Below are 56591 nucleotides of genomic sequence, written 5' to 3' on the forward strand. Positions count from 1 at the left end.
GGCAGCCTTGTTGACCCAGTTGGTGAACACCTTGGCACTCAGCTCGATCCGCTCACCCTGGGTGGGACCGGGGCTGTCCTCGTAGAAGGTGACCCGAGGGCCTGCCGGGTCGGAGCGGAGCATCGCCGCGAGGACCTCCGCCGGGGTGGCCGGCATCAGGCGGTGTTGGCGATGTGTTCGATGAGCTCGGTCGTGGACACGGACGGGGTGCGCGGGAAGTAGACGACCTCGCACAGGTCGGACACGAAGTCGAAGCGGCCCTTCCAGTCGTCGCCCATCGCGAGCACGTCGGCCCGGTGCTCGACGATGTAGTCGCGCTTGAGCTCGAGGCTCTCCTCGACGAAGACCTCGTCGACGAACTTGAGGCTGCTGATGATCTCGACCCGCTCGTCCTGCGAGAAGACCGGGGCGCGACCCTTCTTGGACTCGTTGAGCGCGTCGGCGGACACACCCACGACCAGCCGGTCCCCGAGCTCTGCGGCCCGCTTGAGGATCCGGATGTGCCCGACGTGCAGCACGTCGAAGGTCCCGAAGGTGATCACAGTGCGCGGGGAGGCGCCGTCGGGACCGGTGGCGGGTCCGGTGGCGGGTCCGGCGTCGGGTCCGGCGGTATCGGCAGCAGGCATGGCCGTGAGGTTATCGCGAGACCGGTGCGGTGCTCACATCGTCGACCCTGCAGGTTCGGTCGCCCCCTCGGCAGACGGCAACGCAAGCCGGTGCACCGGCATGCGTTCGTGGAGCAGTAGCGTTGCCGTCTGTGAGCAGCCGCGAGCCCCGCAGCTACCCGTATGCCCCCGATCCCGGCGATCTCCCGCTGCTGCGGGGTGAGGCGTGGGGCGGCTGGCTCGTGACCCGCACCGTCGTCTGGTCCGGGCTGTGGCTCGTGCTCGGCTCCGTTGCCGCGGCACTGTTGGCCCTCGTGGGCCTGTGGCACCCGTGGGTCGCCGCGCCGGTCCTGCTCGTGCTAGCCGTGGTAGCCGGACTGGCCACGGCGATGGTGCCCGTACGCCCGCTCCCGGTGTGGTCGGCCACCCTGCTCGTGGTCCTGTCGCTGGCGGCGGTGGCCTGGGCCGGCGTCACCCACTCGGAGCAGGTGCTGCCGCGCCGGGACTCGGGCTCCTACCTCCAGTCCGCCATCGAGCTCGCGTCCGGGCACGCGCGACCCATCGCGGTGTCGCCCGAGTCGGTCGGCGGCGCGGACGTGCTGGCCATCGACGGCATCACCCTGGCGAGTCCGGCGTTCTACGCGACGGGCAGTGCGCAGGCCCCCCGCATCCAGCCGCAGTTCCCGATCGGGGCCTCGGCCTGGTACTCCGTCGCGTGGTGGGTCGGGGGACCGGCCGCGGTGGCCTGGGCGCCGGCCATCCTGTTCGGAATCACCGTGCTCGGCGTCGGTCTGCTGGCCTCCACCGTCGTCGGCCCCCGATGGGGGCCGCTAGCCGCCCTCGGCACCGGCCTGCTCTTCCCCCTCGTGCACGTCGCCCGCTCGACCTACTCCGAACCCGTGGCCCTGCCCGTGCTGGCGACGGGGCTCGTGACGATGGTGCTCGCCGCGCGAAGCGCCAGGGTCCCTGACATCGTCGTGGCCCGTCGCACGGCCGTCGTCGCCGGCGTCCTCATGGGCGGGGCCGTGGTGATCCGCGTGGACGCCCTGCGCGAGGTCGTCCTCGTCGTGCCGGTGGTCGTGCTTGCCGCGCTCCAGCGGCAGGCCCATGCCAGGGCGCTCGGCGTCGCCACGGCTCTCTCTGCCGCTGTCGCCTTCGGCGTGACCTGGCTGACCTCGAGCGAGTACCTCGGAAGCATCGCGGGTTCGTTGCTCCCGCTTGTCGCCCTGGGCGTCGCGGCGTGCGTCCTCGGTGCGGTCCTGCTGTTCGGTGCCGCACGAGGGTGGGCGATGCCGCCGCTCGTCCAGGCCTGGCTCCCGCGAGTGCTTGCCAGCGGCTTCGCGCTGGTCGGCGTCGTGCTGGCCAGCCGGCCCTGGTGGCAGGTCGTGCGTCAGTCGGCTGCCGATCCCGGGGCGCGCGTGGTCGCCGGCCTCCAGGCCCGTCAGGGTCTGACGGTCGACGGCGGACGCACCTACGCGGAGCAGACCGTCACCTGGCTGTCGTGGTGGCTCGGCCCGGTCGCGATCGCCCTCGCCCTGGTGGCGACGGCGGTGCTGGCCCACCGCGCCGCCTCGTCCTGGGTCGACGGCCGGGAGCTGCCCGGGTGGACCGGCCCGGCCGTCGTCGCGATCGGCTCCACCCTGCTGACGCTCTACCGCCCCGGCATCACGCCCGACCACCCGTGGGCGGACCGGCGTCTGGTCATCGCCCTGCCGACCGTCGTGCTCCTCACCGTCGCGTCCGCCGCCGTGGTGTCGCGGTGGTCCACCCGCCGACTCCCGTATGCCGTGAACGTCGCCGTGAGCTGCGGCGTCGCGGCCGCACTGCTCATTCCGACCGGTCTGGCGACCTGGCCGCACGCGGACGAGCGGGTGGAACAGGGGGAGTGGGCCGCGGTGGACCACGTCTGCGCCGCGATGCGGCCCGGCGACGTCGCCCTGATGGTTGACTCCCGCGCGGCGAACGAGTGGCCCCAGGTGCTGCGGGGGTACTGCGGGGTGGGCGCGCTGTCGACGACCTCGGCATTGCGCAACGACCCGACGCGCCTCGCCGCCGCGGTCGAGCAGATCCGTCGCGCCGTCGACGCGCGCGGAGGCCGGCTGGTGCTGGTGGCGGCGGACTCGACCGAGGCGCTCAGCAAGCTCGGGCTGAGGACCGCCGTGGTCGCCGTCGACACCCGGGTCGACGAGGACGCCCGGTTGCTCGAGAAGCGCCCGGACTCGTTGGTGCAGCTGCCGATCCAGGTCTGGCTCGGCCGCACCGACTGACCCCTGCATTCAACCTCGACTTGTTGCCTTCAGCTGGTCATGCGACCCCCCGTTCGGCCGTCCGGTGACCACGAGGCGGCAACAAGTCGGGAAGGGCTTCGACGTGTTGCTCTGCGCTGGTCACGGATCGCCGAAATCGTCGTCCGGTGACCACCCGTCGGCAACAAGTCGGGGAGGGCTTCGACGTGTTGCATCCTGCTGGTCATGCGACCCCCCGTTCGGCCGTCCGGTGACCCCGAGGCGGCAACAAGTGGAGTCCTGGGTATGCCGTTGCGGTCAGTTGGGGGCGAGCTGCCAGGCGGTGGTCGTGCCGTCCGGCCCGACCAGACTGCCTGCGGCCAAGGCCTCACGGACCCGCTCGCGGACCTGCTGCTCCTCGTGGGCTGCCGCGTCGAAGTACACAGTCACCACTACGGCTGCATCAACGACCTCGGGCCTGGTGAAGTGCTCCCACCGGCACGGTCCGTCATGTTCCCAGTGGCCGCAGAGCGCGACGGTCACGGCACCACCGAGGGCGGCCACATCCCCGCGAAGGGCGCCCACGCGGCATACCTGCTCGTAGGTCCAGTCCCGGACGGCTGCCATGCAATGGAGCGTAAGACCCTGCGCCCCCGGGCGCCGGATGGCTAGCCTCGACCTGTGAGCCTCGACTTCCGCCCGCTGACCGAGTCCGACCTCGATGCGATGCTGGACGTGCGGGTCAGGGCGTTCGGGCCGATGTCGGGTTCGGGAGCCGGGCTGTGGCGTGCGGTCAACACCGAGCTGATCGCCGACGGGCGGCAGTTCGGCGTCTTCGACGGGGACCAGATGGCCGGGTGCGGCAAGGCCCGCGGGTTCGAGCAGGCGTGGCACGGTCGGCTGGTGCCGATGGCCGGGATGGCCGGGATCACCGTGCTGCCCGAGTTCCGCGGCCGGGGGGTGGGGACGCGGCTGATGCGCGGACTGTCGGAGGTCTCGGTCGCGCGAGGGGAACCGATCTCCGCGCTCTACCCCGCGACGGTGCCGGTCTACCGCCATCTCGGCTGGGAGCTGGTCGGTGCGCAGAGTCGGTACGCCCTTCCCGCAGCTCAGCTGAGGACCCTCGGTGGCGACACGCGGCTGCGGAGGGTGGGGACAGACGACATCCCGGAGCTGCGCGAGCTGTGCGCGGCGGCCCTGAGAGGGGGCCGTGTCAGCGGGCCGCTGCTCTGGCCGGAGAACGAGTGGCTCCGCCGGGTGACCGACGCCGAGACCTTCATCTACCGGGCCGACGACGGCGTGGTCGTCTACGGCTGGCACGGCAGCGACCTGCTGGTGCATTTCCTGTGGGGTGCGACGGAGAGCACCCTGCGCAGCCTCTGGGCCGTGGTGGGTTCGGGCTCGTCGGTGGCCAAGACAGTGCATGCCTACCTGTCCCCGGACGACCCGCTCTTCTGGCTGTTGCCCGAGGAGGCCGGGCACGAGGTCGAGCAGCACGGGTGGATGCTGCGGATCCTCGACGTGGCAGCTGCCCTGACGGCGCGCGGCTACCCCGCCGGTGTCGACGGGTCGTTCACGTTCAGCGTCGCTGACGGCCAGGGTGATGCTGACGCCGGCGGGTACCGGCTGACCGTCGGCAGTGGCGAGGGGACCGTGGAGCGGACGCCGGCGGCCCAGCCGGAAGCCCTGCGGCTCACGAGCCGCGGGCTCGCCGCGCTCTACGCGGGCCGACCGCTCGCGGCCATCAAGGCTGCGGGGCTGGGCTCCGGCGGCGATTCTGGGGCGGCCGAGCTCATCGACTCCGTGTTCGCGACTTCCACCGCCTACCTGACCGACTACTTCTGAGGTCTCGCGGGCAGCGCCCGCCAGGACGACGTGGCGCGTGTCAGCTGCGCTTGGCGAAGGCCTCGGCGGCGTGGCGACGGACGGCGGCATACGTGCCCTTGTCAGCGGCAGCGATGATGCCGGGCGTGAGAACCGTTGGGGAGTAGGGCGTTCCGTCGGTGTGCCCGACGAAGCCACCCGCCTCGGTGACCATCAGCGAACCGGGCGAGTGGTCCCACGGACTGTTGCGGGCGTAGAGGATGTAGTCGGTCGCGCCCTCCATCAGGCGGGGGTAGTCGACGCCGCAGCAGACCCACGAGCCGACGAGTGCGGGCAGCTTCCCGAGCGAGTGCCCGCGCAGCGGCCAGATCGACGTGACGCCGCGAGGATCCTCGTCGTCGGCGACGGGCTCGCGGACGACGCGCTCGCCGTCGCGGTAGACGCCGGCACCCTTCTCGGCCACCCAGGCGACCTCGTGCTCGGGCTGCCAGATCCAGGCCCGCACCGTCTCGCCACGGACGACCTCACTGACCATGACAGCGTGGTCGGGGGAGCCGTGGACGAAGTTCTTGGTGCCGTCGACCGGGTCGACCGTGAACGCGTGCTCGGCCTCGACGTAGCGGTCGAGGGTCGTCGGGTCGGCAGAGGTGAGCTCCTCGCCGAGGATGAACGCACCGGGAAACGCGGCCGACAGCTCGCGGGTGAGGATCGCCTCTGACTCGTGGTCGGCGATCGTGACCAGGTCGCCCGGGTTCTTCTCCATCACCTCGCCGTCGGCCAGCGCGCGGAACCGCGGCGTGATGACGTCGGCCGCGACTGTCTTCATCAGGTCAAGCACCTGTTGGGTGTCCACGACCCCACCGTTCCACACCGGCCGACCGCACGGTCCATCGGTCCGTGGTTGCCTCGCCCATCGCCAAGGGCCCGGCCATGCGTGGGACCCCCACGACTTTGAAGGATTCTCCGGATCCTGACCCGGAGAATCCTTCAGGGTCGCGGGGCTGTGGATGACGGACGAGGCGGTGGCAAGCGTCAGCCAGAGTGGTCGAATGCCGGTCGACTGGACGACGCTGCGTCAGCACGCGACGCGCCAGTCCGACCTGCTCACCCGGCGGCAGTGTCTGGCCGCAGGGATGACGGACGATGCGCTGCAGTGGCGCGTCTCGTCGGGCCGATGGGCTCGGCTGCGCGTCGGCGTCTTCCTCACGAGGCCGGGACGGGACGACTGGCACGTCACGGCGACCGCTGACCTCCTGCGGTGCCTGTCGGGCGCGCCCGCCGCCGATGCGGCCTTCTGCGGTCGCTCTGCCCTCTACCTGTGGGGCCTGGAGCGCAAGCCGCCGGTGGTCACCGAGGTGGTGGTTCCCTACGAGCGTGCCATCGCCTCTGGACCGACCCTGATGGTGCGACGGTCGGTGCGGTGGGAGGACCTCGTGGATGAGACGGCGTACCCGTGGCGCACCACGCTCCCCGCCACTCTCCTGGACGTGGCCGCCAGGGGGTCCGCGATCGATGCGCTCTCTGCCGTCGCCCGCGCTGTGCAGAAGGAGGTCGTCTCGGTCGGCGAGCTTCGCGGAGAGCTCGCCAGGCGGCAAGGGCACCGCCACAGCCGCGTCCTCGGTCCCGCCCTGGCGGACGTCGAGGAGGGTGCCCAGAGTGGCGCCGAGGTGCTCTATGTCCGCGATGTCGAGCGCGCTCACGGGCTGCCCAGCACGACACGACAGGCGCTGTCGGACGTCGGTCGTCGACGGTTGCACGACAACGAGTACGCGGGCTACGGCCTGGTTGTCGAGGTGGACGGGAGGCTCGGCCACGAGCAGTGGCAGGACCGGGTGAAGGACGGTCGGCGGGACCGCCAGCTGCTGTCCACCGCCCGCGCCACCACCAGGGTCTTCTGGGCCGATGTTGCGGTCACGCCGTGCGACACCGCGGTGGACATCGGGGCAGTCCTGCGCGCTCGCGGGTGGCCCGGCCGTCCCCGTCGCTGCAGACGTGCCGGCTGCGCGGTCCCGCCCGGCTGACAACCTCGTGCCTTGACCCCGCGGCTTTGAAGGATCGTCCGGATCCTGACCCGGGAAATCCTTCAGAGTCGCGGGGTGGAACGGCATGGGCGAGGTGGCGGCGGCAGGCGGCGGCGCGCGGGTAGGCTCGCGGACGAGATGAGTGACTACCCCACACAGACGTTCCCGTCCCCGGATGTGCCCGCCACCGAGGTGATCAGCACCGGTCAGCAGGCTCCCGCCGCGGCACCGGCCACCCCGACGCAGGCCGTCCCCGCCCCGACGCAGGCCGTCCCCGCCCCGACGCAGACCACCCCGGCCCCGCAGGCAGCCCCAGCCAGCACCGAGGGTGAGCCGCCCGTGAACCCGGCGGACGCGGCATACCTGCCGGCGCGTGAGCCGGTGGCGGCGCCGCTGCCCGGCGAACCCGGCCACGGCAAGCCCTTCGTCACCATCGTGCTGCCCTGCTTCAACGAGGCCGCGCACGTGCTCCAGGAGATCGACCGGATCACCGTCGCGATGAACGCCAGCGAGTTCACCTACGAGCTGTTGTGCATCGACGACGCCTCCACGGACAACACCCTCGAGGTGCTTCGCGACGCGGCCAGCCGCTACGCCAACATCCGGGTGATGCCGTTCCGCCGCAACGGCGGCAGTGGCACGGCCCGCCGGATCGGCACCCAGCAGGCGTTTGGCGAGATCGTGGTGTGGACCGACGCGGACATGACCTACGAGAACGAGCGGATCCCCGAGCTCGTCCGGATCCTGCGCGACGACGACTCCTACGACCAGGTCGTCGGCGCCCGCACCACCGAGGAAGGTACCCACAAGTGGGCGCGTGTCCCGGCGAAGTGGCTGATCCGCAAGATCGCCGAGAAGCTCACCAACCAGACGATCCCCGACCTCAACAGCGGGTTGCGTGCGTTCCGGCGCGAGGTGTCGCTGCCCTACCTGCGGCTGCTGCCACCGGGATTCAGCTGCGTCACGACGATCACGCTGGCGTTCCTGTCCAACCAGCACGACATCAAGTACGTCCCGACGAGCTATGCCAAGCGGGCCGGCGTCAGCAAGTTCCACTTCGTCCGCGACGCCTACCGCTACATCCTCCAGGTGCTGCGCATGGTCATGTACTTCGACCCGCTCAAGGTGCTCATGCCACCGGCCCTCTGGCTGATCGTCATCGGGCTGCTCAAGGGCATCGTGGACATGTTCCGCCACCCGTTCTACTTCCCGGCGAGCACGGTGCTGCTCATCGTCAGCGGGATCATGATCGGTTCCCTGGCGCTGCTGTCCGACCTCGTCGTGCGGTCGCGGACGGGCGTGTGAGCGCGCGTCGGTATGCCGCGCTGTCGGCCCCTGAGCTGGCGTGCGGCCGCGCGCAGTCGGCTGGGGGACGGCTTCGGTGACGCCCAGCGCTGCCCTCAAGGTCGCCGTGGTCGGCCCCACCCATCCGTACAAGGGCGGCGTGGCTGCCCACACGACCAGCCTCGCGCACGAGCTGGCCGAAGCGGGGCACGACGTGACCCTGGTGTCCTGGTCGCACCTCTACCCTTCGAAGCTCTACCCGGGTGAGCAGGCCGTGCCCGGCGGCGCCCCGGACGTCGAGTCGTTTCCGCGCACGGTCCGCGCCCTGAGCTGGGCCCGTCCGGACACCTGGGTGCGCACCGGTCGCCGGCTGCGCAGCTTCGACGTCATCGTCGTGGTCCACGTGATCCCGGCTGTCGTGCCTGCCCACCTGGCCCTGCTGCGCGCGGCGGGCGTGGGTCGCCGAAACGCCCAGCGGGGTATCGGACACGCAGGCCCTCGCACCGTCGTGATCGCCCACAACGTGCTGCCGCACGAGACGCACCTCGGCGACCGCGAGCTGATGCACACCTTCTTCGAGCGCGTGGATTCCGTTCTGGTGCACAGTGATTCGCAAGCGCGGATCGCCTACGAGCTCGGTGCACCGAGGGTCTCGGTCACCGACCTGCCACCGCACCTGCCGGGTGGCGCACCAGTGGAGCGCGCGGCCCACGAGGGTCCGCCGCGACTGCTCGCCCTGGGGATCGTCCGGGACTACAAGGGTGTCGACCTGCTCATGGAGGCGCTCGCTGAGGTGCCCGGCCCGACCCTGACCGTGGCCGGCGAGATGTGGGGAGCCAGCGGCGACCGCGTCAAGGAGCTGGCCCAGGACCCGCGGCTGCGGGACCGGGTCGAGGTCCACGGCGGCTACGTCCCGGCGGATCGGCTGGCACCGCTGCTCGCCTCCCACGACGTGCTGGCCCTGACCTACCGCAGTGCCACGGCTTCGCAGAACGCGCTGCTCGGCCAGCACCACGGACTGCCCGTGCTGGCCTCCGACGTCGGCACGTTCGCCGGCCAGGTGAGGGATGGCGTCGACGGGCTGCTGGTGCCGCCGGGGGACAAGCAGGCGCTGGTGGACGCCCTCCAGAGACTCGCCGAACCCGGTTGTGCCGACCAGCTGCGGTCCCAGGTCCGCCAACCCGACCTCTCGGGGCCCTGGGCGCGCTACGTCGGGACGATCGAGGCTCTCGCCGCGGTAGAGCCCGCCGCCGAGCCGGACGACCACGGGTCGTCCGAGGACGCTCCGGCCACCGGGGCTGCTGCCGTCGTCGGCCACCTCCGCCACCGCACCTCCAGTGCCGTCCGAGCGGTCGTCGCAGCCTCACGGCCCGAGGTCGAGCTGGGCAGGGGCGACCTCCCGGAGTGGATCCACGCCTCCGACATCCTCGCTGACGGCCAGGACGCCGACGACGCCAAGGCGTTCGCCCGCAGCCTCGGCCTGCCGCGCTGCAGCGACGGGATCGCTGCCTGGGCAGCCCTGGGCGCGCTCGCTGCGATCGTCCGGGTCCGCGACGACGGCCGCCGCAGCGCGGTCATCGTCGACGAGTCCGGCAGCCGCTCGCCGCTGTCGAAGTGGGCCCGCGCCATCGGGTTCGCCCCGGTGGAGCTCGAGCTGACCGGCCACCGCTCGAGCGTCGAGGTGCTCGACGTCGACACCGCATCGCTCGACGTCATCGTGCGACTGCATCCGGGGGGCTGCGACGCCGACGACATCGACGAAGCCATGAGCCAGGCTTCCTGGGCACTGAAGTCCGGTGGGTTGCTCTGCGTGACGCTGCCGGTCGGTCACTCCGGAGCCGAGGGTGCGCTCGGGCCGGCCGACGTCCGCGCGGTCCTGGCGCGCTCCCACGACTTCGGGTTCGTTCTGGTGGGCGATCTCGACGGCGACATCGCCGGACGCATCCGGATGGCATCGGACACCTCCACTCGCACCGACGCGGCATACGGGCTGCTCCGGTTGACGCTGCGGAGGCGCTGACATGACAGAGGCATCACGGTGACCCGGTCCCGCCTCTTCTCAGGACTGCGAATCCTGTTGGCCCTGTTGGTCGTCGCCGCTGTCAGCATCGCCGTGGCGCGCAACTGGCGGGACGTGTCGGCCGACATCGGACGGATCGACGCCGGGACGTTCGCCCTCGCAGCAGTGCTCGTCTGCCTGCCCCCGCTCTTCACGGTCCTGGGCTGGCGCATCCTGCTGGCTGACCTCGGGTCCCCGCTCCACCTCGCGCCGGCCGGCGGCATCTTCTTCGTGGGCCAGCTGGGCAAGTACGTCCCGGGCGCGGTCTGGAGCATCGTCGCCCAGGCCGAGATGGGGGTACGGCTGCACATCCCGCGCCGCCGAATGGCGGTGGTGGCGTTCGTGTCGGTCGCGATCGCCGCGATCTGCGGCCTGATCGTCGGTGTCCCCGCGCTGCCGCTGCTCATCACCCGCGACGACTCCGCGGCGAAGACCGGGTGGGTGGTGCTGCTCGCCATGCCGCTGCTGGCCGTGGTGCTGTGGCCGCGGTTGCTCAACTGGGCCATCGCGACGGTGCTGCGGATCCTGCGCCGGGAACCGCTCGAGCGCCAGCTCTCCGGCCGCGCCGTGCTGTCGGCCACGCTGCTGTTCATCGGCGCCTGGGTGTGCTCGGGCTTGCACGTGCTCGTCCTTGCGCGGGCGACCAGCACCGACTACGAGACCGGCCAGCTGCTCCTCGCGACCGTGTCGGGTTTCGCGCTCGCTTCCTCGCTGGCGATGTTCAGCGTCGTCCTGCCCGCGGGAGTCGGCGTCCGTGAAGGGGTGCTGGTGCTGATCCTCGCGCCGGTCACCTCCACGTCCGCGGCGACCGCGGTCGTGGTGATCTCGCGCTTCCTCACCGTGGCGGCCGACGTCGTCTTCGCCTTGCTCGGGTGGGCCTACGCGCGCTCGCACCACCTCCTCACCTCCCCTCAGGAACGCGAGCACGACCACATCGTTGTCGACCCGTCCGACGGCGACGACAGTGATGACAGTGATGGCGGCGGGGAAGCGCTCGAGTCGCAGGCTCCCGGCCCGAGGAGCCCGCGGTCATGAGCGGAGAACCCGCTGGTGCGGACCTCCCCGACGACGTGCCCACCAATGCCGAGCCCACCAACGCCGAGCCCACCAATGCCGAGCCCACCAACAGCGAGCCCACCAGACGGGCGGAGCAGCTTGCCTACTCCGAGCTGATGGGCGCGATGCTCGACGAGAAGAAGCGGCGCCAGAAGGCCCAGAAGATCCTCGCCGTCGTGCGCCACGCGCTCGGTCGCGACGACCTGGCCGGTCTGCGTGCCCTCGACGTCGGCTGTTCGGCCGGCTTCATCGCCGACGAGCTGGCCCTGGCCGGGGCGCACACGACGGGCGTCGACATCGACGAACCCGGCCTGATCGCCGCGCGCGAGCGCTTCGGTGAGCGCGTCGAGTTCCGCCTGGCCCGCGGAGAGGCGCTGCCGTTCGAGGACGGCTCGATGGACGTCGTGGTGTTCAACCACATCTACGAGCACGTCGTCGACCCCGAGTCGGTCGTGGCCGACATCCACCGCGTGCTGAGCCCCACCGGCGTTCTGTACCTCGGCATCGGGCACCGTCACCAGGTCGTCGAGCCGCACTACAAGCTGCCGTTCCTGTCCTGGCTGCCCCGGGGCGCAGCCGACCGCTACATGCGGCTCACCGGACGAGGCGAGCACTACTACGAGCACTACTACTCCCGGGCCGGGCTGCGCCGCCTCTTCGCGGCGTTCGACGTCTGGGACTACACGCTGCCGGTGATCGCGGACAGCGGTGCCTTCGCCGGGACCGACCAGATCCCCCAGTGGGTGTCGCGTGTCCCCGCGCCGGTGCTCGAGCGGGCGGCGCCGATGGCCCCGACCTACATCTGGGCGGCCTTCAAGGACGCCGCACCGGCAGGTCCGACGCTGCGCGTCAGCCCCGTTCACCTCTGACCGGCCACCCTGACCGAGCCGCCTGACCGAGCCGCCTGACCGAGCCACTCGACCTGGCCACAGACGCAGGTATGCCGCCCGCTGAGGCCAGCGGGCGGCATACCAAAGGTGGTGCGTGGGCGTGCGGCCCGTGGCGCGGTCAGGCCGCGCCCGGCTCCTGGGTGTTGTCCTTGGGGAACTTCTTGACGAAGTCGACGACGACCTGGCCGGAGATGTCGCCGCACATCTCGCGGTGGCCGGCGTCCTTGGCCCAGTGGACGAGGGCGTAGGGCTTGTCCGCCGGGAAGGCGCCACGGCTGGCGTCCCACTCGACGACCTTGAACTTGCCGCTCGAGTCCGCCAGCTTGTTGCCCTGGTCGGCGATGTCCTTGAGGAGGGTGGTGTCCTTCACCTTGGCGCCGTCGTACCAGAGGATCGTGTAGCCGTGCTCGAGGTTGTGGACCAAGGTCTCGACGACGGGACGGTCTGCCGCGGTGTAGAAGTCGCGGCCGCTGACGTCGGGGCTGACGAAGTGCGGCCCGTTGCTCGGCGGGATGGTGGCGTACTTCACCGAGGTCTCGTCGGGCTTCGAGGTCCCCGGGCCGACGTGCTCGCCCGAACCGGCGTTCGCGTCGGTCGTCACGGGGTCACACTTCGCGGCGCCGACCGAGACACCGAGGTTGGGCAGCTGCTTTGCCTTCGCGTCGTTGATCGCAAAGAGGACGACGCCCGTGAGGCCGGCGAGCAGGACGAGGCAGCCGACGACGATGCCGGCGACGACCTTGCGTTCCTTCGCCTTCTGCTGGTTCTGGATCTCGGCCAGTCGGGCCTTGCGGTCCTGGCTCGCGCGCTTGTTTGCCACTGGTTCCTCGGGTGGTTCGGGGGCGGGTCGCGCAGAGTCTACGTCGCCCGCCTGCGGACTTTGTCACCCCAACGCGCAACACTGGCAGCATGTCCCCGACCGCCGAGACGACCCGTGTCTGGCGGCCGGGGCGGCCGACGGCGGTCGGCCTGATCGTCTCGGCTTTCCGTCGTGGGGGCGGCGATCCGACGTTCCAGTCCGACCGCGGCGATGGCTGGTGGCTCGGCCTGCCGACGCCCGCGGGACCCGCGACGCTCCGGCTGGTGCAACGGAGCGACCTCGGGGACGTGGTCGCGACGGCATGGGGCGATGGTGCGCCGTGGGCCCTGGACCAGGTGCCTGCGCTGCTCGGCGATGGTGACGACGACGGCGACTTCGTGACGCACCACCCGCAGGTGGCCAGTGCGTGGAAACGGTATGCCGCGTGGCACGTGCCCCGCTCCGGCCTGGTCATGCACGCGCTGGTCCCGGCGGCGATCGAGCAGAAGGTGACCGGCCAGGAGGCGTTCGGCGGCTACCGGACGCTCGTCCACCGGTTCGGGTCGCGGGCCCCCGGGCCGGGAGAACAGCGACGACTGTGGGTGGCGCCGACCGCCAAGGAGTGGGCGGCCGTCCCGTCCTGGGAGTGGCTGGCCGCGTCGGTCGACGGCGCGAGGTCGGGGACGGTGGTGCGGGCGGTGCGGGTGGCCGGCCGGCTCGAGGAGTCCGCGTCGCTACCCCTGGCCGAGGCGCGCCGACGACTTCGCTCGGTGCCGGGCATCGGGGTGTGGACCGCGGCCGAGGTCGCGCAGCGGGCGCTGGGGGACCCCGACTCGGTGAGCTTCGGCGACTACCACGTGGCCAAGAACCTCACCTGGGCGCTGCTCGGCGAGGCCCGCGACGACGACGTGCTGGCCGAGCTGCTCCAGCCCTACCGCGGCCACCGCTACCGCGTGCAGCACCTCCTCGAGCTGTCCGGCGCGGCCCGGCCCCGACGTGGACCGCGCATGGCGCCGCGCACCCACCTGCCGACCCGCCGCTGACGCTTCCCTTCGCGACTTGGTGCTCGGTGGTGGTCACGGATCGCCGATTCGAGGGGTCGGTGACGGTCTGACTGCAACAGGTCGTGGGCGCTGACGCCAGGTCAGCGGTCGTGGACCTCGAGCCGGACGTCCAGGCCGCTCACCTCGGCGGGGACGTCGACAGCCAGGCCTTCGCCCCACAGGGCCACGTGCAGGCGGCTCACCGCCACCCCCAGCTGGTATGCCGTGGGCGCACTGACACTGACGACTGTCCCGCCGACGTCCACCCCGGCCTCCGGTGCGCCGCGCAGCGTGACGGCGACCGCCCTACGCACCCGCGTGGCGACGTCCTCGGGGATGACGGCTGCGATGCCGTCGTCGATCGCGTCCTGGCTGCCGGGAGCCGTGCCGAGAGCGGCGCGGATGGACTCGGCTCGTCCGTGGTCGAACCAGTCCTCGGGTCCGACGCGGATGAGCGCCCGCGCCCCGGCCCCGCGGTGGTCGATCGCGCAGGCGGTTCCGCGCACGAGGGCGGCGGGGATCGCCTCGGCCTTGCCCTTGACGAGATCGGCCGCGGCGGCCAGCTCGTCGCCGACGGCCCTGCTGGTGACCGTGAGGGCCTTGCCGTCCGCGTCGACACCACCGCGCAGGTCATCCACGACTGCGACGCCAGCCGCACCGAGTGCGAAGTCGGTCTGCCCGAACCTCCAAGGCCGTCCAGCGGTGTCGCTGAGGACCACACCCACGCGTCGCAGGCCGGTCGCCTCGAGCAGCGCCACGCGCAGGTGCTCCGCCTCCGCATCGGGGTCGGCGGGCAGGAGCAGCACGTCGTCGCGGCATCCCGTGTTGGACGCGTCGACTCCGGCGGCAGCCATGGTCGGTCCAGCCATCGACTGCACGATGCGGGTGATCCGGTCGCCGGTCAGGCGCTCCGCCACGACCCTGACCGTCTGGCTCGCTACCGCCGCACTCCTGTCGGCCGAATCTGCCCACAGGCCAAGCGATTTGGAAACGATCTTGCTCGAGACGACGAGGACGTCACCGTCAGTCAGCGGGGCGTCTGCGGAGGCCGCAGCGTCGAGCAGGAGCTGGACCAGGCTGTCGCCCGCCGCCACCTCGGGCATCCCCGTCAGGGGGATGAGGGAGACCACGGACACAGTCAGGCGCCCTTGAGCTCGAGCGCGAGTTCCAGTGCGGCACCAGCGATCTCGGCCGCGGCGTCGGCATCGGACATGAGCAACGGCCGCCCGCGAACGGCGGCCCGCGCCAGGCGCAGCGACGCCTCGTCCTCGGTGGACACGAGCCAGCCATCGAGGAAGTCCTCGTAGAGCCCAGCCACGGCTGCGGTCGTGGACTCCACGCCGATGGCCCGGAGGCACGCGTCCGCGTGGCCCCGAACCGGCATACCGCCGATGAGCGGCGAGACGCCGACGACGGGAGCGGCGCTGCCGCGCAATGCATCTCGCACGCCGGGCACGCCCAGGATGATGCCGATCGAGACCACCGGGTTGCTCGGCGGGAGGAGCACCACGTCGGCGGTACGGATCGCGTCGAGGACCCCCGGGGCTGCGGTCGCACGGTCCATGCCCACGGCCTGGAATCGCTGTGCCGGGATCGAGGCCTGGTGACGAACCCACCACTCCTGGAAGTGGATTGCGCGCTGACCGTCTTCGTCCTCGACGACGACGTGCGTCTCCACGGGGGAGTCGCTCATCGGCAGCAGGGTGATCCGCTGGTCGGGAAGCCCCCAGCGCGCCGCGAGCCGGGCGGTCACCTCGGTGAGGGAGACGCCCTGGCCGAGCCACTGGGAGCGGACGATGTGCGTGCCGAAGTCCAGGTCACCGAGGGCGAACCACTGCGGCACCGCACCGTAGGCCGCGAGCTCACCCTGGACCCGGTGGCTCTCGTCCGCGCGACCCCAGCCCTGGCCCTCGTGGATGCCGCCGCCGAGGGTGTAGAGCAGCGTGTCGAGGTCGGGACAGACCCGCAGGCCGAACAGGCTGATGTCGTCACCGGTGTTGCCGATGATGGTCAGCTCGGCGTCCGCGAGGTCGGGGGAGCGGTCCAGGTGGGTGCGGAGGCCGCGCAGGAAGCGGGCACCTCCGACGCCGCCGGCCAGTGCCGTGATGCGCATGCTCCGCAGTCTTGCAGCCCGGCTCCCGGCCCTGCGCCGGGGTCCACGTGGGGCTCCGGGTCCTTCTAGCGCACCTCTAGCGTCTTGGGAAGCGGCGTTATCAAGGTTCGTCCGATCGGGCAAATATCAGACTTCCGCTTGACGAACGACGTATGACACGCGTGTAATTCCATTGTTGTGATCACGCAAGATCGCACAACGGCGAACCGGGTCGAGGAGGAAGCCGTGCAGGAACTTCAGTTGGTCACCTTTGAAGGTGGCGAAGAGGTGGAGATGTCGTGGCAGGAGCGTTCGCTCTGCGCCCAGACCGATCCCGAGGCGTTCTTCCCTGAGAAGGGCGGATCGACGCGTGAGGCCAAGAAGGTCTGCGTCGGGTGCGAGGTGCGGGCCGAGTGCCTGGAGTACGCCCTCGCCCACGACGAGCGGTTCGGCATCTGGGGTGGGCTGTCCGAGCGGGAGCGTCGCAAGCTCAAGAAGCGTGCGGTCTAGTCGCCCGCGCGGCGACACCCTCGTGACCAGCGCATGACGCTAGCCCCGCCCCATGACCTGACCGACCCCACAGGATCTCCTGCGGCGGTCGCGACAGTGACGGCGGTTCTCGTCCTCCGCGGCCCCACCTCGGCTCTCGCCGAGACCCTCGACTCCCTCGCGCGCCAGACGCGCAGCCCCGAACGCCTCGTGGTCGTCGACCCCGGGCTGGACGGCAACGCCGTCGAGACCGTGCGTGGCCACGCCGCAGTGGCCGAGGCCATCGGCTCGATCACCTTCGTCACCGTCCCCGGTGCCGCTTCCCTCGCGTATGCCGTGCGGTCGGCCCTCGCGCAGACCGACCAGCTCGTGCCGCGGCAGGACCAGGGAGCCGACGGGGTGACCCACGTCTGGGTGCTCACCTCTGACAGCGCCGCCGCGCCGATGACCCTCGCGCGCCTGCTCGACGCCGTGCGACGCAGCCCGTCGGTCGGTGCCGCCGGTCCCAAGCTGCTCGACTGGACCCGCCCCGGCGCACTGCGGTCGGTCGGCGTCCAGCTGACCCGCAGCGGCCGGATGATCCCGTCTCCAGCCCCCGGCGAGCCTGACCAGGGCCAGTACGACCGCCGGACCGACGTGCTCGCAATCCCGACGACGGGCATGCTCGTCGAACGCGGGATGCTCGACGACCTGGGCGGGCCGGAGCGCGTCTTCGGCGACTTCGGTGCCGACGTGGACTTCTCCTGGCGTGCCCAGCAGTCCGGGCGGCGGGTCGTCGTCGTGCCGCGCGCGACCCTGCGCACCGGTGCCGAGGCCGCCCCTGACGATATCGTGCCGGTGGACTCGGTCACCCGGATGCGGCGCCAGGCCCGGCGAGTGGCCTTGGCCAGGTGCGCGTGGCTGACGTTGCCGTTGCTGGCGGCCTGGATCGTCCTGTCGAGCACCGTCGCAGCCCTCGCGCTGCTGCTGGCCAAGCGGCCCCGCGCTGCGTGGGCCGAGTTCTCCGACATCGGTGCCGTGCTGACCCCTGGTCGCGTCCTCGGCGCCCGCTGGCGCTCGCGCGGCACCCGGCAGGTCCGACGCCGTGACCTGCAGGGGCTGTTCGTCCCGCCACGGACCGTGCTGCGGCACACCACCGACCTCATCCACGACGAGGTCGCGCTCGAGCCCGGGCAGGCCGACGCGGCCCGTGGCGACGCCGTCGAGTCCGGCCCTGTCGCGGACGAGGCGCAGGACCTCAACATCCTCGGCGCCACCTGGGCGTCCCGCGCCGCGCGCAACCCGGGTCTGCTCGCCACCCTCGTCATGACCGTCGTCGCCGTCCTGGCCAGCCGTCAGCTCGGCGGCAGCTTCGTCGACCGCCTCGACCACGGAGTGGCCGGTGGTGAGACCGTCGGCGTCAGGGCCGGGGCCGGCACCCTCTGGCAGGCCTGGTTCGACGGCTGGCACGGTGCAGGACTCGGCAGCGCGGGGGAGCAGGGGCCGCACCTCGTGGTGCTGTCGGCGCTCTCCTGGCTGGTGGCCCACCTCCCACTGCTCAGCCCGCCCGCGTCTCCCGCGGGTGCGGTGACGGTCATCCTGGTCATGTTCGCCCTGCCGCTGGCCACGCTCACTGGCTACCTCGGCGCCCGCGTGGTCACCCACTCACGATGGCCGCGGGCGATCGCCGCCCTGGCGTGGTCCACCACCGCCGTGCTCGCCACGGCGGTCGGCTCCGGCCGGTTGGGCGGCATCGTCGCCGCGATCCTGCTCCCACTGGTGGCCGCCGGGATCGCCCTGGCCGGCCGACGCGCCGGTACCGCGACCGTCACCGCGGCGACGGTCCTCGCCGCTGCCGTCCTGGGCGCCTTCGTTCCGGCCCTCCTTGTCCTCGTGCTGGTCGCCGGTCTGGCCGTCGTCCTCGTCGGTCATGGCTCGGCACGCGTGCGTGGGCTGGCGATCCTCGTCGGTCCGGTGCTCCTGCTCGGATCGTGGGTGCCCGAGCTGGTCGCGCGCCCTGCCCTGCTGTTCACCGGCCCCGGTCTCTCGGTCTGGGGGACCGCACAGGCACAGCCGTGGCAGATCGCGCTCCTGCACCCCGGTGGCCCTGGGTCCTACCCCGTACTGCTCTCGGTGCCACTGGTGCTCGCCGGGCTCCTCGGCCTGCTGCGTGCCGGCCGACGTGGCCGCGCCGCCAACGTCCTCGGCATCGTGGCCCTGGTCGGCCTCGCCTACGCCGTCGCCGCCCCTCGCGTCCAGCTCGGGGTCGTGCCTCAAGGGCTGCCCGACGCGGGGAAGCCGATCACCGCGTGGGCGGGTGTCGGCCTGCTCGTCTTCGCCCTGGCGCTGGTAGCCGCAGCCCTGCTGGGAGCCGACGGCCTCGCCGTGCGTCGGTCCCGCGGCGGGTGGCAGGCGCTGGCGCGCTGGCCGGTCGCTGCCGCGCTCATCGGCGGCGTGCTGCTCAGCGCCGGGTGGCTCAGCTGGCGCACGGTGGGCACCGAGCTGCACGCCTGGGCGGACCCTCGCCCCGCCGTCGCGGTCGACCAGGCGGAGAGCGGCATCAGCAACCGCATGCTGCTCCTCACGCCGGAGGGCGACGCCCTGACCTACCAGCTGCTCGGCCGCGAGGTCGGGGACGTCACCCGGATCCTGCCCGCCCCCGCGGCCGCCCGGCCCAGCTCCGCCGCGCTGGCCGCCTCGGTGAGCGCGCTGTTCGAGCAGGGCGCCGCACCAGGTGCCCTCACCCCTGCTGCCGACCTGGCGCGCCAGGCGGTGGGTTTCGTCGGCCTGCGTGCCGAACCGACCGACCCCCGCATCCGGTCGCTCGACGCGACTGCCGGCCTGAGCCGGCTCGGCGAGCACGACGGCGTCCTGTTTTGGCGCGTCCTGCCCGGAGGCGGTGGCACTGCTGACGACGCCGTTGCCCCGTCACGCGCCAGCCTGGTGACCCGCACCGGCGAGCAGGCTCTCCCGGTGTCTGGTTCCCATTCTCAGCTCGAGGTGAAATCCGTTGTCCCGCAGGGCGCTTCGCTCGTCCTGGCCGAACCCGGCGAATGGGTCCGGCACGCACGGGTGACCGTCGACGGCCGGGTGCTCGCCCCCAGCGGCGACGCCGCGGCATACGCGCTGCCTGCGGGCCCGGCCACGATCTCCGTGGACGTGCTCCCGACCAACTCGGCCTGGCGTTACGCGCAAGGCCTGCTGCTGCTCGTCGTCCTGTTCCTGGCCGTCCCCTTCGGCAACCGCTCCTCGAGGCGGAGGCGCCCGTGAACCTCTCCATCAGTGGCATCGTCCGCACGACCCTCGTGACCGCCGCCGGAGCAGGCCTCGTCGTGGGCGCCATGCACAGCCAGGGCGCCTTCGCCGTCGCCTCTACGCGCGCCGTCGACACGGCCACCGGGTCGGCCACGAGCCCGGTGCGCAGCGCGTCCCTCGTCTGCCCCGGGCCGGAGCTCAAGGGGCTCAAGGGCGTCGCTGACCTCGACGTCGGCGTGCGGGTTGCGGCCGCCGCGGCTCCGGTGCGCGCCATGACCGGCACGGCCCCCGCCGCCGCGCCCGGTGAGGTCAGCCTGAGCCGGATGCCGCGCGGCAGCCTTGGCGCACCAGTCACCGCGCGGGGTGTCAGCCTGCTTGCTGACCAGACCCGGGCGGAGAGCGTGCTCGTGTCGGGCACCGAGTCGATGGCCGCCGGTGTCGCGGCAGCGCAGAACTGGCTGGTGCCCTCGGGTGACCAGCGCTCCCTGGGTGGAGCCGCGTGCGGCCAGCCGGGGGCCGACTTCTGGATCATGGCGGGCGGGGGAGCCCCCGGTCGTCAGGAGCGACTCCTCCTGACCAACCCGGGCGGCAACGCCGTCACCGTCGACGTCACCCTCCACGGCGCGAAGGGAGCGCTCTCGTCCCCGAACGGCAAGGGCATCGTCGTGCCGGCCCACGGTCGGACGGCGTTCCTGCTCGACTCGATCAACAGCGACCTGGCCAACCCCGTGGTCCACGTCGTCGCCGACGGGGGCGTCGTCGGCGCGGTCGTCAACGACCTGTGGCTCGACGGAGCTCGCGCCGGTGGCTCCGACGATGCCGTCCCCACAGCTGCACCCTCTCGCGACCAGGTCATCCCGGCGGTCGCGGCGGACGGTCAGGCGGTGCTGCGGGTCGCGGTGCCGGGCAACGACGAAGCAGTCGTCCAGGCCCGGGTGCTCACCGCCCAGGGCCCCCGCGCACTCCCCGCAGGCGGGGTGATCCGGATCGACGGCGGTACCGTGACCGACATCGACATCTCCGCCCTGCCGGTCGGCACGTACGGCCTCCAGGTGCGGGCCGACATGCCGATCGTGGCTGCCGCCGTCGTCACGCGGACCGCCCCGGGCAAGCCGGGCGACTTCGCCTGGACGTCCTCCACGCCGCCGATCACCGGTGTCGCGGGTATGCCGCTCGCAGTCCCCGAGGGCACGTCCGCCCCGATCCAGAGGTCCTTGTCGGTCACTGCATCCGGTGACACGGCCAGCGTCGAGGTGGTGACCGTCGACGCCCAAGGGGTGGAGACCTCCCGCCGTCCGGAGGTCGGGGTCGACGCAACAGCCGTTCTCGACGTCACCGGCGCGACCTCCGTCTGGGTGCACCGGGTCGGGGGCAACGGCCAGGTGCGCGCGGGCGTGGTGTCGTGGCTGGATGACGCGCAGGGCCGGCTCATCACGGCCACCCCGCTGCGTGACACCGCCCTGCGCACCACGACCGTCGGCCTGCGCGAGGTCAGCCACTAGGTTCGCGGCCGCTCGGTCGCCGGCGCGGCTGCTGAAGCCGGCTCAGCTGCCGTCGTCGTACCTCGGGTCGAGGTCGCCCGGAGGCAGGTTGAACAGGGCCGCGACCTGCTCGACCACCACATCCTGGACGATGGCGGTGAGCTCGCGCTGGCTCTCTGCCCGGCTCTCGATCGGCCTGCGGTAGATGACGATCCGCGCGGGCGTCTTGCCGTGCGAAGGGAAGGCGCGGCCCAGTGGCGCGCCCTCGCGCTCCCACGGTGCCGGGTCGGTCGGTGGCACGTCCTCGACCGCGAACTCGAGCTCCTGGAAGCTCGGACCCAGCCGAGTCTCCAGCCGGGCCGCACTGTCCAGGACGAGGTCGTCGAACTGCTGCCGACGGGTGGCCATCGCAGGCACGGCGGGCCACGCCAGCGGACCCCGGACGCCGCGGCCGCGACGGTCCCGCCGAGCCGGCCCGGAGCGCCCTGTCTGGGGGCCGGTCGAAGTCACCCGGTCAGCCTACGGCGTGCCGAACGGGGGGCTTCGCCCCACTGGCATAGAGTCCGCGACGTGAGTCTGTCCAGGAGGTGCTCCCGCACCGCGTGCTCGAAGCCCGCCATAGCGACGCTCACCTACGTCTACGGCGACCAGACCGCAGTGGTCGGACCACTCGCGACGTTCGCCGAACCACACACCTACGACCTGTGCGCGAACCACGCCGAGGGCCTGACCGCCCCGCGCGGCTGGGAGATCGTGCGCCTCTCGGGCGAGTACGTCGAGCCCGAGCCGTCGCACGACGACCTGTTGGCGCTGGCCAACGCCGTCCGCGAAGCAGGCCGGCCCCGTCTCGGCGAGGCGCCCAGGCAGGCGCAGGCCCAGGCGCGACGCCAGCCGGCCGACGAGGACGCCTCTGGCGCGATCGAGACGGGTCGCCGCGGGCACCTGCGCGTCCTGCGCGACAACTGACACCGCTAGGGTTTCGGGCGTGCCCTCGCCCCTTCTCTCCGACTTCGTCAAGGCCTATGACGTCCGTGGCCTGGTCCCCGAACAGCTCAACGTCGACGTGGCGTGGGCGCTCGGCGCAGCCTTCGCCCAGACTGTCGTCGGCCCGGAGAGTGCTCCTGGCGTCGTCATCGGGCACGACATGCGTCCGTCGTCGCCAGAGCTGTCCCGGGCCTTTGCGGCAGGGGTCACCGCGCACGGGCTCGACGCGACGCTGATCGGCCTCTGCAGCACCGACGGCCTCTACTACGCCAGTGGTGCCCTCGACCTCCCGGGCGCCATGTTCACGGCCTCGCACAACCCGGCCCAGTACAACGGCATCAAGCTGTGCCGCTCGGGCGCACGCCCGGTGGGGCAGGACACCGGACTGGCCGACGTGAGCGCCCTCGCCCAGCATCTCCTCGACTCGGGTGTCAGTGCCGGGCCTGCGGAGACGACTCAGGGCCAGGTCGTCGAGCGCGACCTCCTGGGCGACTACGCGGCCTTCCTGCGCGGGCTGGTCGACCTGTCCGGCGGCCGTCGGCTCAAGGTCGTCGTCGATGCCGGCAACGGCATGGGTGGCCACACCGTGCCTGCCGTCCTCGGCACGGGCACCGGCCTACCAGAGCTGCCGCTCGAGATCGTCCCGCTCTACTTCGAGCTCGACGGCACCTTCCCCAACCACGAGGCCAACCCGCTCGAGCCCGAGAACCTGCGCGACCTCCAGGCTGCTGTCATCAAGCACGGTGCCGACATCGGCCTGGCGTTCGACGGTGACGCTGACCGCTGCTTCGTCATCGACGAGCGGGGCGAGCCCGTGAGCCCCAGCGCAGTCACCGCCCTGGTGGCGACCCGTGAGGTGGCCAAGCAGGTCGCGGCGGGCACCCCCGCCGCCGACGTCGCCGTCGTCTACAACGTCATCTCCTCGGCCGCGGTCCCGGAGATCATCGCCGAGCAGGGCGCCCGTGGCGTGCGCACCCGCGTCGGCCACTCCTTCATCAAGGCCGAGATGGCCCGGGAGGACGCCGTCTTCGGCGGGGAGCACAGCGCGCACTACTACTTCCGCGACTTCTGGTTCGCCGACACCGGCATGCTCGCCGCGATGCACGTCCTCGCCGCGCTCGGTGAGCAGGACGAGCCACTGAGCAGCCTCACCGCGGCATACAGCCGGTATGCCGCCTCCGGAGAGATCAACTCGACGGTCACCGATGCGCCGGCGGCGACCGCGACGGTCCGCCGCTGGGCGGCCGAGCGCGGCGCCGAGTTCGACGAGCTCGACGGGCTGACGGCGACCTACGCGGGCACCGACGACGCCCCGATGTGGTGGCTGAACCTGCGGGCCTCCAACACCGAACCCCTGCTGCGCCTCAATGTCGAGGCAGCTGACCAAGACACGATGACCCAGGTGCGGGACGATGTCCTTGCCCTGGTGAGAGGAGAACGCTGATGTCGCAAGGACATGGGCAGGACGTCCGGATCGAGCCGTGGCTGCGGGAGATCCTGAGGTGCCCGGCCTGCCGTTCGGAGCTCGTCGACGCCACCGTCGACGACAAGCCCGAGCTGCACTGCACCAACGCCGAGTGCGGCCTGCAGTACCGCATCGACGACGGTGTGCCGGTGCTGCTGGTCGACGAAGCCCGCAAGCCGGTCTGACGGACTGCCGGGCGGGATCGCGACGATGGCACCCTTCTTCGACGAGTCTCGCATCGACAGCGACGAGGCCCTGGCGGCGCTCGACTCACGCCAGACGCTGAGGGGGCTGGCCACGGCCGGCGCCCAGGTGCGTGAGGCCGTCGACCTGTCCGCCGAGGGGAGCATCGAGCGGGTCGGCGGCGGCGAGCGGCCCCGGTCGGTCCTCGTGGCCTCGCTCGGGGGCTCGGCCGTCGTGTGCGACGTCCTCGAGCTGTTGGCCGAGCCCGGGTCTCCGGTACCCGTGAGCGTGCGGCGCAACCTGCCACTACCCGGATGGGTGGGCCCGCTCGACCTGGTCATCGCCGTGTCCCTGTCCGGTCGTGCTCCCGGACCTCTCGCGCTCGCGGCCGAGGCGGCCCGCCGGGGGGCGTCGCTGCTCACCGTGGGCGCCGTCGACTCGCCCCTCGCCGATGTCGCGGCCCAGGCCCGGGGCGTCCACATCGGCGTCGGCCGCGGCCGTAGCACCTCCCGTACGGCCCTGTGGTCATTGCTCGCACCCGTCCTGCTGGGTGCGGGGCGGCTGGGCATTGTCGACGTCGACGACCGGGTCCTTGCCGAGACCGCAGACCGGCTGGACGAGATCGCGGAGTCCTGCCGACCGTCGTCGGAGTCCTTCGTCAACCCGGCCAAGGTGCTGGCCGCTGACCTCGCCGAGGGCGTGCCCGTCGTCCTCGGAGACGGCCCGCTCAATGGCGTGGCTGCCGCGCGGGCCACCTCGATGCTCGCCCGCACCGCCCGCGTGCCCGCCACGTCCGGGGAGCTCCCCGACGACGCGGCCCAGGTCGTCGCGTGCTTCGACGGCCCGTTCACGGCGGCGTACTCCGGCGGCTCAGCCGGCAGCTCCGGTGGCGGCCGAGGGGACGACGACGACATCTTCACCGATCCCTTTCTCGATGGTCCCGCCGCTCCGCGACTGTCGCTGCTGATGCTCCGCGACGTCCTGCCGGACCGGATGACGCGCGAGGCCGACGAGGCGCGGTCGCTGGCCGAAACCGTGGCATCGGCGGCCCGGGACGTGGGGGTTCGGGTCAGCGAGGTGACCGCTCAGCCCGGGCACCCGTTGACCCGGCTCGCCGGCCAGATCGCGACCACCGACTTCGCGGCCACCTACCTCGCCCTCGGCCTGGGTCTCGACCCGGCGGTGTCACCGCACGTCGCAGACCTGCGCGGTCGCGCAGGCTGACCCCCCGCTCGCTCGCTCGCCGCCGCCGGCTGCTCGCTCGCAGGTCAGGGACGGACGGAGCGGATCAGCTCGACGACGTCCCCGACCACGCCCCGCATGCCGGGCAACCGGCTCAGCCGGACCAGCTTGTCGACGAGCGGCACCACCTGGCGCACCAGCGCGCGGGTGCGCTTCTGGTCCGTGCTGGAGTCGTGCACCCAGAACAGCACGACCCCCATCTGCAGCAGCCAGAGCAGCTCGGGCAGCTCGGCCCGGATGGCGGCGGGCACCTTGAGGTCGGAGCCGTCCACGACCTGGCGGAACAGGCCGATGCTGGTTTCCCTGGCACCACGGGACTCGCTGCTGAAGGGGGAGAGCGGGCTGGTCGGCTCGGCCGCGATCTTGAAGAACTTCCCGGCGAACCCGTGGAACGGCTCAGCCACGTCCACCCAGGTGGTCAGCACGCTGCGCAGCCGGTCGCCGAACTTGTCGCTGCTGGCCAGGGACTGCTCGGCCGCGGCCGCATGCGCCACCTGGATCTGGTCGTAGAAGGCCTGGACCAGGTGCTCCTTGGAGGCGAAGTAGTAGTAGGCGTTGCCGATGCTGACGCCGGCCCGGTCGGCGACGGCCCGCATCGTCGTCTTGTCGTAGCCGCGCTCGAGGAACAGCTCCTGGGCGGCGGCTGCGATGGCGGTCCGGGTCTGCTCGCCGCGGTCGGACCGGCTGGCAGGGTCAGCCCGGTTGGCAGAGTCCGTCACAGTCGTCAGCGTAACCATTGCCCTTCACCGCCTCGGGCACGCGCGTGGTGGTGAGGGAGGCACGCAGTCCGGCCGCGGCATACGCCATCGCCTTGGCCACGGGGAGGCCGAGAGGGGTGGACAGGCGGACGGCGAGGTCGCGGTGCTCGGCCGTCGCCCACAGGCAGACGACCCAGGCGTGGGCGCCGGTCCAGACCTGGCCGCCGTTGCCCACGACCGATATCTCGCGGAGCGTGGCCGCGTGGTCGAGGTGGGGCAGGAGGGCGCGGGCCGCAGCGGAGCCGGCCGGCACCGCGGTCACCGCCAGGAGGTGGGGCTGCTCGATGAGCCAGGTGCGAAAGCGTGAGCACATCGGGCAGCCGGCGTCGTAGAGGACGACGAGCCGGTTCACGTCGGAGTCTTCGCGGGACTGGCACTGAGGGCGGCGAGGACCGCCAGCCCCAGCCCTGCGACAGCCGGCACGAGGAACAGGCCGATGCTGAGCAGGCTGAGGATGGTCAGGGCGCCGAGCAGGGCCACGATCACCGCGGCGGCGACCTGCGCGGCCCGCCCGGCCCGCCCGGCCGGCCCGAGCAGCAACGTGCCGACCACGACACAGGCGGCGAGCGGGATGCCTGCGAGGACCAGACCCCACCACCCGTTCACCTCGACGAGGGTGGCCGTGGTCGAGCTGCTCGTGGCCGCCCCGGTCGAGTCCGTTCCCGCCGTGTCGCCCGAGTACGCCGGGAGCGCGAGTGCCCCCACCACCAGGGCGATGCTCCACACCGTGGCCCCGGCGAGGGCGAACCGGACCGTCGTCACGACCGTCAGCCCATCGGGGCGGGGAACGGCTGGGTGTACGCCTGCGGCGGCACCGGGGGAGCAGTCATGGCGTCGAGGCGGCCACGGCGGCGGATCTTGTTGAAGACGTAGACGTTGGTGAGGTGCACGAAGCCGAGCATCAGCAGCACGACGCCCATCTTGACGCTGAGCACCTCGACGACGGCTCGGGCGTTGGCGAGGGTGTCGTCGACGCGCAGGTAGAGCGCGACGACGCCGAGGTTGAGCAGGTAGAACCCGACGACGAGCAGCTTGTTGACCGCTTCCGCGAGCTCGTCGTTGCCGTCGAAGACGTCGACCAGGAAGACCCGGCCGTTGCGGGACAGCGTCGAGCCGACCCAGATGGTGACAGGGATGGCGATGAGCAGATAGAGGATGTAGGCGATGACTGCGTTGTCCACGAGAGACTCCTTTTGAACGTGTTCAAGTTGATGGTCCTGACCGTAGCAGAGAAACTTGAACACGTTCAAATGGGACGCCATGAAAGTGCAGGCCGGGAACGCCAAGGGTTGGAGCGGCAGTCCCTCAGAGCGAGAGCGGCAGGACCTCGGCGGTGGCCAGCGTGGCCAGCTCCGACGCCGGGACGAGCACCTTGCTGCCCCGGATGCCGCTGCCGATCACGACATCTCCGGCAGCCACGACGGCTTCGTCGACCAGCACCGGCCAGTCGGCGGGGAGCCCGATCGGGGTGATCCCGCCGAACTCCATCCCGGTCAGCTCGACCGCCTGGTCCATCGGGGCGAAGCTGATCTTGCGCACGTCGAGGTGCCTGCGGACGGCACCGTTGATGTCGGCGCGCATCGAGGCGAGCACCAGCACCGCGGCATACCGCACCTCGCCACCGCGCTTGCCCGCGACGACCACGCAGTTGGCCGAGCTCTCCATCGCCACGTCGTACGCCGCGCAGAAGGCCGCCGTGTCGGCGAGCTCGGCGTCGATGGGCGCGACCCTGGCCGAGGGCGTGGCGGCGATCGCCCGCGCCACCGGCCCAGCCAACAGCTCGGTATGCCGGGTGGCCGGCTCCCAGGTCAGGTTTCCTTCAGCGCTGCTCATCCCGTGAGGCTAGCCACTGCTCGGCTGGAGGAGGAGGTAGCCGGCACCACGGGCCGTGACGGTCCAGCCGCGTTGGTCCTGCAGGGCCCGAGCCAACGGCGCGGAGTCGGCCACGAGCGCCGCGTCGGGGCCGAGCTCGTCGAACAGCGGCTGCCACCCCACCCCCGCGTCCATCACGGTGAAGTAGTTCTTGATCGCGGCCGGACCGTAGACCTCCACGCGGGTGTCGAAGGTCTGGCGGACGCGGGGGTGGTCCAGCATGAGCCAGCCGCCCAGGCGGTCCGTGTTGAAGACGGTCGCGCCGGCCGGAAGGGCGTCGAGCGCACGATCCGCCTGGTGAGGCACGCCGACCATGGCTGAGGAACCAGTGGCAGCCAGCAGCCCGGCCAGCGCGAGGCTGAGCGCCAGCGCCGCACTCACCGCGACGCGTTCGAGCCTGTCCACGGCGGGCCGATCACGTCCGATCAGCACGCTGAGTGACTCGGCGACGAGGGGCGCCAGCACGACGGCGCCCACGGCGACCGTCCGCTGGTGCCACAGCGTCCACACGACCGCGAAGGCGACGAGGCCCAGGGTCACCCCACGCGGCAGCGTGCTCCGGCGAACGGTGAGGAGGACCACGGCGGCCATGAGGAGCGTGACCAGCGTGGAGGGTGAGGTGAGCGACGCGCGACGCCACTCCTCGATGTAGGGGCTGACGGCCTGGACAGCGGAGATCGACTCGACCGACCGGAGACCGAGGGGGGTGAGCAGACCAGCCGCAGCGCAGCCGAGCACCAGGCCCACAAGCCCACCCAGCTCGGCCCGCGACAGCGTGCGGTGGGCGAGCAGCCCTGCGACGACGACCAGGCCGACCATGGGTCCGAGGATCCAGGTCCCGTGAGAACACGCCCAGACCCACGACAGCGGTACGAGCCACCAGCGGACTCGATGGTCGCGCGCCGTGGCGAGCCACGCCCCCACGGTCACGACCAGGAGAACGAGACCGACCACCTGTGGGCGTGGGCTCAGGCTGCCCGCAGCCCCGAGGGCAGCCATCCCCGCGGCAACCACGGCGCCGAGGTGGCCGCCCCACCGGCGGCTCACGAAGTACACGGTCACGCACAGGGTCGAGATGCCCAGCGAGGCGAGCCAGGTGACGGCGGGCAGCCCACCGACCCGGTAGGCACCTGCCATCGCCAGCTCGGGCAGCCACTGCGTGAGGATCCACGGGCGGTGGCTGAAGTCGGACAACGGGTCAGGGCCGGCGAACTGCCAGGTGGCGGCGAGCTCCCGCCCGGCGACGACGTGCCACGGCGCGTCGGGGTCGCTCAGCCCTCGCGCGGCCTGGCGGGTGAAGGACAGGAGCAGCAGGGCGAACCCGGCAATCGGGATCCACCTCGAGATGCCCGGGCCGGCCGGCGCCGCGGAGCGCGTCTCCGCAGCCGGAGTGTCCCGGGTGCTCGCAGGTGTCCTGGGCATGGATTCGAGTATGCGGGAGGGCCGCGCCTCCTGTCGGGCGGCGCGTCGAGACGCTGGCTGAAGGGACGACCCCCGGGCCGGTGATTCCCCACCGCTACGCTGTCGGCCATGTCGACAGAGGGTGGGACTAAGGCCGTCGTGGCGGCGCTGCTGGCAAACCTGGGAATCGCGCTCACGAAGTTCATCGCGTTCTTCCTCACAGGTTTCAGCTCCATGCTCGCCGAGGCGATCCACTCCCTGGCCGACTCCGGCAACCAGCTGCTGCTGCTGACCGGCGGACGCCGGGCCAAGCGGGCGGCGACGCCGGAGCACCCCTTCGGCTACGGCCGCGAGCGCTACGTCTACGCGTTCATCGTCTCGATCGTGTTGTTCAGCATCGGCGGCCTCTTCGCGCTCTACGAGGCGTACCACAAGTGGCACGAGACGCACGCGATGCACGACTTCGACCCGTTCAGCGACGCGCACGGTGGTAGCGCCCGGTGGTGGTGGGTCCCGGTCGTCGTGCTGGCCGTCGCGATCGTCCTCGAGTCGTTCTCGTTCCGCACCGCGATCCTGGAGTCCAACAAGGTCCGCGGTCGGCGCAAGTGGCTCGAGTTCGTCCGCGGCGCCAAAGCGCCCGAGCTGCCGGTCATCCTGCTGGAGGACCTCGCGGCCCTGTTCGGCCTCGTCTTCGCCCTGCTCGGCGTGGGGCTGATGCTGCTCACCAAGAACCCGGTCTTCGACGTCATCGGCACCGGCCTGATCGGCCTGCTCCTCGTGGCGGTCGCCGTCTTCCTCGCCGTCGAGATGAAGTCGCTCCTCCTCGGTGAGTCCGCGTCGCCGGCGCACATCGGCCGGATCGTGGCGGCCATCGAGTCCGTCGACGGCATCGACCGGGTCATCCACCAGCGCACCCTGCACGTGGGGCCGGAGGAGGTGGTCGTCGCCGCCAAGGTCGCCGTACCGTCAGGGACCACGGCCGAGGACATCGCCGACGCGATCAACGCCGCCGAGGTCAAGGCCCGCGAGGCCGCACCCGACCTCACGCTGTTGATGTACCTGGAGCCGGACATCGACACCGGCACGCAGGAGCGCCCCGTCTGGCAGCACAGTGCGGCCACCCTGACCGACGCGGCCGACGACCCGCTGCCGCCGACTGGCGGCGCCCACTAGGACTGGCTGGAGTCGGACTCTGACTCTGAGTCGGACTCTGACTCGGCCGCTGCCGAGTCGCCGCCGTCGACCTGGTAGTCGCCCTTGACCTCGTCCCACGCGTCGACCTTGTCCTGGTCGATGTCGAGCTCGACGGTCGACGGGGTGTCCTCGGCGGATGACTCCTCGGTGGATGACTCCTCGGCGGATGACTCCTCGGTGGACGAGTCCCCGGCGGATGAGTCCTCGACCTCGGCGTCGGCGCTCTCGTCGGGTACCGAACTGCTGGGCTCGCTCATGGTGCTCCGTTTCGTGGTGGGTAGGTCCTTCCTAGTGCCCCCGGTGGGCGAGCGCACTTCGGAGCGCGTCGCCGCCTGCGGAAGCAGGCCCCGAGGGGAGATCGCGACGAGAAATGGCCACTCTGCATACCTCCGGTAGAGTGGGGGACCGCCGGCGCGGGTGATAACCCGCTCGCATCGTGAATGCCCAGATGGGCTGCGCCGGGTCCGCAAACCACACACTCAACGGAAGAGATTTCGCATGTCCTTTGACTACAAGGTTGCCGACCTGGGCCTCGCTGAGGCCGGCCGTCACCAGATCCGCCTGGCCGAGCACGAGATGCCCGGTCTGATGTCCCTGCGCGAGGAGTTCGGGGCGGCCCAGCCGCTCAAGGGCGCTCGCATCGCCGGCTCGCTGCACATGACCGTGCAGACCGCCGTGCTCATCGAGACGCTGACCGCGCTCGGTGCCGAGGTCCGCTGGGCCTCCTGCAACATCTACTCCACCCAGGACGAGGCTGCTGCCGCGGCCGTCGTGGGACCGAACGGCACCGTCGACGACCCGCAGGGTGTGCCGGTGTTCGCGTGGAAGGGCGAGACCCTCCCGGAGTACTGGGACTGCACCGAGCAGATCCTCACCTGGCCCGGTGGCCAGGGCGCCAACATGATCCTCGACGACGGTGGCGACGCCACCATGCTCGTGCACAACGGTCGTGCGTGGGAGGCCGCCGGACAGGTGCCCCCCACCGACGAGTCGGACTCCGAGGAGGTCGGGGTCTTCAAGGAGCTCGTCCGCAAGACGCTCGCAGCTGACCCGACCAAGTGGACCAAGGTCTCCGAGGAGATCAAGGGCGTCACCGAGGAGACCACCACCGGCGTGCACCGCCTCTACGAGCTCGCCAAGACCGGCGACCTGCTCTTCCCGGCGATCAACGTCAACGACTCGGTCACCAAGTCCAAGTTCGACAACAAGTACGGCTGCCGCCACTCCGTCATCGACGGCCTCAACCGCGCCACCGACGTGCTCATCGCCGGCAAGGTCGCCGTTGTCTGTGGCTACGGCGACGTGGGCAAGGGCTGCGCCGAGGCGCTTCGTGGCCAGGGCGCTCGCGTCATCGTCACCGAGATCGACCCGATCTGCGCGCTGCAGGCCGCGATGGAGGGCTACCAGGTCGCCCGCTTGGAGGATGTGCTCGACTACGCCGACATCTACATCACGACGACCGGCAACTTCAACATCATCACCGCCGAGTCCATGCAGAAGATGAAGAACAAGGCGATCGTGGCCAACATCGGTCACTTCGACAACGAGATCGACATCGCCGGCCTGGCCAAGGTCGCCGGGATCGTCAAGACCGAGATCAAGCCGCAGGTCCACGAGTGGACGTTCTCCGGTGGCGGTTCGATCATCGTGCTGTCCGAGGGCCGCCTGTTCAACCTCGGCAACGCGACGGGTCACCCGTCGTTCGTCATGTCGAACTCGTTCGCGAACCAGACGATCGCCCAGATCGAGCTGTTCACCAAGACGGACGACTACGACAAGCAGGTCTACGTGCTGCCCAAGCACCTCGACGAGAAGGTCGCGCGTCTGCACCTCGCGGCGATCGGTGTCGAGCTGACCGAGCTCACCAAGCAGCAGGCCGAGTACATCGGCGTCGACGTGGCCGGCCCCTACAAGCCGGAGCACTACCGCTACTGAGCCGACGACCGCACCGGCGGTTCGGCCCGCCACGCACCACCTCGTATGCCGCCCGCTCACCAGAGCGGGCGGTATACCGCGTTCGGGGGAAGGCGGCGCGGCCCGACAGGTAGCGGTTGCCGAGGCGGAAACCTGGCCGAAGGGACGACTCGGAGGACCGGCCCCTGCTCGCGCAGTGGCCTAGCATTCCGCGCATGCCTGATCCCTCTCCCGGCCCCCGCCCGTGGGTGCTGACCGGAGGAACGGTCGCCGCGGTCGCGGTGTTCGTGGGGTTGGGCACCCTCGTGGGGGCGGACTGCCTGTGGCTGGTGGCGTTGGGCGACCACATCCTGCGCGAGGGGTCGGTGCCGGACGGCATCCCGTTCGCTGCGGCCGCCAGCGCCGGTTGGCCGAACGTCCTGGTGCTGTCTGAGGTGCTGCTGGCGCTCATCCACCGACTCGGCGGTGCGCCCGGCCTGGCCGTGACCCAGGTCGTGGTCGACGTGCTGACCCTCACCCTGGTGGCCCTCGGCGCGCGCCGACTCGGTGCCACCGACCGCGCGACGGCTCCGGTCGTCGTTCTCGTCGCCGCCGGAGCCATCACCTCGCTGGTGGTGGTCCGGGTGCAGCTGTTCTCCCTGGTGCCCTTCGCGTTGCTCGCCCTGCTGCTGCGGGAGGAGCACCGACGTCCCTCACGGCGGATCTGGCTGCTCGTCCCTCTCGTCGTGCTCTGGTCCAACCTGCACGGCGCCGTGCTCCTCGGCGTGGTCGTCGCGGGCACCTACCTCGTCTTCTCCCGTCTGCGCAGCCGGCCGTTGGAGTCGAGCGCGGTCGGCCTCGTCACCCTCGTGGCCCTGCTCGCCACACCTGCAGGGCCTCGCACGATCCAGTACTACCTCGGGGTGATGGACAACGAAGCAGCCGCGAGGGGTTCGGAGCTGTGGGCGCGTCCGGACCTCACCCGACCGTTCGACCTCCTCCTGGCGCTCGCGGCAGTCGCACTGATCGTCCTGATGGCCCGCTCGCGACGGCCCCTCTGGGAGTGGGTCGCCATGATCGGGCTCGCCGTCGGCACCGTGACCGCCGCGCGGCACGGTGTCTGGTTGCTCATGCTCGCCGCCGCGCCAGCAGCCCGCGGGCTCACCCGCGATCCCGGACGGCCCGAGGTGGTGCGGTGGCCCGGGCCCAGGTGGTCGGTGGCCGCGGCCGTGGTCCTCGTCGCCCTCGCCGCAGTGCCGTGGAGCCGTGGGGCGCACACGGCACCGGTCGACGACGCGGTCGTCAAGCTCGTCGCCGGTACGGCCGGCCAACGGGTGGTGCTGGCACCTGAGCCCATGGTCGAGTCGTTGGCCGTTGCCGGGGTAAGGGTCTGGCTGAGCGACCCGGTCGACGCCTTCGGCAGGAGCGACCAAGCGGCCTACCTCGACTTCCTCGAGGGCAGCGCGGCAGGACGGCGCGCTCTGGACGCGGTCGAGGTCGTGGTGGTCGAGGACGGCTCGCCACCCGAGGGGCTGGTCGACACCTCCGGCGGGTGGACGCTCGGTGGGGAGCTCGAAGGCTGGCGGGTCTACACCAGGCGCTGAGCGGTCATCACACGACTCGGGTGCCCTGCAACTGCCGTGAATGGGACAACGAGTGTGTGATGATTCGGAAGGAATCGTTACTGACAGGTTGGAAAGGGCTGACGCAGGTGAACGGTCGCGTGCTCATCGTCGATGACGATCTGGCGCTGGCGGAGATGCTCGGCATCGTCCTGCGCAACGAAGGCCTCGAGGTCTCACACGTCGCCGACGGCGCGGGTGCACTCGGTGCGTTCCGTGACAGCCGCCCCGACCTGGTCCTCCTCGACGTCATGCTTCCCGGGCTGGACGGCATGGAGGTATGCCGCCGGATCCGGGCCGAGTCGGGCGTCCCGATCGTCATGCTCACGGCACGCACCGACACGGTCGACGTCGTGGTGGGGCTCGAGTCGGGCGCCGACGACTACGTCGTCAAGCCGTTCAAGCCGCAGGAGCTCATCGCCCGGATCCGGGCCCGGCTCCGTCGCGGCGACGAGCCCGAGCCGGAGCGCCTGGAGATCGGCGACCTCGTCATCGACGTTGCGGGTCACTCGGTCAAGCGCGACGGGACGGCACTGTCCCTCACACCGCTCGAGTTCGACCTCCTGGTCGCGTTGGCCCGCAAGCCGTGGCAGGTGTTCACCCGCGAGGTCCTCCTCGAGCAGGTCTGGGGCTACCGCCACGCGGGCGACACGCGCCTCGTCAACGTCCACGTTCAGCGGCTGCGCTCCAAGATCGAGCACGACCCCGAGCACCCCGAGATCGTCGTGACGGTGCGCGGCGTCGGCTACAAGGCGGGCCCGAGCTAGCCATGTCCGAGTCGGCCCGTCAGAGGCCTGGTCGGACGCCGACACCGCGGTTCTCCGACCACCGCGCCCAGGGCGTCCGTGCCGTGCGCACCTTCCTGCGGCGCTCGCGGCACAAGCTCGCCGGGTGGATGAGGTGGCTGGCCCACCTGTGGCGGGCGTCGCTGCAGTTCCGCGTGGTGACCTCCACGATGCTGCTCGGCCTGGCGGTCGTGCTGCTCCTCGGTTCCTACCTGTTGTCGGCCATCTCTGACGGGCTCGAGCAGGACCGCATCGAGTCGGCCAAGGTGGAGGCTGCCCGGCTGACCTTGGAGGTGCAGGGCAGCTTCAACAACAGCGACCGCACCAGCAGCGAGGGCGACCTCAACCTGCTGGCTCGCCAAGCCGTCCAGAGCGCTGCGTCGCCGGGTGGCGACAACGAGCGCTACCTCGTGCTGACCCGAAGCCTCGACAACACCTCCAACACCGTTGTGCAGACGCTCTCCAGCGGAGACATCGGCCTCCCCGTCGTCCCCCTGGCGCTGCGTCAGGCCGTGCGCGCCGACCCGCGCCGGCAGCAGGTGACCCTGATCGCGATCACCGACCCGCAGAGTGGCAAGCAGGTCCCGGCCGTCATCGTCGGCTCGCAGGTCGAGCCGCCGCTGGCCGGGAACTACGACCTCTATGCGGTGTTCCCGATGCAGCGCGAACAGGCCACCCTCGACCTGATCACGCGGACCTTCCTGATCGGCGGGCTGGCGCTGGTCTTCCTGGTCGGTGCGATCGCCTGGGTCGTGACCCGCCAGGTGGTCAACCCGGTCCGTCGGGCAGCGGTGGTCGCCGAGCGGTTGTCATCGGGCCGGCTCAACGAGCGGATGCGGGCCCGCGGTGAGGACGACCTGGCCCGGCTCGCGAAGTCGTTCAACGAGATGGCCGACAGCCTGCAGACCCAGATCCGCCAGCTGGAAGGGCTGTCCCGCGTCCAGCAGCGGTTCGTCTCCGACGTCTCGCACGAGCTGCGGACGCCGCTGACCACCATCCGGATGGCCGCCGACCTCATCCACGACTCGCGCACGGGCTTCGACCCCGCGGTCTCGCGCTCGGCCGAGCTGCTCCACAACGAGCTGGACCGGTTCGAGGAGCTGCTCGCCGACCTGCTCGAGATCAGCCGCTTCGACGCGGGGGCGGCCGCCCTCGACTCCGACCTCACCGACCTGCGCGCGACCGTCGCTCGGGCCGTGCAGTCGGCCCAGCCCATCGCCGACCGGTGGGGCAGCACCATCTCGGTCACCGCGGACGGTCGCTGCAACGCCGAGATCGACGCCCGCCGGGTCGAACGCATCCTGCGCAACCTCATCGTCAACGCCCTCGAGCACGGAGAGGGCCGGCCCGTCGAGATCGCCATCGCCGTTAACGCGACGGCCGCCGCAGTCACCGTGCGCGACCACGGCGTCGGGTTGCGCCCCGGCGAGGGCGCCCTGGTGTTCAACCGCTTCTGGCGTGCCGACCCGGCCCGGGCCCGCACCACCGGCGGCACTGGGCTGGGCCTGGCCATCTCGCTGGAGGACGCACGGCTGCACGACGGCTGGCTCCAGGCCTGGGGCGAACCGGGGGAGGGGTCCTGCTTCCGGCTCACCCTGCCGCGGCACACGGGGACGCCGATCGCCGAGGCGCCCCTGCCGCTTCGGCCCGGCGATGCCCCCGAACCCCATCGCGATGCGGTGGCACCGCTCGGCTTCACGGAGCACGGCGGTCCCTCACACCGCGTGGCGAACACGCGGCATACCCCCACTGCGCCGGGGTCCCCACGATGAGGCGCCGGTATGCCGCGAGCCTGGCCGTGTGCGGCGTGCTGGCCGTGGGCGCGTGTTCCGGCCTGTCCACCAGCGCCGCGATCCAGCCCGGCCTGGAGGTGGGCTCGGTGCAGGAGAACGAGGTGCGGGTGGAGGTCAACCCGGTCGCGCCCGGGTCCTCACAGCAGCAGGTGGTCCAGGGGTTCATCAAGGCCGCGGCGGCGAGCGACGACCAGTACCAGGCGGCCCGGTCCTATCTGGGGAGCGGGCCCCGGGGCGCCTGGCGCCCCTACTCCTCCGTCGTCGTCTTCGGCTCCGACTCGGACCTCACCTTCACGTCGGGAGCCAACAACACCGTCACGGCGGTCGCCAACGCCGTGGCCCGGATCGACGGAACGGGCCGCTACGAGGAGCTGCCGCCCAACTCCAAGGTCCAGGTGACGTTCGGGCTCGATCGCAGCAGCGGTGAGTGGCGGATCAGTGCGTTGCCGGACACCTTCGGCACCTGGCTGAGCCAGGCCGACCTCGACCGGTTGTACGACCCGTTCCGCATCTACTACGTGTCCGCGGGAGACCACCGACTGGTGCCGGACATCCGCTGGCTGCCCCTCGGCACCGGACTTGCGACCCGGCTGGCCAGGTCACTGCTCGCGGGCGTACCGGACTACCTCAAGGGAGCGGTTCGCACCGACATCCCAGCGGGGACGCAGCTGGCCGTCGACGCTGTCACGGTCGACTCGGGGACGGCCAAGGTGGACCTGGCAGCGACCCGGCTGGGCAACGACCCGGGGCAGCGACAGAACCTCGGCGCCCAGTTCCTCGCGACCGTGACCCAGGCCCCCGGTGTAGAGCGCGTCGCGCTGCGTCTGGAGGGGGCCGACCTGCAGATGCCCAACGGTGACAGCACAGTGGAGTCCCTGTCGGCGCTCGGTTTCGCCGCTCCCTCCGACCCTGTCGTGAAACCCCTTCTGCGGGTAGGGACGTTGTTGGTCCCCGTGAACCCGGACGACGTCGGCGACTCGGTCGAGCGGACCGCGCCGCCGGAGTCGGCCACCCTCCCGGTGGTCCAGCCCGGGTGGGCCTACCTCGCGATGTCTCGCAACGGCCAGGAGATCGCCGCGGTGGGGGGCGACCGCGCCCAGCTGGTGCGCTGGCGCGGCACGACGCAGGTGCAGCTCACCTCGCCGGGAACGCGGCTCACGCCGCCCACCTACGACCGCGAGGACGTGCTGTGGGTGGCGGGTCGCAGCGGTGCTGCCACCAAGGTGTGGACGGTCAATGCGGCCGCCGACCCGGGGGATGCCACCAAGGTCTCACCGCATGTCGTGGCCGCCGACTGGCTGGCGGACAGGTCGGTGCTGAGCCTGCGGCTCTCGCCGGACGGGCAACGGGTGGCGGTCATCACGACGAACCGGGACGGCAAGGACCCGCGTGTCGACATCGCGGGCGTCGTGCGCCAGCCCAACGGCCTGCCGGCTTCCCTGGCGGAGCCGCTGCGGCTGGCGCCGACCCTCACCCTGGCCCGTGACCTCGTGTGGGTGGACGACGCGACAATGGCCGTTCTCGGTCGGCTGACGTCCTCACAGGTGGTCCGGCCGTGGCTCGTGCCCGTCGGCGGTTCGATCGCCGCTGGGCCGGAAATCGCTGGGGCACAAGCGATTACGACGGTGAACGGTGAACGCGGACTCGTCGTGACCACCGACAAGCACCAGGTCTTCATCCGCGCCGGCAGCAGGTGGCAACGGGTGGGCGAAGGTACCGATCTGCTGGTCGCCGCACGCTGAACCGTGCTCTGTGACTCGTTGCCGTAACCGTCGGGCTGCTTCTACTGGGTGCCCGGCCGCGCGTCTGCTGGATGGGCCCGCATCCACCGTTCGGCTGATGATCGCTCCGACCATCAGCCAGCCGCGTTGGACCCCAACAGCCGATGTGCGGGTATGGCGCTGAACGGCAGTCTCTACCTCGGCGCAGTACCGCAGTGGTCTGAGCCGCGGGACAACTCAGCCTTTGAAAGGGATAACCAAAATGCTCAAGACCCTCGTGAAGTTCCAGAACCGTGACGAGCGCGGCGCCACCGCCGTTGAGTACGGCCTCATGGTCGCCCTCATTGCCATCGTCATCATCGGTGCGGTCACGCTCCTCGGTAACAACATCAGCTCGCTGTTCAACACCGCAGCCACCACGCTCTGATCCATCGCAGCAAAGCTAGAAACACCGACTCGGAAAGGGAGCCTGATGAAGAACTTGCGGCATCGCCCCACTCATCCTGGCTCCTGGACCGCGTCCAGGGCGGCGGTCTCCTTCGCTGGAGCCGCTCGTCCCATCGCTGCCGCGTTCCGTGGTCGGGTCTCACGACCTGACCACGGGGCGACGGCAGTGGAGTACGGCCTCATGGTCGCCCTCATTGCCATCGTGATCATCGGTGGCGTGGCCTTGTTCGGCCAGAGCGTGAGTGCCCTCTTCGTCATTCCGGCCGGCGTCCTCTAGGAGTTGGCCTGTGCCCCCCAAGTTCCGCGAACGCGGTGCTGCAGCAGTCGAGTTCGCGCTGATCCTGCCGATGCTCCTGATGCTCATCGGCGGCGTCATCGACTTCGGCAACCTGTACTACAACCAGCTGATCCTGAGCAACGCCGCTCGTGACGGCGTGCGGCTGATCGCCTCGAACTCCACAGCCTCCCCGGCGTGGACCCAGGCCTACATCCAGCAGCGCATCACGAACTCAGCCTCACCGATCGTGGTCAGCTCGGCCGCGACGTCCTGGACCTGCACCAGCGGCAGCAGCGTCACGGTCACCGTGACGAGGTCGACCGCCTTCAAGTGGACGGTCCTGGGGATGGTCCCCGGCCTCCCCACCCCCACTCCGACAGGGAAGGTGCAGATCGCATGTTCCTGAGGTCCGCGTCCAGAGCGCCCCGCGAGCGGGGCGCCACGTCCGTGCTGGTCATCGTGCTCCTGGTTCCCGTCCTGTTCGGGGCCGCTGCCCTCAGCATCGACGTCGGCCAGCTGCTCATCGAGCGCAGGCAGGTGCAGAACGGCGCCGACGCAGCAGTGATGTCGGCGGCTGCCACCTGCTCGAAGTCGCCCACTGCGTGCCCGACGACGACGACGGCCGCCCTGACCGCCCTCGCCGGCAGCAATGCCAACGACGGCACCACCACGGTGCAGTCGATCTGTGGGAGCGCCGCCGCCAAGCTGCTGCAGGCCGGCCTCACCCTGTGCGCCGCGCCGGCAGGTGCTGTGACGGACTGCCCGGCAGTCCCCACCGCCATCGCCGCGCTGCCCTACATCGAGCTGCGGACCGTCACGCGCAACCCGAACGGTACGAGCGCCATCTCGTCGAAGCTCGCCTCGGCCGTGTCCGGAAGCGCGAAGAGCACCACCGTGAAGGCGTGTGCCCGTGCTGTCTGGGGCCCCACGACGCCGAGCTCGGCCATCATCTTCCCGGTCCTGATGTCGTACTGCGACTGGAAGAACCAGACCGGATACACGGGAGTCGCTGGATCGGCCATCTACCCGAGCAGCCCGAACTACGCCGTCGGCCCCTTCGGCTACGCCGCGGCCTCCGTGAACCCGTGGCCCGGCTTCGAGCAGAAGATCTATACCAAGAACAACCCCACCACCTGCCCGACCTGGAACGGCCACAGCGCACCAGGTGGTTTCTACTCGATCGCCTCCGGCACCTGCACAGCCAACTCGGTCGTCGACGGGTGGGTCCAGGGCACGACCGGCAACAGCGCGCCGTGCAACATGCTCGCGCCGGACCTGTCCTCCCTCCGGGGGAAGGTCATCTACGTTCCGGTCTTCGACTGCAAGTACTCCGGGCCCACGACGATCACCGCGTCGACGGACTGCAACTCCGGTACCGGAAACAACACCTACTACCACGTCGCCGGCTATGCCGCCTTCTACCTCTCGGGCTGGTACTTCTCCAGCAGCTCCGCGGCGTCGGCCTGGAACTCCACGATGCCGTGCACGGGTAGCGAGCGGTGCATGTCGGGCTGGTTCCTCAAGGATCTCGTCCCGGCCGGCCAGATCACCCCCACCGTCCCCGGTGGGGTCCCCAACTTCGGTCTCACCACTGTCCAGCAAGCCGGTTAGGAAGTCACACCTCATGGGACGCAGAGTCATCGCAGTCTTCGCCGCCGCCATCATCGCCCTGGTGGGCGTCGCGTCGGTCCTGCTCTACGCGCGGGGAGCCGACGCACGTGCCGTCGCGGCGAACCAGCCGAGCACGGCATACGTCTCCAAGGCGGTCATTCCCTCGGCCACCACCCTCAAGGACGCCGTCCGCGGCGGCCTGCTGGTGAAGACCACCGTGCCGGAGAAGGGGCTGCCGGCCGGAGCCCTGACCCAGGTCAATGACGCCAACAGCTCGCTGCTGGCGCTGACCGACATCGCGCCGGGGGAGTACGTCCTGGAGTCGCGGTTCGGGACCACGCCCATCGGGACCAAGGCCATCGAGGTCCCGTCGGGGATGGTCGCCGTCTCGGTCCAGCTGACCGACCCCGCACGGGTGGGTAGCTTCGTGACTCCCGGCACCAGGATCGCCATCTTCGACTCCTACAAGATCAAGGCCATCGGCGTCGATGCCAAGTCCAAGGCCCTCAACGACGCCAACGTCACCGGCACCAGCGTGCTGCTGGACGACGTGCTCGTGATCGCCATGGGTGATGCCGCGCTCAACCCCGGCAGCCAGGCCCCCGCAGCCGAGGACTCCAAGGATGCCAAGGCCGCGAACGCCAACGCCACGCCCAGCTTCCTCGTCACGGTCGCTGTGACGCCGGCGAACGCAGCCCGCCTCATCCACGGGATCAACAACGGCGTGCTCTACGCCGCGCTGCGGAGCGCCGACCTCAAGATGGGCACCACCCCCCGCGTTGACGACCTGAACCTGTTCGACCTCACCGGGGTCGGGAAGTGACCCTCCTCTGGGACGCGGACCCGGGCGCCGCCGACCGTTACAACTTCGCTGTCGGGGGCGACATCGTCCGCGTCGACAGCGCGTCGTCCCTGCAGCACGTGCTGCAAGACTCTTCAGGCGAAAGCCTCGTCGTGATCGGGCCCGAGGTCGACATGCAGTCAGCCTGCGACTTCAGCGAGCTGTGCCGGGTCGAGTACCCCGAGGTCGGCGTGGTCCTGCTTCGCCGTCGACTCGACGTCACCGTGCTGGGCCAGGCGCTGCGCTCCGGCGTCCGCGAAGTCACCGCCGCTGACGACCTCACGGGTCTGGCGGACGCCGCTCGCCGCAGCAGGGAGCTCACCCAGCGCGTCGCCGGACACCACCACGAGGGCTCGCGCGACGGCCGGGTGGTCACCGTCTTCTCCGCCAAGGGTGGCGTGGGCAAGACCACCTTCTCCACGAACATCGGTGCCTACCTCGCCTCGACCGGGGCCAAGGTGCTCATCGTCGACCTCGACCTGGCCTTCGGCGATGTCGCGATCAGTCTGCAGCTCCTGCCGCAGAACTCCATCGCCGACGTGCTCAGCATGGCCGGCCACCTGGACGAGCAGGGTCTGCAGAGCGTGGTGACCCACCACGAGAGTGGCCTGGACGCCGCGGCGGCGCCGGCCGAGCCGAGCGACGCGGACCGCATTCCGGGCTCGGCGATCAGCGAGCTGCTCAAGGTCGCCAAGCGCGTCTATGACTACATCATCGTCGACACCCCGCCCGCGTTCACCGAGCACGTCCTCGCGGCGTTCGACGTCAGCGACCTGCTCGTCCTGATCGCCACGCTCGACATCCCGGCCGTGAAGAACCTGCGGCTGACCCTGGACACGCTGGACCTGCTGGGGAACTCCAAGGACTCCCGCATCGTCGTGCTCAACCGCAGCGACGCGAAGGTGGGACTGCGCGCCGAGGACGTCGTGGCCGCGATCAAGACGGACATCGCGATCATGGTGCCCAGCAGCGTCGCCGTCCCGGCGTCGGTGAACCGCGGCGTGCCGCTGGTCCTCGATGAGCCGAAGCACCCTGTCAGCGCTGCCTTCCGTGACCTGGTGGAGCGCCACGTGCGCGTCGCCGTTGCGGGGGTCGACGGAGCAGAACCAGTCGCTCGTGAAGAACCGCGTCGTCGGGGAGACCGGTGGCTGTTGAGTCGAGGAGGCAAGTCATGAGCTTGGCAGATCGTCTAGAGAGTGTCCGTCGGTCCAGCCAGCCGGTCGAGCCGTCGAGCGGGACCAACAACAACAACGGGCACGAGCGGGTTCGCATCGTCGACCCGTTCTCGGCGGTGAAGGCGGGCGTGCACCAGGCCCTGCTGGACTCCCTGGGACCGCAGCTCTACGACCCACACCTCGACCAGCGCGAGCTGGAGAGCAAGGTGCGGCACACCCTCCAGGAGGTCATCGACCTCGAGGAGACCCCCCTGTCGGTCTCGGACCGGACCCGGATCGCGCAGGAGGTCGCTGACGAGATCCTCGGTCACGGCCCCCTCGAGCCGCTCCTCCGGGACAGCGAGATCACCGAGATCATGGTCAACCGGGCCGACTCGATCTACGTCGAGCGTGCTGGCAAGATCTACGCCGTCGACACGCACTTCAGCAGTGAGGCGCACCTGCGCCGCACCATCGACAAGATCGTGGGCCGCGTCGGTCGGCGCGTGGACGAGGCCAGCCCGCTGGTCGACGCCCGCCTCCCCGACGGCTCGCGCGTCAACGCCGTCATCCCGCCCATCGCGCTCGACGGCGCGATGCTCACGATCCGTAAGTTCTCCGCCGACCCGTTCACCGACAAGGACCTGATCGCCTTCGGCACGTTCACGCCACGGGTCCGGGACTTCCTGATCGGCTGCGTCAAGGGCCGCCGCAACATCATCATCTCGGGTGGTACCGGTTCGGGGAAGACCACGCTGCTCAATGTCATCTCCTCCTTCATCCCCGACGACGAGCGCATCGTGACCATCGAGGACGCCGCGGAGCTGCAGCTGCACCAGGACCACGTCCTGCGGCTGGAGTCGCGTCCGGCGAACATCGAGGGCAAGGGCGCCATCCCCATCCGTGAGCTCGTCAAGAACGCGCTGCGTATGCGTCCCGACCGGATCGTCGTGGGTGAGTGTCGTGACGGCGCGGCCCTCGACATGCTCCAGGCCATGAACACCGGCCACGACGGGTCGATCACGACGGTGCACGCGAACACGCCGCGAGACAGCCTTTCGCGTCTGGAGACGATGGTGCTGATGGCGGGTGTCGACCTGCCCATCCGAGCCATCCGCGAGCAGGTGGCCGGCGCCGTCGACCTCGTCATCCAGCAGGCTCGCATGAAGGACGGGTCCCGCCGGATCACGGCGATCTCCGAGGTCGCCGGAATGGAGTCCGACATCATCACGATGCAGGACCTGTTCACCTTCGACTACACCGCGGGCCGCGATGAGCAGGGCCGGTTCAAGGGCACGCTCGTCAGCACCGGCCTGCGTCCCAAGTTCTCGGCGGACCTGCACGACCAGGGCGTCGACTTCGCCCCTGACCTGTTCGTGCGGGGTCGGTAGTGGCCACGCGAACCTTGTCCGCCGGAGCGCTGCGCATCGGCGCCGCGGGCGCGGCCGCCGCGCTGGTGGCCCTCCTCATGCCGGGCGCCGCCAGTGCGGTCGACCCCACGCCTGCCTCCATCAGCTCGCCGCGCTTCGCTGACGGCCAGCTGACCGGCGTCCTCACTGTCCGGGCGGCCCAGAAGGCGGCCACCATCGACGGCGGCTCCCTGAGCGCCAGGATCGGCACCGCAGACTACCCGGTGTCGGTCCGACCGGTGGCCCAGACCAGCCGCGGCGCCATGCTCGTGGTGGACACCAGCGGCTCCATGGGCGCATCGGGGATGACCACGGTCCGCAGTGCCGCCTCGGCGTTCCTGGCCGACGCTCCCGCCGACGTGTCGGTGGGTCTCGTGTCGTTTGCGGGGACCGCGGGCATCGACGTCGCGCCCACCAAGGACCGCGGCCGGATCCAGCGGGCCGTCAACGGCCTCAAGTCTCGCGGCGAGACGACTCTCTATGACGCGGTGGCGCTCGCTGCCCAGGGTCTGGGTGGCTTCGACGACCGGAGCATCATCCTGCTCAGCGATGGCGGCGACACGCAGAGCAAGAAGGCGACCAAGGCGCAAGCCACGGCAGCGCTGAGCAAGTACGGCGTCCGCGCCGAGGTCATCGGCTTCAAGACTGCCGAGAGCGACAACTCCGTGCTGGCTGGCTTCGCGAAGGTCGGCGGCGGCAGCGTTGCCGCGGCCGGCGATGCTGCAGCCGTGCGCGCCGCGTTCGAAGCCGCTGCTCGCGCGCTCGACTCGCAGATCAACTTCACGATCCGCCCGGCCGTCTCGGTCCGCTCGCTCCAGACCGTGGTGATCACCGGGAAGGCCAACGGAGCCCCCTTCACCGTGAGCACGAGCGTGGACTTCGGTGCGCCTCCTGTTGCCGAGCCGACCACGACCCCGGCCCCGGCCGCGGACATCGACGTTGCGGGCCCGGTCGCGCGGATCGCGGCGCCCCACGGCATGGGGATGACCCTGCTCGTGGGCCTGGTGGCCATCTTCCTGGGCGTCGTGGTGCTCGCGGTGGCTGTGCTCGCCCCGATGTTCCGGTCCGGCCGCAAGCGTCGGGTCGACACCATCGAGCGGTACATCTCGCCGAACGCGACCATGCCGGCCGAGCGCACCGCCCAGATCTCGCCGAGCAGCCTCTCCACGAGCCTGATCGAGCTGGGTGACCGCGTCATGGATGGTCGTGAGTCGACCACCAAGACGATGAAGCTGATCGAGCGGGCGGACCTGCCTCTTCGCGCCGGCGAGTGGTGGGTGCTGCGCATCGTCGCCATCTTCGTCACCGTGGCAGCAGGCCTGGTCCTCTTCGGCGGTGGGACGTTGATGAACCTCGTCTCGGGCATCCTGGGCGGCGCTGTGGGCTGGTTCCTGCCCGCCTTCGTGCTGCGGTTCCTGGCCAAGCGACGGTCCAAGAAGTTCGAGGGCCAGCTGCCCGACGTCCTGACCCTCGTGGCCAGCAGCCTCGCGACCGGGTTCTCGTTGCTGCAGGCCCTCGATGCGGTGGCCAAGGACTCCGCCGAGCCGGCAGCGAAGGAGTTCTCCCGCGCCCTCGCCGAGACGCGCATCGGCGCGGACGTGGGTGAGTCCCTCGAGCGGATGGCCCAACGCACCCAGAGCGAGAACATGCACTGGGCGGTCATGGCCATCCGGATCCAGCGCGAAGTCGGTGGCAACCTCGGCGAGACGCTGAAGACGACGGCGAAGACGATCCGCGAGCGCGAGGAGCTGCGGCGCCACGTGCGCGGCCTCTCGGCGGAGGGTCGCATGTCGGCCTACATCCTCATCGCGATGCCGATAGGCATCTTCTTCTACGAGTACTACACGAACCCGTCGTACATCAGCCTGTTGTGGACCCGGTCGTTGGGTTGGGTGATGATCGCCTCGGGCTTGGTTTCACTGGTCATTGGTGTGTTCTGGATGCGCAAAGTCGTGGATGTGCAGGTGTGATGATGGGATCTGTTCTGCTCGTCGTAGGTATGGGGGCCGTTGGCCTCGCGCTGCTGACGCTCGTCCTGGCGTTCGCCACCGGGGCCGGCGAGGCCAAGGGTGTGGCACGCTCGCTGGCGCTCATCGAACAGCGCGTCGATGCGCGGGAGGTCGGCAAGGAGGACCTCCCGTTCGTCGAGCGCCTCGTCTTCCCCTTCTTCGCCAAGCTGCGGGGTCTCGCCTTCCGGCTCTCGCCGTCCGGGGCCTCGGAGAGCATGACCCGTCGTCTCGACCTGGCCGGCAACCCCATTGGCTGGACCGCGGAGCGCATCATGGGGGCCAAGGGCACGGCGTTGCTCGTGCTCGGGGCGGTGGGGCTCCTCTTCGGTGGGCTGAGCATCCGCGGTCTGCTCTTTGCCGCCATCGGCGCCGCCGCAGGTTTCTGGCTCCCCGATCTCTTGCTCTACAACCAGGGGATCAAGCGGCAGCAGGAGCTGCGTCGCGGACTCGCGGACGCGCTCGACATGCTGACGGTCTGCGTCGAGGCCGGGCAGGGTTTCGACTCCGCCCTGCAGCAGGTGGCCAAGTCCGTCGACGGACCCATCGCCGGAGAGTTCGCTCGCGTCCTCTCCGAGATCCAGATCGGCAAGGCGCGGTCTGAGGCGTTCTCGTCACTGGCGGCACGGACCACGGTCCAGGAGGCCAAGACCTTTGTGAGCGCCTTCGTCCAGGCCGACCGACTCGGCTTGCCGATCGGTAGCGTGCTGCGCGAGCAGTCGAACCAGATGCGCCTGGTCCGCCGTCAGCTGGCGGAGGAGGCCGCGCAGAAGGTGCCCGTCAAGATCCTGTTCCCGATGCTGCTGTGCATCTTCCCGGCCCTGTTCATCGTCATCATCGGGCCCGGCGCGCTCCGGATCATCGACACCTTCAGCGGAATGTGAAAGCGCGGACTGACCAGTCGGTCAGTCCGCGCTTCACGTTGCGCTCCGAACACCCCACCTGACGTGGCTGTGGCCAGCCTTCAGCGTCGTCCGGGGCCGATCGACTCGGACTTGACCAGGCCGAGCCGCAGCGCCGACATCACGGCCGAGGCACGGTTGTGGGCGCCGAGCTTCTCGTAGACCTTCGACACGTGCGTCTTGACCGTCGACTCGCTCATGTAGAGCTTCTTCGCCACGGCGGCGATCGAGTCGCCGGCCACCAGTCGGTCGAGCACCTCGGCCTCGCGTGGCGTGAGCCGCGGCTTGTCGCTGGAGTCGCGGCGACGCAGTGCCTCTGCCAGGCCGGTGGCCATGAAGGCGTCAGGCGCGACTGCAGCACGACGGACTGCCGCGATGACCTCGTCCGACGGGGCGGACTTGAGGACCAGGGCCGAAGCGCCGAGGTCGAGCGCCTCGAGGAGGGTCTCGTCGTCGTTGTGCATGGTCAGGACGACGATTCCCAGACGAGGGGACGCTTCGCGGGCGGCCCGGGCCAGCACCAGGCCCGACCCGTCGGGCATGGACACGTCCACGACGAGGACGTGGATGAGGCTGTGCGCCAGGACGGTCTTGCCTTCGGCGATGCCACCGGCCTGGCCGACGACCGAAAGATCCGGCTCGCTGTCGATCATCCGGCAGACGGCTTCGCGCACCAGGGTGTGGTCGTCGATCACCACGACGTTGATGGTCATGAGGGCTGGGGGATCCTTTCGTTGGACAGCGTGGCGGAGGGGGCCGCGCCGCGGGCCCGCATTCGCATGCGGAGGGCGACCCCTACTCCCGCATAGGGCTCGACCAAGATCTCGCCGCCCATGCTGTTGAGGGGGTAGTCGGCGAAGTCTCGTTCGGTCAGGGAGCTCGTGCCGTCGTGCGCCATCCACAGCTCGACCCGTGGTGCGGCGACGTTGAGACGGACCTCGACGATCTCCGCGTTGAGCGAGTGCCGGGCATCGGCCAGCATCCGCAGGAACAGACGGTAGATGAGCACCTCGGTGTGGGCGGGGAGCCGGAACCCGGTCTCGCTCAGGTGCATCCGTGTGGTGACACCTGAGGAGGATCCGAAGTTCTGCAGTCGCGCGCCGATCATCGCGCCGAGGCCGGTGTCAGGACGCACCGCGATCCGCAGGTCGCCGATGTGCAGCCGCAGGTCGGCCAGCACGCGCGACACGTCCACGCGGAGCGAGTCGAGCTCGTCGGCCAGCGGCGACCCCTGCCCCCGGGCGTTGCGCCGCACGGCGTCGATGCCGAAGCCGAGCGCCACCATCTCCTGGGCGATCCCGTCGTGCATCTCGCGCGCGAGGCGCTCCCGCTCTTCGAGGCCGGCCCGCTCGCGCAGCCCTGCGAACAGCACCGACAGGTCGATGTTGGCGGCATGCCGGCCGGCGACGGCTGATGCGGCCGCGAGGTCATCCTCCGTGAAGGGGGTGACCAGCGGGCGGTCCGCGACCATCAGCCCCAAGCGGTGACCGTCGCCGTCGTTGAGCGGGACCACGATGACCGAGCGGGCGACGAGGTCGTCATTCCACTGCGCGAGGACGGGCACGCCCTGCCGCCACGTCTGCGCGAGGACCGAGTCCGGCTCCATGGGGTCGGGCCACGGGGTGCGGTCGGCACCACGGATCGCCAACGGCACTGCGGGGTCGTCGCCGTAGCCCACGAGGATGGCACTGCGCGCTGCGCGCATCTCGCCGCTGAGGTCTTGAAGTGCCATCTCGGCCGAGCCGGGGGCGTCGAAGCCGGTGTCCAGGGTGTCCGCGAGCTCGTGGAGGCGGCGAAGCAGAAAGCTGGCCTCCACCGCGACGCTGGTGTCGTCGACGTGGGCGTCGGGCTCGAGCGCGTGCGACCAGCCGCCGAGCAGGCCGAAGAGGATCGCGAGCAGCGAGGCCAGCGCGATCAGCTCCGCCTCAGCAGTGGTGAGCCGCTGCAACCACCATGCGGTCCCCAAAGCCACGACGAGCCCGACGAGGGCAGCCACGAATGCGCCCTTGCGGGCGAAGCGCGATCCGACGTGGTAGGCGGGGATCAGGATGAGCATCTTGGACCAGGGCCCGGCAGAGCCCATCCCCATGCCGGCCACCACGGTGCAGACGGTCAGGATCGCCAGTAGCTGCGTGTGGCGCACGGCCCCCTCGATGACCGTGAGGTAGCCGAGGGTGGAGGCGGCCAGGTCGAGCGTGACGATGAGCAGGATCCAGGGGATCGCCTGCGAGAGGCTCTGGTCGATGAACGCGAACATCCCTGCGAGGAGGGCAAAGGCGAGGCGGAGTCGTGTCGATACGGCGAGATGGGGCAGCCACCGCATACCCGCCTCCCGTCTCGCGTCCCCGGCACCCAGCAGTTGTCCACAGGTCACTGCTCAGACTAGTCGTGTCCACACGCTTGTGCTTGCCAATCGACGCGAACACATTGGCCCGTCACGATCTGTCCTGTGGCGCCGACGAACCCAGTGACGCAGGCACTGCGGGCCCTCACGGACCTGGCGCTGCCAGTGAGCTGTGCCGCCTGCGGCCAGCCCGACGACCAGGTGTGTCGCGGGTGCCTGGACGAGCTCGCCCGCTGCCTGTGGTTCGGGGGCCCGCGAGGGGCCCGCCCCGACCCCTGCCCGGACCGGTTGCCGACGGTGCACGCCACCGGTCGGTACGAGGGGGCGCTGGCAGCCGTGGTCGCGGCCTACAAGGACGATGGTCGTCGGGACTGCGCACCGCTGCTCGGGGAGCTTCTGGCTCGGGCCGTCGACGCCGGCGTCGCCGCCTGCCCGCCGGCTTTCGACATCCTGGTGCGACGCAACGGCCCTCTCCTGGTCGTGCCCGTCCCGTCGTCGCGGGCGTCGGTCCGGGCTCGCGGCGACGCGCCATTGGTGGCCCTCGCCGCACACGCAGTGAGGGGGTTCGCCGCGGACGAGGCGGTCGTGGCGGATGCCCTGCGGTCGCGGCGCCGAGTCGCCGACCAGGCCGGACTCGGCGCGCGCGAGCGGGCGGTCAACCTCGAGCATTCGATGGCCGTCGAACCACACTGGTCGGAGGCCGTGGCAGGCGCGCTGTGCGTCGTGGTCGACGACGTGCTCACCACCGGGGCGACGCTCGTCGAGGCGGCGCGAGCGCTCCGCTCGGCGGGCGCGCTGACCGTCGTGGCGGCGACCATCTGCGCCACGCAACGCCGGAATACACGTCCAACCAGTGGACGCGAAGACGGCCGGCTGACGTCGCGCACGGACGTCCAGCCAACTCACAACCGACTCCGGGCAAACGTCGAGCCAATCCGTGTGTCGCAATCGGCTGGGGTGGTCTAACGTCGGTGTATGGCCCCCCTGGCCCCCGTGTACGTCACGCAAACAGGGCGCCTCGGACGCGGTCCGGACGGCGCCTTGCGGCAGGGAGCGGAGCCGCTCCCGTCGACCATCGGGTCGACGACCAGACGGACCACTGGGGTGCCCACCAGTCTCATCGGTTCGTCCGAGCGCGGGTGGTGCTGCGGCTGACTCCGGGCTGACGCCGCCCGACTCGCACACCCGCCGAACCCATGGAGGACACCGTGGAAATTGTCGTCACCGGACGCCACATGCAGGTCTCAGACCGATTCCGTGACCACCTCGACGAGAAGCTGGCCAAGATCCCGCAGCTCGCGCCGCGCGTACAGCGCGTCGACGTCATCGTGAGCCACGAGTCGAACAAGCGTCAGGCCAAGGCCTGCGAACGCGTCGAGATCACCTGTCACGTGAAGGGCCCCATCGTGCGGGCCGAGGCATGTCTTGACGACAAGTACGCAGCGCTCGACGTGGCGCTGGACAAGCTGATGGAACGGCTGAGGCGGGCCCAGGACCGCAAGCGGGTGCACAGGGGGAGGCACGCGCCGGAGTCGGTGTCTGCCGCCACGGCGCGGATCCAGGAGCCGGCCGACGGTGTGGGCGAGGACCACGTCCACGACACGGCCAACGGCGACCCCTTTGGCACGCAGGGCAACTCGCCTGTCGAGATCCGCGAGAAGATCCACGCGACCGTGCCGATGGCGCTCGACCAGGCGGTCCGCGAGATGGAGCTCGTCGGACACGACTTCTACCTCTACCACGACGAGGAGACCGACCAGCCGAGCGTCGTCTACCGCCGCCGAGGGTGGTCCTACGGCGTGATCCACCTCGACGTCACCGACGGCGAGGGCGCCACGCGGAAGGTCTCCTGAGCCGTTCACCGGACGACGCCGGGCCCTCCCACGGGAGTTTCGCCCGGCGTCGTCGCCGCGCCGTGACAGTATGTGCCTCGTGACGAATGGGGATGGTGGTGCGACGACAGGTGCCGACCCGATCAGGGTCGTCATCGCGGACGACCACGTCCTCTACCGCCGTGGCCTGCAGATGGTCGTCTCGCAGGACCATGACATCGAGATCGTCGGTGAGGCCGGCGACGGCAAGGAGGCGGTGGACCGCACCGTCGAGCTGCTGCCCGACGTCGTGCTGATGGACGTGCGGATGCCGCACACCTCGGGCATCCAGGCCTGCCAGACCATCAAGGCACTCGTCCCGTCGACCAAGATCATCATGCTCACGATGTCCGACGAGGAGTCCGACCTCTACGAGGCGGTCAAGGCCGGCGCCAACGGCTACCTCCTCAAGGACGTCCCCGGCGAGGAGATCGCCGACGGTGTCCGAGCCGTCTTCAACGGCGACTCGCTCATCTCGCCGTCGATGGCCTCCAAGCTGCTCGCCGAGTTCGCGCAGATGAGCAAGCGCCAGGGTGAGCGGCCCAGTGGGGTCGGAGCGCCGCGACTCACCGACCGCGAGCTCGAGGTGCTGCGGCTCGTGGCGCGCGGCATGGCCAACAAGGAGATCGCCCACCAGCTGTTCATCTCCGAGAACACCGTCAAGAACCACGTGCGCAACATCCTCGAGAAGCTCCAGCTCCACTCGCGCATGGAGGCAGCCATGTATGCCGTGCGCGAGAACCTCCTCGAACCCGGCGAGTGACCGCCGCCGCCCTGGTTGTGACCACACCCCCTCCCGTGCGGCTGACGCGCGCGCAGGCTCGCCGGATCGCCTTGGCGGCGCAGGGGTTTGCCGACGGCCGGCCAGAGCCGGGGGCAGCGACGATGCGGCACCTGCAGCGCGTCATCGACCGCGTCCAGATCATCCAGATCGACAGCGTCAACGTCCTCACCCGCAGCCAGTACCTGCCCTTCTTCTCCCGACTCGGGCCCTACGACACGGCGCTGCTCGACCGCGCGCGCGACAGGTCGCCCCGTCGCCTCGTCGAGTACTGGGCCCACGAGGCCAGTCTCATCCCGCCGTCGACCTGGCCGCTGCTCGACTTCCGGATGGCTCGTGCGCACGAGCTGTCCTGGGGAGGCATGCAGTCGGTGGCCAAGACCCACCCCGACCTCGTCGAGGCGGTCCTGGACGAGGTCGTGGCCAGGGGGCCGATCACCTCGCGCGGGCTGGAGGAAGCCCTGGCCCACGACCTGCCCCGGTCGCGCGACCAGTGGGGCTGGAACTGGTCGTTGGTCAAGAACGCCGTGGAGCACCTGTTCTGGGCGGGCAGGATCACCTCCGCCGGCCGGACCAGCCAGTTCGAGCGACGGTATGCCGCGTTGAGCCGCGTCCTGCCAGGTCACCTCGCCGAGGTGGCCGGGGACCCGGCGAGGCGCCCCCCGCACGAGATCGCCTTCAAGGAGCTGATGCTGATCGCGGCCCGGGCCCACGGTGTCGGCACCGAGCAGTGCCTGCGGGACTACTTCCGGCTCAAGCCGGACCAGGCCCGTCCGGCCCTGGAGGCCCTGGTTGCCGAGGGGGCCCTGGTGCCAGCCACGATCGAGGGGTGGAAGCGCCCGGCATACCTGCTTCCGGAGGCGCGGCGCCCCCGGAAGGTGCACGCCCAGGCGCTGCTCAGCCCGTTCGACTCCCTGATCTGGCAGCGGGACCGCACCGCGGCGATCTTCGGGATGGACTTCCGACTGGAGATCTACGTGCCCGCGCCGCTGCGGGTGCACGGCTACTACGTGCTGCCGTTCCTCTTCGGCGACGAGCTGGTGGCCAGGTGCGACCTCAAGTCGGACCGAGCCGCCGGCGTGCTGCGCGTGCAGGCCGTGCACTGGCAGCCGGGTGCGCCCGAGGCCGCGCGTACGGCCCTCGACGACGAGCTCGCCCGGATGGCGCAATGGCTGGGGCTCGCAGCGGTGGCCTAGCCCAACGCGCGGACGAGGCCCCAGCCACCGAAGTGGCTGGGGCCTCGTCAGCTGGCTCGATCCACCGAGCTGGAGCCCGCCGCACGGCGGGCTCCAGCCTGGTCAGCGGCCGCGAGCCACCTTCGCGCTCGGGCCGTGCGCCACCGTCACCGTGGTTCCCGCGGCGTCGGCACCCAGGGACTTCTGAGCGCCCGCGATGGCGGCCGGCGTGAACTCCTCGAAGGAGCCGGTGACGTCCATGACGGTGTTCGTTAGGCCCTTGTTGTTGTAGATCTTGTACTTGTTGCCCGCACCCATCGGCGTGATCGTGGCGTTCGCCACCACCTCACCGGGGGAGGCGTTGAGGTTGCTCGCGGCGGGACGAGGAACAGCGGCGTCGTCTTCCCAGACGGTGAGGAAGGTGGCTGCCGTCGGCGCCACCGCGACCGTGTTGGCCACCAGCGCCCAGGTGGCGTCACCCGCCACCGAGCCGGGTGCGGTGAACGACCGCGTCTCGGCGGCGCCGAGCGGGCTCTTGACCGTCCCGGTCGCGTTGCGGGTGTCGAGGATCCTGGTCGGCGGGAGGGGGCGGTACCGCAGCCCGGTGGGCTGGCCGGCCTCGTAGACCCCGACGATGTCGATCAGCACGTGGGTGGTCCCCTTGCTGGCGTTCTTGAAGGTGAACAGCGGCACCCCGTCGTTCGGGTCCGGCTGCGTCGGGACAATGGCCATGTTGGGCACGACCTGCCCCTTCACGAAGTTCAGGTTCGACGCCGTGGGGACGGGCAGGGCGCCGTTCCACGCGACGACGTACCCCGGAGCCGTCGGAGTGACGACCGTGATGTTCATGGCGAGCGCCCGCACCGTCGGGTTGGTCACCTCGTCGAAGTCGGCGCCGAGGACGACCTCCTCGCCGGGGAAGAGGGCACCACCATCAGTGCGGCTGTCGAAGATCCGGGTCGGGTCGACCAGGTAGAACTGGTGTCCCATGCCCTTGGTCGGGCGAATCGCGTCGCTCGCGGCGTAGTAGCCCAGGACATCCACGGCCACGTTGACCAGGCCCGCGTCGTTGTAGACCGAGACCTTGCCACCCGTTCCGAGTGGGACGGTCACGAGGTTGGCGCGGGTCCCGCCCAACGGCAGGTTCAGCGTGGAGGCGGTGGGCAGGGTCTGGCCCGCGGGATAGATCCGCAGGTGGGTCGCCCTGGTCGGACCGATTCCGGTGACGTTGAGGACGACGGCCGACACGTCCGCGGCCGGGACACCGCCCCTGCCTCCGACGGCCAGGTCGAAGGTGTTGGCCGTGCCGGCGCCGAGAGGGCTGTTGTGCCCTCCGTTGGTCGTCCGCGTGTCCAGGAGCCGGGTGCTGGCCAACGGGTAGTACGTCCCGGTGGCGTCATCGGCCGTGGTCGCCGAGACGACGGTGGGCACGGCAGAGGCGGCATCGGCCCCGATGACGGCGGTGACGAGGAGCGTGACGGAGGCGAGGAGGCCGACGGCCAGCCGGTGTGGAGTCATGTGGGTTCCCAGGTGTCGACGACGACGGGGGCTGACGTTCGGGTCGAAGCGCCCTGATCGCCCCCTGGACAGAAGCAAGGTAACCCCGCGAGGCCCATACTGCCACGTGTCGCGGCCGACTTGCCGGACCTCTTGCCGCTTTGGCCAGGGGTTGCCTTGGGCGCGACGTCCTGGGCCAGGCGTGCGGCGAGCAGTGGTGGCGGCCATGCTCGGCGAGGCCGGCTGGCGGGATCCGAGTGTCGGTTGTCCGGAAAGTGCTGTCCTCCTGCTCGGGCTGGCAGATAGCATGCGACAGTGACGATTCCTGCCGCCGCGGCCGATGCTGCCACCTCGACGCAGGCCCGGCGGAGCCGTAGGCCGCACCGCGCCTGGTCGGTCGCCGCGGTCATCCTCGGCGCCCTCGTGGCTGCCGCGGGATTCCGCTCGTCGACCGGCGCGCTCCTCGAGCCGCTCGAGTCCGAGTTCGGCTGGTCGCGGGCGACCACCTCCGGGGCCGTCACCGCCAACCTGGTGATCTACGGCATCACGGCGCCGTTCGCCGCCGCCCTCATGGAGCGGTTCGGGTTGCGCCGCGTCGTCAGCCTGGCGCTCGTCCTGGTGGCGATCGGCAGCGGGCTCACCACCGTGATGACCTCACCCTGGCAGCTCTGGCTGCTGTGGGGCGTCTTCGTCGGGGTCGGCGCCGGTGCGATGGCGCTGGTCCTCGGGGCGATCGTGGCCAACCGGTGGTTCGTCGAGTCCCGCCGCGGGCTGGTCACCGGGATCTTCTCGGCCGCTGGAGCAGCAGGACAGCTCGTGTTCCTCCCAGGGATCGCGGCGCTCGCTGCCGGTCCCGGCTGGCGCTATGCCGCGCTGGTGGTCACGGGCGCGGCGCTGCTACTCGTGCCACTCGTGTTGCTCGTAGTCCGCGACCGGCCGGTCGACCTCGGGCTCCGGCCCTTCGGCGCCCAGCCGGGTGACGTGCTCGATGAGCCGGCCACGCGGCATACCGGATCGCAGGTCGGGCCGGCAGCGCTGGCTGTGCGCACGCTGCGCGAGAGCATGCGGTCGCGGACCTTCTGGATCCTGTTCGGCACGTTCTGGATCTGCGGCTGGTCGACCAACGGGCTGATCGGCACCCACTTCATCCCCGCCGCCCACGACCACGGCATGCCGCAGACCACGGCGGCAGGGCTGCTCGCCCTCGTGGGGGTCTTCGACCTCGTGGGCACCATCGCGTCCGGTTGGCTCACCGACAAGGTGGACCCGCGGCTGCTGCTCTGCGGCTACTACGGCTTCCGCGGACTGGCGCTGCTGTTCGTCCCCGCGCTCCTCGGCCCTGAGATCCACCCCAACCTGTTCATCTTCATCGTCTTCTACGGCCTGGACTGGGTCGCGACGGTGCCGCCGACGATCGCCTTGTGCCGCAGGCACTTCGGCGTCGCGCGATCGGGCGTCGTGTTCGGGTGGGTGTTCGCCGCGCACATGGTAGGCGCCGGCGTGGCAGCCAGCTACGCGGGATGGGTGCGGCAGAGCACGGGCGACTACTTCACCGCCTGGCTCACGGCAGGAGGCCTGTGCCTGTTCGCGGCGCTCGCCTGCCTGGCCATCTCCAAGTCTCCCGAGCTCGGCTCGTGGAACGCCGAGGGTGAGGACGCCGAGGTCGGCGCCGTCGCCTGACGTCGCCCCGGGGCGACGAGCGTTGACACCCGTGCTTGGCTGAACCCCATGACGGACACCGTGGTCACGGACAACCCGGACGAGCACCGCTACGAAGCCCGGATCGATGGTGCCCTCGCGGGCTTCGCCGCCTACCGGTTCAAGGGCGACCACATCGTCTTCACGCACACCGAGGTGGACGACGCGTTCGCCGGGGAGGGTGTGGGCGGCGCCCTGGCGAGGGGAGCACTCGACGACGTCCGGGCCCGAGCCGAGCACGACGTCGTGGCCCTCTGCCCGTTCATCTCCGCCTGGCTCGAGCGCCATCCCGACTACCAGGACCTCGTGGCGCCCTAGCCAGCACCTCGGTACCGGTGGGCGTGCGCGAGGGGGTGGCCGGCGTGCCGCGTCCGACCTCGATGGTCGCGCTCCGGCTCCCACGCCTCGGGCCCGGTCAGTGCGCCTGGCCGGGCCGACGGGGATGGTCACGGTAGTAGTCACGCCAGATGAGCCGGTGCACGGGGACCAGCCGCGGGATGTCGCGAATCCCGGGGATCAGGGGCAGGAACATCAGCCCGAGGGTGAGCACCATCATCAGGGCC

General features: G+C 70.8%; 55 protein-coding genes (2 of these 55 only partly in view). 36 read left to right on the forward strand and 19 right to left on the reverse strand.

From position 1 onward, the window contains the following. Positions 1 to 156 carry the 5' portion of a TIGR03089 family protein gene (locus EAH86_RS01505; RefSeq protein ID WP_140736856.1) on the reverse strand. It extends 564 nt beyond the left edge of the window, so the window shows 156 of its 720 coding nt (coding positions 1–156); it begins with the start codon at positions 154 to 156; its stop codon lies off the left edge, out of view. Next, positions 156 to 626: an adenylyltransferase/cytidyltransferase family protein gene (locus tag EAH86_RS01510; protein WP_140736857.1), complete on the reverse strand. Its 471-nt coding sequence runs from the start codon at positions 624 to 626 to the stop codon at positions 156 to 158. Before EAH86_RS01510 ends, EAH86_RS01505 begins: the two co-directional genes overlap by 1 nt. Before the next feature lie 131 nt (positions 627 to 757). On the opposite strand from EAH86_RS01510, the gene EAH86_RS01515 reads away from it, so the two are divergent. Further along, positions 758 to 2872 (forward strand): hypothetical protein, encoded by a 2115-nt coding sequence (locus tag EAH86_RS01515; RefSeq protein ID WP_140736858.1) that lies wholly within the window; start codon positions 758 to 760, stop codon positions 2870 to 2872. 276 nt (positions 2873 to 3148) lie between these two features. Here EAH86_RS01515 and EAH86_RS01520 read toward each other — a convergent pair whose 3' ends face one another. Further along, positions 3149 to 3457 carry a hypothetical protein gene (locus tag EAH86_RS01520; RefSeq protein ID WP_140736859.1) on the reverse strand — a complete coding sequence of 103 codons (309 nt, stop codon included), beginning with the start codon at positions 3455 to 3457 and terminating at the stop codon, positions 3149 to 3151. A gap of 54 nt (positions 3458 to 3511) precedes the next feature. Here EAH86_RS01520 and EAH86_RS01525 point away from each other — a divergent pair, with 54 nt between their 5' ends. Next, on the forward strand, positions 3512 to 4675 hold the full coding sequence (locus EAH86_RS01525) for a GNAT family N-acetyltransferase (RefSeq protein ID WP_140736860.1): 1164 nt from the start codon (positions 3512 to 3514) through the stop codon (positions 4673 to 4675). A gap of 40 nt (positions 4676 to 4715) precedes the next feature. Here the strand turns inward: EAH86_RS01525 and EAH86_RS01530 are convergent, their stop codons facing one another. Continuing rightward, entirely contained in the window at positions 4716 to 5507 is a 792-nt protein-coding gene (locus tag EAH86_RS01530) for an inositol monophosphatase family protein (protein ID WP_140736861.1), read from the reverse strand. Between the two features lie 196 nt (positions 5508 to 5703). Between EAH86_RS01530 and EAH86_RS01535 the strand changes: the two genes are divergently transcribed. From EAH86_RS01535 to EAH86_RS01560, 5 genes are all read left to right on the forward strand, one after another. Continuing rightward, entirely contained in the window at positions 5704 to 6675 is a 972-nt protein-coding gene (locus tag EAH86_RS01535) for a type IV toxin-antitoxin system AbiEi family antitoxin domain-containing protein (protein ID WP_140736862.1), read from the forward strand. Positions 6676 to 6813: 138 nt separating this feature from the next. Next, on the forward strand, positions 6814 to 7980 hold the full coding sequence (locus EAH86_RS01545; protein WP_241668124.1) for a glycosyltransferase family 2 protein: 1167 nt from the start codon (positions 6814 to 6816) through the stop codon (positions 7978 to 7980). Between the two features lie 76 nt (positions 7981 to 8056). Further along, on the forward strand, positions 8057 to 9979 hold the full coding sequence (locus EAH86_RS01550; protein ID WP_140736863.1) for a glycosyltransferase family 4 protein: 1923 nt from the start codon (positions 8057 to 8059) through the stop codon (positions 9977 to 9979). Positions 9980 to 9997: 18 nt separating this feature from the next. Then, entirely contained in the window at positions 9998 to 11053 is a 1056-nt protein-coding gene (locus EAH86_RS01555) for a lysylphosphatidylglycerol synthase transmembrane domain-containing protein (protein WP_140736864.1), read from the forward strand. Then, positions 11050 to 11943, forward strand: coding sequence for a class I SAM-dependent methyltransferase (locus tag EAH86_RS01560; RefSeq protein WP_206665697.1), 894 nt, complete (start codon positions 11050 to 11052; stop codon positions 11941 to 11943). Before EAH86_RS01555 ends, EAH86_RS01560 begins: the two co-directional genes overlap by 4 nt. 139 nt (positions 11944 to 12082) lie before the next feature. Here EAH86_RS01560 and EAH86_RS01565 read toward each other — a convergent pair whose 3' ends face one another. Further along, on the reverse strand, positions 12083 to 12784 hold the full coding sequence (locus EAH86_RS01565) for a DUF3105 domain-containing protein (protein WP_140736865.1): 702 nt from the start codon (positions 12782 to 12784) through the stop codon (positions 12083 to 12085). Positions 12785 to 12873: 89 nt separating this feature from the next. On the opposite strand from EAH86_RS01565, the gene EAH86_RS01570 reads away from it, so the two are divergent. Continuing rightward, positions 12874 to 13806 (forward strand): DNA-3-methyladenine glycosylase family protein, encoded by a 933-nt coding sequence (locus tag EAH86_RS01570; RefSeq protein WP_140736866.1) that lies wholly within the window; start codon positions 12874 to 12876, stop codon positions 13804 to 13806. Between the two features lie 101 nt (positions 13807 to 13907). Here EAH86_RS01570 and EAH86_RS01575 read toward each other — a convergent pair whose 3' ends face one another. Next, positions 13908 to 14936, reverse strand: a complete 1029-nt coding sequence (locus EAH86_RS01575; RefSeq protein ID WP_140736867.1) for a coenzyme F420-0:L-glutamate ligase — start codon at positions 14934 to 14936, stop codon at positions 13908 to 13910. 8 nt (positions 14937 to 14944) lie between these two features. After that, positions 14945 to 15919: a 2-phospho-L-lactate transferase gene (gene cofD / locus EAH86_RS01580; protein WP_140736868.1), complete on the reverse strand. Its 975-nt coding sequence runs from the start codon at positions 15917 to 15919 to the stop codon at positions 14945 to 14947. A 273-nt stretch (positions 15920 to 16192) separates the two neighbouring features. Here cofD and EAH86_RS01585 point away from each other — a divergent pair, with 273 nt between their 5' ends. Genes EAH86_RS01585 through EAH86_RS01595 form a run of 3 tightly spaced genes read left to right on the forward strand, consistent with a single transcriptional unit; the run spans position 16193 to position 21123 of the window. Next, positions 16193 to 16408: a WhiB family transcriptional regulator gene (locus tag EAH86_RS01585; protein WP_153269213.1), complete on the forward strand. Its 216-nt coding sequence runs from the start codon at positions 16193 to 16195 to the stop codon at positions 16406 to 16408. Between the two features lie 33 nt (positions 16409 to 16441). After that, positions 16442 to 19636: a glycosyltransferase gene (locus EAH86_RS01590; protein WP_140736869.1), complete on the forward strand. Its 3195-nt coding sequence runs from the start codon at positions 16442 to 16444 to the stop codon at positions 19634 to 19636. Next, entirely contained in the window at positions 19633 to 21123 is a 1491-nt protein-coding gene (locus tag EAH86_RS01595; protein ID WP_140736870.1) for a DUF5719 family protein, read from the forward strand. Before EAH86_RS01590 ends, EAH86_RS01595 begins: the two co-directional genes overlap by 4 nt. A 42-nt stretch (positions 21124 to 21165) precedes the next feature. Here EAH86_RS01595 and EAH86_RS01600 read toward each other — a convergent pair whose 3' ends face one another. Continuing rightward, a complete protein-coding gene (locus tag EAH86_RS01600) occupies positions 21166 to 21612 on the reverse strand; it encodes a metallopeptidase family protein (RefSeq protein ID WP_241668125.1) in 447 nt (148 codons plus the stop codon). A 60-nt stretch (positions 21613 to 21672) separates the two neighbouring features. Here EAH86_RS01600 and EAH86_RS01605 point away from each other — a divergent pair, with 60 nt between their 5' ends. From EAH86_RS01605 to EAH86_RS01620, 4 genes are read left to right on the forward strand one after another with little or no spacing between them, the layout of a single operon-like run. After that, on the forward strand, positions 21673 to 22068 hold the full coding sequence (locus EAH86_RS01605; RefSeq protein ID WP_140736871.1) for a DUF3499 domain-containing protein: 396 nt from the start codon (positions 21673 to 21675) through the stop codon (positions 22066 to 22068). A 19-nt stretch (positions 22069 to 22087) separates the two neighbouring features. Then, positions 22088 to 23530, forward strand: a complete 1443-nt coding sequence (locus EAH86_RS01610; RefSeq protein ID WP_140736872.1) for a phosphomannomutase/phosphoglucomutase — start codon at positions 22088 to 22090, stop codon at positions 23528 to 23530. After that, entirely contained in the window at positions 23530 to 23736 is a 207-nt protein-coding gene (locus EAH86_RS01615) for a Trm112 family protein (RefSeq protein WP_140736873.1), read from the forward strand. Before EAH86_RS01610 ends, EAH86_RS01615 begins: the two co-directional genes overlap by 1 nt. 25 nt (positions 23737 to 23761) lie before the next feature. Further along, positions 23762 to 24958 (forward strand): SIS domain-containing protein, encoded by a 1197-nt coding sequence (locus tag EAH86_RS01620; RefSeq protein ID WP_140736874.1) that lies wholly within the window; start codon positions 23762 to 23764, stop codon positions 24956 to 24958. A gap of 44 nt (positions 24959 to 25002) precedes the next feature. On the opposite strand, the gene EAH86_RS01625 is transcribed toward EAH86_RS01620, so the two are convergent. The 6 genes from EAH86_RS01625 to EAH86_RS01650 all read right to left on the reverse strand — a co-directional run bounded on the left by EAH86_RS01625 (position 25003) and on the right by EAH86_RS01650 (position 29028). Further along, positions 25003 to 25695, reverse strand: coding sequence for a TetR/AcrR family transcriptional regulator (locus tag EAH86_RS01625; RefSeq protein WP_241668126.1), 693 nt, complete (start codon positions 25693 to 25695; stop codon positions 25003 to 25005). Continuing rightward, positions 25670 to 26086, reverse strand: a complete 417-nt coding sequence (locus EAH86_RS01630) for a DCC1-like thiol-disulfide oxidoreductase family protein (RefSeq protein WP_206665698.1) — start codon at positions 26084 to 26086, stop codon at positions 25670 to 25672. Before EAH86_RS01630 ends, EAH86_RS01625 begins: the two co-directional genes overlap by 26 nt. Continuing rightward, the gene (locus tag EAH86_RS01635) at positions 26083 to 26496 is read right to left on the reverse strand and encodes a hypothetical protein (RefSeq protein WP_140736876.1); all 414 of its coding nucleotides are present in this window, start codon (positions 26494 to 26496) and stop codon (positions 26083 to 26085) included. The genes EAH86_RS01630 and EAH86_RS01635 overlap by 4 nt, the downstream gene beginning before the upstream one ends. Before the next feature lie 5 nt (positions 26497 to 26501). Then, complete coding sequence (locus EAH86_RS01640; protein WP_140736877.1) at positions 26502 to 26915, reverse strand: hypothetical protein; 414 nt, start codon at positions 26913 to 26915, stop codon at positions 26502 to 26504. Between the two features lie 124 nt (positions 26916 to 27039). After that, on the reverse strand, positions 27040 to 27567 hold the full coding sequence (locus tag EAH86_RS01645) for a YbaK/EbsC family protein (protein WP_140736878.1): 528 nt from the start codon (positions 27565 to 27567) through the stop codon (positions 27040 to 27042). A gap of 9 nt (positions 27568 to 27576) precedes the next feature. Then, on the reverse strand, positions 27577 to 29028 hold the full coding sequence (locus tag EAH86_RS01650; RefSeq protein WP_140736879.1) for a hypothetical protein: 1452 nt from the start codon (positions 29026 to 29028) through the stop codon (positions 27577 to 27579). A gap of 108 nt (positions 29029 to 29136) precedes the next feature. On the opposite strand from EAH86_RS01650, the gene EAH86_RS01655 reads away from it, so the two are divergent. Beyond that, positions 29137 to 30180 (forward strand): cation diffusion facilitator family transporter, encoded by a 1044-nt coding sequence (locus EAH86_RS01655; protein ID WP_140736880.1) that lies wholly within the window; start codon positions 29137 to 29139, stop codon positions 30178 to 30180. Here the strand turns inward: EAH86_RS01655 and EAH86_RS01660 are convergent. After that, positions 30177 to 30458: a hypothetical protein gene (locus EAH86_RS01660; RefSeq protein WP_140736881.1), complete on the reverse strand. Its 282-nt coding sequence runs from the start codon at positions 30456 to 30458 to the stop codon at positions 30177 to 30179. The genes EAH86_RS01655 and EAH86_RS01660 overlap by 4 nt on opposite strands. A 241-nt stretch (positions 30459 to 30699) precedes the next feature. Here EAH86_RS01660 and ahcY point away from each other — a divergent pair, with 241 nt between their 5' ends. From ahcY to EAH86_RS01730, 14 genes are all read left to right on the forward strand, one after another. Then, positions 30700 to 32136 (forward strand): adenosylhomocysteinase, encoded by a 1437-nt coding sequence (ahcY, locus tag EAH86_RS01665; protein ID WP_140736882.1) that lies wholly within the window; start codon positions 30700 to 30702, stop codon positions 32134 to 32136. Positions 32137 to 32330: 194 nt separating this feature from the next. After that, complete coding sequence (locus EAH86_RS01670; protein ID WP_140736883.1) at positions 32331 to 33698, forward strand: hypothetical protein; 1368 nt, start codon at positions 32331 to 32333, stop codon at positions 33696 to 33698. 107 nt (positions 33699 to 33805) lie between these two features. Further along, positions 33806 to 34483, forward strand: coding sequence for an MtrAB system response regulator MtrA (mtrA, locus tag EAH86_RS01675; RefSeq protein ID WP_140736884.1), 678 nt, complete (start codon positions 33806 to 33808; stop codon positions 34481 to 34483). A gap of 2 nt (positions 34484 to 34485) precedes the next feature. Continuing rightward, positions 34486 to 36273: an MtrAB system histidine kinase MtrB gene (mtrB, locus tag EAH86_RS01680; protein ID WP_241668127.1), complete on the forward strand. Its 1788-nt coding sequence runs from the start codon at positions 34486 to 34488 to the stop codon at positions 36271 to 36273. Then, positions 36270 to 38036 carry an LpqB family beta-propeller domain-containing protein gene (locus tag EAH86_RS01685; protein ID WP_140736885.1) on the forward strand — a complete coding sequence of 589 codons (1767 nt, stop codon included), beginning with the start codon at positions 36270 to 36272 and terminating at the stop codon, positions 38034 to 38036. Before mtrB ends, EAH86_RS01685 begins: the two co-directional genes overlap by 4 nt. 241 nt (positions 38037 to 38277) lie before the next feature. Next, positions 38278 to 38442 (forward strand): Flp family type IVb pilin, encoded by a 165-nt coding sequence (locus EAH86_RS01690; protein ID WP_140736886.1) that lies wholly within the window; start codon positions 38278 to 38280, stop codon positions 38440 to 38442. Between the two features lie 45 nt (positions 38443 to 38487). Next, positions 38488 to 38739, forward strand: coding sequence for a Flp family type IVb pilin (locus EAH86_RS01695; protein ID WP_140736887.1), 252 nt, complete (start codon positions 38488 to 38490; stop codon positions 38737 to 38739). Between the two features lie 10 nt (positions 38740 to 38749). Further along, positions 38750 to 39145, forward strand: a complete 396-nt coding sequence (locus EAH86_RS01700; RefSeq protein WP_241668128.1) for a TadE/TadG family type IV pilus assembly protein — start codon at positions 38750 to 38752, stop codon at positions 39143 to 39145. Beyond that, on the forward strand, positions 39136 to 40350 hold the full coding sequence (locus EAH86_RS01705) for a pilus assembly protein TadG-related protein (protein ID WP_140736888.1): 1215 nt from the start codon (positions 39136 to 39138) through the stop codon (positions 40348 to 40350). The genes EAH86_RS01700 and EAH86_RS01705 overlap by 10 nt, the downstream gene beginning before the upstream one ends. Before the next feature lie 13 nt (positions 40351 to 40363). After that, positions 40364 to 41173, forward strand: a complete 810-nt coding sequence (gene cpaB / locus EAH86_RS01710; RefSeq protein WP_140736889.1) for a Flp pilus assembly protein CpaB — start codon at positions 40364 to 40366, stop codon at positions 41171 to 41173. Beyond that, complete coding sequence (locus EAH86_RS01715) at positions 41170 to 42366, forward strand: AAA family ATPase (protein ID WP_140736890.1); 1197 nt, start codon at positions 41170 to 41172, stop codon at positions 42364 to 42366. Before cpaB ends, EAH86_RS01715 begins: the two co-directional genes overlap by 4 nt. Next, on the forward strand, positions 42363 to 43736 hold the full coding sequence (locus tag EAH86_RS01720) for a CpaF family protein (protein ID WP_140736891.1): 1374 nt from the start codon (positions 42363 to 42365) through the stop codon (positions 43734 to 43736). The genes EAH86_RS01715 and EAH86_RS01720 overlap by 4 nt, the downstream gene beginning before the upstream one ends. Further along, on the forward strand, positions 43736 to 45724 hold the full coding sequence (locus tag EAH86_RS01725) for a type II secretion system F family protein (protein WP_241668129.1): 1989 nt from the start codon (positions 43736 to 43738) through the stop codon (positions 45722 to 45724). The genes EAH86_RS01720 and EAH86_RS01725 overlap by 1 nt, the downstream gene beginning before the upstream one ends. Beyond that, positions 45724 to 46644, forward strand: a complete 921-nt coding sequence (locus EAH86_RS01730; RefSeq protein ID WP_241668190.1) for a type II secretion system F family protein — start codon at positions 45724 to 45726, stop codon at positions 46642 to 46644. Before EAH86_RS01725 ends, EAH86_RS01730 begins: the two co-directional genes overlap by 1 nt. Positions 46645 to 46724: 80 nt before the next feature. Here EAH86_RS01730 and EAH86_RS01735 read toward each other — a convergent pair whose 3' ends face one another. Both EAH86_RS01735 and EAH86_RS01740 read right to left on the reverse strand, forming a co-directional pair. After that, positions 46725 to 47375 (reverse strand): response regulator transcription factor, encoded by a 651-nt coding sequence (locus EAH86_RS01735; RefSeq protein WP_140736892.1) that lies wholly within the window; start codon positions 47373 to 47375, stop codon positions 46725 to 46727. Beyond that, a complete protein-coding gene (locus tag EAH86_RS01740; RefSeq protein ID WP_140736893.1) occupies positions 47372 to 48985 on the reverse strand; it encodes a sensor histidine kinase in 1614 nt (537 codons plus the stop codon). Before EAH86_RS01740 ends, EAH86_RS01735 begins: the two co-directional genes overlap by 4 nt. Before the next feature lie 126 nt (positions 48986 to 49111). On the opposite strand from EAH86_RS01740, the gene EAH86_RS01745 reads away from it, so the two are divergent. The 4 genes from EAH86_RS01745 to EAH86_RS01760 all read left to right on the forward strand — a co-directional run bounded on the left by EAH86_RS01745 (position 49112) and on the right by EAH86_RS01760 (position 52854). Beyond that, positions 49112 to 49972, forward strand: coding sequence for a ComF family protein (locus EAH86_RS01745; RefSeq protein WP_140736894.1), 861 nt, complete (start codon positions 49112 to 49114; stop codon positions 49970 to 49972). A 242-nt stretch (positions 49973 to 50214) separates the two neighbouring features. After that, on the forward strand, positions 50215 to 50859 hold the full coding sequence (gene hpf, locus EAH86_RS01750) for a ribosome hibernation-promoting factor, HPF/YfiA family (RefSeq protein ID WP_140736895.1): 645 nt from the start codon (positions 50215 to 50217) through the stop codon (positions 50857 to 50859). A gap of 70 nt (positions 50860 to 50929) precedes the next feature. Next, the gene (locus EAH86_RS01755; RefSeq protein ID WP_140736896.1) at positions 50930 to 51640 is read left to right on the forward strand and encodes a response regulator; all 711 of its coding nucleotides are present in this window, start codon (positions 50930 to 50932) and stop codon (positions 51638 to 51640) included. 35 nt (positions 51641 to 51675) lie between these two features. After that, positions 51676 to 52854, forward strand: coding sequence for a winged helix-turn-helix domain-containing protein (locus tag EAH86_RS01760; RefSeq protein WP_241668130.1), 1179 nt, complete (start codon positions 51676 to 51678; stop codon positions 52852 to 52854). 102 nt (positions 52855 to 52956) lie between these two features. Here the strand turns inward: EAH86_RS01760 and EAH86_RS01765 are convergent, their stop codons facing one another. After that, positions 52957 to 54351 (reverse strand): hypothetical protein, encoded by a 1395-nt coding sequence (locus EAH86_RS01765; protein ID WP_140736897.1) that lies wholly within the window; start codon positions 54349 to 54351, stop codon positions 52957 to 52959. A gap of 294 nt (positions 54352 to 54645) precedes the next feature. Between EAH86_RS01765 and EAH86_RS01770 the strand changes: the two genes are divergently transcribed. Together EAH86_RS01770 and EAH86_RS01775 are read left to right on the forward strand one after the other, a co-directional pair. Then, complete coding sequence (locus EAH86_RS01770; protein ID WP_140736898.1) at positions 54646 to 56010, forward strand: MFS transporter; 1365 nt, start codon at positions 54646 to 54648, stop codon at positions 56008 to 56010. Positions 56011 to 56058: 48 nt separating this feature from the next. Further along, positions 56059 to 56346, forward strand: coding sequence for a GNAT family N-acetyltransferase (locus EAH86_RS01775; RefSeq protein ID WP_140736899.1), 288 nt, complete (start codon positions 56059 to 56061; stop codon positions 56344 to 56346). Between the two features lie 97 nt (positions 56347 to 56443). Here the strand turns inward: EAH86_RS01775 and EAH86_RS01780 are convergent, their stop codons facing one another. Then, positions 56444 to 56591, reverse strand: the 3' portion of a protein-coding gene (locus EAH86_RS01780) for a hypothetical protein (RefSeq protein ID WP_140736900.1). It continues 848 nt past the right edge of the window; only the last 148 of its 996 coding nucleotides appear in the window; its start codon lies beyond the right edge, outside the window; it ends in the stop codon at positions 56444 to 56446.

The organism is Pedococcus bigeumensis (genome assembly GCF_006438965.1).
Classification (GTDB): Bacteria; Actinomycetota; Actinomycetes; order Actinomycetales; family Dermatophilaceae; genus Pedococcus; species Pedococcus bigeumensis_A.

What these genes read in the sequence shown, in the direction of transcription:
- EAH86_RS01655 (WP_140736880.1), top strand. Translation starts at nt 29,137, where the DNA reads ATGTCGACAGAGGGTGGGACTAAGGCCGTCGTGGCGGCGCTGCTGGCA.
- EAH86_RS01685 (WP_140736885.1), top strand. Translation starts at nt 36,270, where the DNA reads ATGAGGCGCCGGTATGCCGCGAGCCTGGCCGTGTGCGGCGTGCTGGCC.
- EAH86_RS01645 (WP_140736878.1), bottom strand. Translation starts at nt 27,567, where the DNA reads ATGAGCAGCGCTGAAGGAAACCTGACCTGGGAGCCGGCCACCCGGCAT.
- EAH86_RS01620 (WP_140736874.1), top strand. Translation starts at nt 23,762, where the DNA reads ATGGCACCCTTCTTCGACGAGTCTCGCATCGACAGCGACGAGGCCCTG.
- EAH86_RS01730 (WP_241668190.1), top strand. Translation starts at nt 45,724, where the DNA reads ATGATGGGATCTGTTCTGCTCGTCGTAGGTATGGGGGCCGTTGGCCTC.
- EAH86_RS01615 (WP_140736873.1), top strand. Translation starts at nt 23,530, where the DNA reads ATGTCGCAAGGACATGGGCAGGACGTCCGGATCGAGCCGTGGCTGCGG.
- EAH86_RS01585 (WP_153269213.1), top strand. Translation starts at nt 16,193, where the DNA reads ATGTCGTGGCAGGAGCGTTCGCTCTGCGCCCAGACCGATCCCGAGGCG.
- EAH86_RS01705 (WP_140736888.1), top strand. Translation starts at nt 39,136, where the DNA reads ATGTTCCTGAGGTCCGCGTCCAGAGCGCCCCGCGAGCGGGGCGCCACG.
- mtrB (WP_241668127.1), top strand. Translation starts at nt 34,486, where the DNA reads ATGTCCGAGTCGGCCCGTCAGAGGCCTGGTCGGACGCCGACACCGCGG.
- EAH86_RS01755 (WP_140736896.1), top strand. Translation starts at nt 50,930, where the DNA reads ATGTGCCTCGTGACGAATGGGGATGGTGGTGCGACGACAGGTGCCGAC.
- cofD (WP_140736868.1), bottom strand. Translation starts at nt 15,919, where the DNA reads ATGCGCATCACGGCACTGGCCGGCGGCGTCGGAGGTGCCCGCTTCCTG.
- EAH86_RS01735 (WP_140736892.1), bottom strand. Translation starts at nt 47,375, where the DNA reads ATGACCATCAACGTCGTGGTGATCGACGACCACACCCTGGTGCGCGAA.
- EAH86_RS01510 (WP_140736857.1), bottom strand. Translation starts at nt 626, where the DNA reads ATGCCTGCTGCCGATACCGCCGGACCCGACGCCGGACCCGCCACCGGA.
- ahcY (WP_140736882.1), top strand. Translation starts at nt 30,700, where the DNA reads ATGTCCTTTGACTACAAGGTTGCCGACCTGGGCCTCGCTGAGGCCGGC.
- EAH86_RS01590 (WP_140736869.1), top strand. Translation starts at nt 16,442, where the DNA reads ATGACGCTAGCCCCGCCCCATGACCTGACCGACCCCACAGGATCTCCT.
- cpaB (WP_140736889.1), top strand. Translation starts at nt 40,364, where the DNA reads ATGGGACGCAGAGTCATCGCAGTCTTCGCCGCCGCCATCATCGCCCTG.
- EAH86_RS01545 (WP_241668124.1), top strand. Translation starts at nt 6,814, where the DNA reads ATGAGTGACTACCCCACACAGACGTTCCCGTCCCCGGATGTGCCCGCC.
- EAH86_RS01570 (WP_140736866.1), top strand. Translation starts at nt 12,874, where the DNA reads ATGTCCCCGACCGCCGAGACGACCCGTGTCTGGCGGCCGGGGCGGCCG.
- EAH86_RS01560 (WP_206665697.1), top strand. Translation starts at nt 11,050, where the DNA reads ATGAGCGGAGAACCCGCTGGTGCGGACCTCCCCGACGACGTGCCCACC.
- EAH86_RS01650 (WP_140736879.1), bottom strand. Translation starts at nt 29,028, where the DNA reads ATGCCCAGGACACCTGCGAGCACCCGGGACACTCCGGCTGCGGAGACG.
- EAH86_RS01520 (WP_140736859.1), bottom strand. Translation starts at nt 3,457, where the DNA reads ATGGCAGCCGTCCGGGACTGGACCTACGAGCAGGTATGCCGCGTGGGC.
- EAH86_RS01720 (WP_140736891.1), top strand. Translation starts at nt 42,363, where the DNA reads ATGAGCTTGGCAGATCGTCTAGAGAGTGTCCGTCGGTCCAGCCAGCCG.
- EAH86_RS01775 (WP_140736899.1), top strand. Translation starts at nt 56,059, where the DNA reads ATGACGGACACCGTGGTCACGGACAACCCGGACGAGCACCGCTACGAA.
- EAH86_RS01535 (WP_140736862.1), top strand. Translation starts at nt 5,704, where the DNA reads ATGCCGGTCGACTGGACGACGCTGCGTCAGCACGCGACGCGCCAGTCC.
- EAH86_RS01660 (WP_140736881.1), bottom strand. Translation starts at nt 30,458, where the DNA reads ATGAGCGAGCCCAGCAGTTCGGTACCCGACGAGAGCGCCGACGCCGAG.
- EAH86_RS01690 (WP_140736886.1), top strand. Translation starts at nt 38,278, where the DNA reads ATGCTCAAGACCCTCGTGAAGTTCCAGAACCGTGACGAGCGCGGCGCC.
- EAH86_RS01670 (WP_140736883.1), top strand. Translation starts at nt 32,331, where the DNA reads ATGCCTGATCCCTCTCCCGGCCCCCGCCCGTGGGTGCTGACCGGAGGA.
- EAH86_RS01695 (WP_140736887.1), top strand. Translation starts at nt 38,488, where the DNA reads ATGAAGAACTTGCGGCATCGCCCCACTCATCCTGGCTCCTGGACCGCG.
- EAH86_RS01740 (WP_140736893.1), bottom strand. Translation starts at nt 48,985, where the DNA reads ATGCGGTGGCTGCCCCATCTCGCCGTATCGACACGACTCCGCCTCGCC.
- EAH86_RS01765 (WP_140736897.1), bottom strand. Translation starts at nt 54,351, where the DNA reads ATGACTCCACACCGGCTGGCCGTCGGCCTCCTCGCCTCCGTCACGCTC.